Raw genomic sequence first — 56915 nt, 5'->3', positions numbered from 1 at the left:
GCTGTCGCGCGCCGACGACTCCGGGCACACCGGCCGGCTCGCGTACCTGGAGAAGGTCGTCTCGCCGGAGCCGGTGCTGGCGCCCGAGATCGCCCGGCTGGCCCGGGCGGTCGCCGACCGGTACGCGGGCAGCCTCGCCGACGTGCTCCGGCTCGCCGTCCCACCCCGGCACGCCCGGGTCGAGAAGGAGCCCCGCGGCGAGCAGCCGGCCCCCGGGGCGGACAGCGCGGCCGGGCCCGCTGTCGACCCGCGCGGGTGGCGGGACTACCCGACCGGCCCGGCGCTGCTGCGGGCGCTCACCGACGGCCGGGCGCCCCGCGCGGTCTGGTCGGCGTTGCCCGGCGAGGACTGGGCGGCCCGGTACGCCGACGCGGTTGCCGCCACCGTCGCCGGCGGGCGGGGCGCGGTGGTCGTGGTACCCGACGCCCGCGACCTCGATCGGCTGGACGCCGCGCTCACCGGCGTGCTCGGCCCGGGACGGCACGTCAGCCTCTCCGCCGCGCTCGGGCCGGCCCGCCGCTACCGGGCGTTCCTGGCCGCCCGCCGTGGGCAGGTGCCGGTGGTGATCGGCACCCGGGCGGCGATGTTCGCCCCGGTGCACCGGCCCGGCCTCGTCGCCATCTGGGACGACGGTGACGACCTGCACTCCGAACCCCGGTCGCCCTACCCGCACGCCCGCGATGTGCTGCTCACCCGCGGCCAGCTCGCCGAGGCCGGCGTGCTGGTCGGCGGGTACGCCCGCACCGCCGAGGCGCAACTGCTGCTGGAGACCGGCTGGGCGCGGGAGGTGGTCGCCGACCGGGCCACCGTGCGGGCCCGGATCCCGGCCATCGCGCCGACCGGCGACGACCCGCAACTGGCCCGCGACCCGGGAGCCGCCACCGCCCGACTGCCCAGCCTGGCGTGGACCGCCGCCCGGGACGCCCTCCGGCAGGATCTGCCGGTGCTGGTGCAGGTGCCCCGACGTGGCTACCTGCCGTCGATCTCCTGCGCGGAGTGCCGCACCCCGGCCCGCTGTGCGCACTGCTCCGGGCCGCTCGCGTTGCCCTCGGCCGGCGGCACCCCGTCCTGCCGGTGGTGCGCCCGGGTGGCCGCCGCGTACGCCTGCCCGCAGTGCGGTGGGCGGCGGCTGCGGGCCGCGGTGACCGGTGCCCGGCGGACCGCCGAGGAACTGGGTCGGGCGTTCCCCGGCGTGCCGGTGCGCACCTCGGGGCGCGAGGAGGTGCTCACCGACGTGCCCGGCGGCGCGGCAGTGGTGGTGACCACACCCGGTGCCGAGCCGGTCGCCGAGGGGGGCTACGGCGCGGTGTTGCTGCTCGACTCGTGGGCCCTGCTGACCCGGGCCGACCTGCGGGCCGGGGAGGAGGCGCTGCGCCGCTGGCAGGCGGCGGCGGCGCTGGCCCGGCCGGCCCCGACCGGCCGGGTGGTGGTGGTCGCCGACGGTGCCCTCGCCCCGGTGCAGGCGCTGCTGCGCTGGGACGCGGCCTGGTTCGCCGGCCGGGAGTTGGCCGAGCGTCGCGAGTTGGGCTTCCCGCCGGCCGTCCGGATGGCGAGCCTCACCGGCCCGGCCGAGGCGGTGGCCGACCTGCTCGCCGCGGCCCGGCTGCCCGACGACGCCGAGGTGCTCGGACCGGTTCCGGCCGAGGAGGGCCGGGAACGGATGCTGGTCCGGGTGCCCCGGGCCCGGGCTGCCGCGCTCGCCGAGGCGCTGCACTCGGCCGCCGGCGCGCGGACCGCCCGCAAGGCCGCCGACCCGGTTCGTCTCCAGGTCGATCCGCTCAGCCTGTTCTGAGGAGTTTCGGGCGGTTCCGGTGGCGGCGGTGCCGACCCGCGTGGCTGGCCCTCGCACACCGCGTCCGACAAAGCGGTGGCGATCAGGTGGTAGCATCGCCCGTCATGCCAAGGCGTACGACGGCTCCAGGTCGCGACGGAGCGTCACAGGCGCCGTGCTGGGGGCCGCCGCAGGATGGCCCGACGATTGCGGGAACGCGTCGGTCGGACGCGAAGTCGATGATTTCTTTGAGCCGGTGAGCAGGGGTGGACCAGTCGTGACCGTTGGACAATCGATCGTCTTCAACGGCGACCTCGGCAGCGGCAAGAGCACCGTGTCGGTCGAGATCGCCAAGCGGCTCGGCATGCGCCGGGTCAGTGTCGGAGACCTCTACCGGGAGATGGCGCAGCAGCGGCAGATGACCGCGCTCCAGCTCAATCTGCACGCCGAGCTGGACCAGGCCGTCGACGGCTACGTCGATCAGCTCCAGCGGGACATCGCCGCCTCCGGTGAGCGCCTGATCATGGATTCCCGGCTGGCCTGGCACTTCTTCACCGACGCGCTCAAGGTTCACATGATCACCGAGCCGGGTGAGGCGGCCCGCCGGGTGCTCGCCCGGCCGTCCGGGCCGGCGGAGAGCTACGCCTCCCTGGACGAGGCGAAGGCCAAGCTGCGGGAACGCAGCGCGAGCGAGCGCAGCCGGTTCATCATCCGGTACGGCGTGGACAAGGCCCGACTGCGTAACTACGACCTGATCTGCGACACCACCCGGGCGACCGCGGCCGAGGTGATCGAGCACATCGTCGCCGCGTACCAGGGGACGCTCGGCGCCGAGGTGCTGCGCGACGGGCCGCCGCTGCTGCTGCTGGACCCGGCCCGCGTCTACCCGACCGAGGACATCACCACCCTGCGGGGCCTGTGGGACACCGACTTCGTCGGCGACGTGGCCGAGGCCGGCGGCGAGGGGCTCGAACCGTTGAAGATCGGGTTCACCGGCGAGTACTTCTTCGTCGTCGACGGTCACCGCCGGCTCAGCGCCGCCCTGCAGAGCGGCTTCTCGCTGGTCCCCGCCCAGTTGGTCGCCGAGGTCGACGAGCCGGTCGTGGGCGGGATGACGGCGATCGACTACTTCGCCGCCCAGGTGCGCCCCGGCCTGGTCTACGACTGGGAGGCGGCGCACAAGATCCAGCTGCCGCTGCCCGAGCCCGCGCTGTTGCGCGGTGACGCGGTGCTCGCCGGGGATCCGGCCGTCGGCGCCTGAGCCGAGCGTGCGGCCGGGCCGGCACGCGGGGTGCGCGCCGGCCCGACCACCTGTCCGATCGTGTCGAGCGATGCCTCAGCCGAGCACCACGCCCGAGGCGCCGACGCCGGCCATGCCGGAGAAGATGTCCTCGTAGTAGAACCGCCAGGCGCAGACCCGGCCGGTGGGGACGTAGCCGGTGCAGGCCGTCGACGTGTTCGTGTCGTCGATGGCGGTGTTGGTGCCGGTGGCCCAGACCTGGAGGGTGTTCGCCGCGTTGACGATCTCCACCGGGCCGCCGCTGTCGCCCTGACCGACCGCGTTGGTGTGGGTGGTGTTCTCCGCCTGCACCTGGCCGCAGACCTGGCCGAAGTTGCGCACGTTGATGCAGAGGTTGCGGGCCTTCACCTGGATCGAGCAGCGGGTGCCGGAGTACGCCCCGGAGGTGCACACCCAGTTGCCGACCTGGCTGGCCGACGCGCCGATCACCTGGTTGCTGAACTCACTCACCACGTTGCCGGCCGCGTCGGTGCTGTTGTTGAAGACCCGGCCGCCGCCGCTGCCGTTGAGCAGCAGGGTGTCGGTGCCGACGTTGCGGGCGGTGACGGTGCCGATCGTCTGCCCGGTCGGGTCGGTCGCCAGGACGTTGAGGTTGGCGCAGTGCGCGGCGGAGAGCACCCGCGTCACGCCGGCCTGGTAGACCCCGAAGCCGGTTGAGCAGCCACCGCCGTTGGCGGTGTTGCGCCACGCGGCGCCGCCCCACCACGGCGGGCTGTCGTCCCACCTGGTGGCCGGCGAGGCGGCGACCCCGGTCTGCACCGTCACCGGCACGCCGGCCAGGGCCGTCGCGCCGAGCAGCCCGCTCTGCGTGCCGACCAGCAGGCCGGCACCGTCGGCGCGCGGGCCGACCGTGGTGATCTTGTCGCCGGCCTTCGCCCGCAGTCGGTCGGCCGCGACCATCAGCTCCCGCTGGGTGTACGGGGCGGACAGCACCCGGGTCGCGACTGTGGCCCGAGCGACGGCCACCACGTTGGCTGGCGGCTCACCCTTCCAGTAGACCTGGAGCTCCCGATTGGTGGGATCGGCGACGATACCGGCGAAGCCGGAGCTGGCGCTGCGCTCGGCCACTGTGGTGATCCGCGCGGCGGCGGTGTTCATGCGTTGCTGCAGTCGGAGCAGCTCCGACCAGGAGGCGAAGCCACCGGGCACGGGCGTGCTGTCGACGAACGACCCGGCGCTGGCAGCCTTGCCCGCCGGTGCGGCCGGTGCGGCGGCGGCCGGTGCGGCGGCCACCCCCGTGACCAGCAGCGCGAGGCCGAACGCGGCGACGGCGGCGCGACGCAGCAGCGACGGGGACCGCCGGACGGTCAGATGTGGACGGATCATCAGTACCTCTTCCCCCAGGGGTGTGTGGAGCGGGTCGACCCCGCAGCCAGGACGGTGGCATGGGAGGTCGGCACCGCGCGGGGCATCCTGGACGGGGCTGGACACCGCCGGACAGCGCCGGACGTTCCACCCTCCGGGATGGAACTGTCAGACATCGGCGCTCACCTATCGATCGGCGCGGCGGCGGAATTAGCCTGCCCGTGCGCATCCGGGGGGCCGGGTGACCGGGGGGTGGGAGCCGCATGTCCGACCAACGGGTACCTCTCGTCCGATCGGCGGCACCGGGATCGCCCGCGGCGTTCGAGGTGGCCCGCGGCGCGGCTGAGGCGCAGACCCTCCAGGAGTTGGCCGGGTTGCTGCGCCAGTTGCGCCGTCGGGAGGCCCGACAGCAGGGCGAGACCCAGCTGACCTACCGGCAACTGGCCGCGAAGACCGGTTGGTCGCGGGGGATCATCGGGGAGTACTTCGCCGGCAACATCCTGCCTCCGCCGGAGCGGTTCGACGCCCTCATCAGGCTGCTCGGGGCAACCCCGGCCGAGCAGGGCGTGCTGGCCACGGCCCGGGACCGGGTCGAGGAGCACCGTCGAGGCCCGAACCGGGACCACGCGACCACCGGACGGGCGAGCGCCGGTGCCGGTCGGGCCAGGGCCGGCGGTCCCCGCCCGGGTACGCCCTCGGCCCGCTTCCCGGTGCCGCGCCAACTGCCCCCGGCGCTTCCGGGTTTCGTCGGGCGGGCCGCCCAGCTCGCCGAACTCGATGCCGCGTGCGCCAGCTCCGCCGGGCCCGGGGACGGCGACCCGGCGGCGGCCACCGTCATGACGTTGTCCGGCACGGCCGGGGTCGGCAAGACGACGCTGGCGGTGTACTGGGCGCACCGGGTCGCCAACCGCTTCCCGGACGGCCAGCTCTACGTCGACCTGCGCGGGTTCGACTCCTCCGGAGCGGTGGTGACAGCCGTCGAGGCGGTCCGGGGATTCCTGGAGGCCCTCGAGGTGCCGCCCGAACGGATCCCCACCCACCTGTCCGCGCAGGTGGGCCTCTACCGCAGTCTGCTCGCCGGCCGCCGGATGCTTGTGCTGCTCGACAACGCCCGCGACGTCGACCAGGTCCGCCCCCTGCTGGTCGGCAGCCCGAGCTGCCTGGTCCTGGTCACCAGCCGCAACCGGCTCGCCGGTCTGATCGCCGCCGACGGCGCCCGGCCGATCGGCGTCGGCCTGCTCGACCCCGTCGAGGCCTGGCAACTGCTGGCCCGGCGGCTCGGCGCGGACCGGTTGGCGGCCGAACCGGACGCGGTGGACGAGATAATCGAGCGGTGTGCGCGGCTGCCGCTGGCGCTCGCGGTGCTCGCCGCCAGAGGCGCGGCGAATCCCGCCTTCGGCCTGGCCGCCCTCGCCGACGAGCTGCGCGAGGCCCCGCACCCGCTGGACTCGTTCGACGGTGGCGACGCCGGCAGCGACGTGCAGGCGGTCTTCTCCTGGTCGTACCGGAGCCTGACGCCTGCGGCGGCGCGCCTGTTCCGGCTGTTCGGCTGCCATCCGGGGCCGGAGATCGGGGTCGCCGCGGCGGCCAGCCTGGCCGGGCTGCCCCGGGGCCAGGTGCCTCGACTGCTGGCGGAGCTGGCCCACGCCCACCTGGTCACCGAGCAGGCCCCCGGCCGGTTCGGCGCCCACGACCTGCTCCGCGCGTACGCGGCGGAGCTGGCCGAACGCCTCGAACCGGCGCAGGCCCGGCGGGCCGCGATCCGGCGTGGGCTGGACCACTACCTGCACACCGCGCACGCGGCCGCGCTGCTGTTGCAACCGGGGCGGGACCCGGTCACCCTGGCCGACGCCCCACCGGGCGTGCAGCCGGAGGAGATCACCAACCACGGTCAGGCGCTCACCTGGTTCACCGTCGAGTACCCGGTGCTGCTGGCGGCCGTCGCCCACGCGAGACGTGCCGGGTTCGACGGCCACGCCTGGCAGTTGGCCTGGACACTGGTGGACTTCCTGCAACGTCGGGGGCGGTGGACGGACCTGGCCGTCGCCCAGCGGGCCGCCCTGGCCGGGGCACGGCAGGCTGGCGACCGGCTCGGGCAGGCGAACGCCCACCGCGACCTGGCCCGGGTGCTCTCCCGGCTGGGCAACGTGGACGAGGCGGCCCGCAACTACCGGCAGGCCCTGGTGATCTTCGAGGCGCTGGGTGACCACACCGGGCAGGCGCGTACCCACCGGGCGTTCGGCGCGATGCTCGACGGGCTCGGCCGGTACGCCGAAGCCCTCGACCACGGCCAGCGGGCGCTGGCGTTGTACCGGGCCGCCGGCCACCCGGCCGGGGAGGCCAGCGCCCGCAACGCTGTCGGTTGGGCGCACGCCCAGCTCGGCCAGTACGGGCCCGCGCTCGCGCACTGCGAGCAGGCGTTGGCACTGCTGCGTCCGAGCGGCGACCGACACGGTGAGGCGAACACCTGGGACAGCCTCGGCTTCATCCACGCCCGGCTCAACGACCACCGCGCGGCGATTCGCTGCTACCAGCGGGCGCTCGGGTTGTACCGGCGGATCAGTGACCGCTACGACGAGGCGGACACCCTGTCCCGGCTCGGTGAGAGTCGACACGCGTCGGGGGACACGGCCGGTGCCGTACGCACCTGGCGGCGGGCCCTGGGCATCCTCGACGACCTCGGCCACCCCGACATCGAGCGGGTGCGTGACCTGCTGAACCGGGCGGCGGCCGGCGACGCGACCCCGGGCTGACGCCCGCCCACGAGGGCCGGGCGCCCGACGGTCAGGGGCCGGCCGCCGGGCACGCTCGGCCGGTGCCGGGCCGCCGACCGGTGACGCTCGGCACACCGGCGGTGGCCGATCGAGGTACGCCGGCCAGCGTCCGCCCGGGCACTCCGTAGACTGGTACGGCACCGCCCGTCCACCTGTCGAAGGAGCCACCCCGCGTGACCGTTCAGCCCATCCGTCTGTTTGGGGATCCGGTGCTGCGCACGCCGGCCGATCCGGTGGTCACCTTCGACGCCGAGCTGCGTCGGCTGGTCGCCGACCTGACCGACACGATGCGTGAGCAGAACGGCGCCGGCCTGGCCGCGCCGCAGCTCGGCGTGAGTCTGCGGGTGTTCACCTTCGACGTCGACGACGTGCTGGGGCACCTGATCAATCCGGTGCTCGAGTTCCCCGACGAGGAGGAGCAGGACGGCCCGGAGGGCTGCCTGTCGATCCCCGGGCTCTACTTCGACACCAAGCGTCGGCAGAATGTCATCGCCAAGGGCTTCAGCTCCTTCGGTGACCCGGTCCAGATCGTCGGCACCGGCCTGATGGCGCGGTGCGTCCAGCACGAGACCGACCACCTCGACGGGGTGCTGTTCCTGGACCGGCTTGACCAGGAGGGGCGCAAGGAGGCCATGAAGGCGATCCGTCAGGCCGACTGGTACGACGCGGCGGCCCCACCGACGGTCAAGCTGAGCCCGCACCTGAGCGACCCGTTCGGGCTGGGGCGGTGACCCCGATGCGGGTGATCTTCGCCGGTACGCCGGCCGTCGCCGTTCCCGCCCTGGCCGCCGTCGCCGCCTCCCGGCACGAGCTGGTCGCCGTGGTCACCCGGCCGGACGCGCCCGCCGGGCGTGGGCGTGGCCTGTCCCGCTCGCCGGTCGGCGAGTGGGCCGACGCGCACGGCGTCGAGGTGCTCACCCCGGCCCGCCCCCGCGACCCCGAGTTCCTCGACCGGCTCCGCGAACTGGCGCCGGACTGCGTCCCGGTGGTCGCCTACGGCGCGTTGGTGCCGCCGGCCGCCCTGGAGATCCCCCGGCACGGCTGGATCAACCTGCACTTCTCGTTGCTGCCCGCCTGGCGCGGCGCCGCTCCCGTGCAGCACGCCGTGCTGCACGGTGACGAGCTGACCGGGGCCAGCGTCTTCCAGTTGGAGCAGGGTCTGGACACCGGCCCGGTCTTCGGCACCCTCACCGACGAGATCCGGGCCGCCGACACCTCCGGTGACCTGCTGGACCGGCTCGCCGACTCCGGTGCCGGGCTGCTGGTGGCGGTGCTCGACGCGATCGCCGACGGCACCGCCCGAGCCGAGCCGCAGCCCGCCGACGGGGTGTCGCTGGCGCCGAAGCTGACAGTGGACGACGCGCGGGTGCGCTGGGCTGACCCGGCCTTCGCCGTGGACCGCCGCATCCGGGCCTGCACGCCGGCCCCGGGCGGCTGGACCACCTTCCGGGGCGAACGGGTGAAGCTCGGCCCGGTGGTGCCGGTGCCCGACGGCCCCGAGTTGAAGCCGGGGGAGTTGCTTGTGGAGAAGTCCCGGGTGTTGGCCGGTACGGCGACAGTGCCGGTGCGCCTCGGCGAGGTTCGCGCCGCGGGCAAGCGGGCCATGGGCGCCACCGACTGGGCGCGCGGCGTCCGGGTCGGCACCGGAGAGGACTTCGCGTGACCGCCCCGGAGGGGACCCGCCCGACGCGCTCCGGCCCGTCCGCCGGTCGTGGCGGGGACCGCCGGCCGGTCCGGCCACCACTCGACCGCCCGCGCCGGGCGGCGTACGAAGCGGTGGCCGCGGTGCACCGCGACGACGCGTTCGCCAACCTGGTGCTGCCCATCATCCTGCGGGAGGAGGGGCTGTTCGGCCGGGACGCGGCCTTCGCCACCGAGCTGACCTACGGCACCCTGCGCAACCTGGGCACGCTGGACGCGATCCTGACCGACGCCGCCGGCCGGGACGTGGCCCGGATCGACCCGCCGGTCCGCGACGCGCTGCGGCTCGGGGCGTACCAACTCCTGCACACCCGGGTGCCCGCACACGCCGCGGTGTCGTCGACCGTGGACCTGGTCCGTTCGGTGGCTCCGGGCGCTACCGGCTTCGCCAACGCGGTGCTGCGCGAGGTGTCCAGCCGGGACGCGGACGCCTGGGTGGCGAAACTCGCCCCACCGACGGAGACCGACCCGGTCGGGCACCTGTCGTTGGCGTACAGCCATCCGCAGTGGATCGTGCGGGCCTTCTCCGAGGCGCTCGACGGTGATCTCGGTGAGACGGCCCGGCTCCTGATCGAGGACAACGAGCGTCCCCCGGTGCACCTGTGCGCCCGGCCCGGCCTGATCGACCCGATCGAGCTGGCCGACCAGGTCGGCGGGGCGCCCGGCGCCTTCTCGCCGTACACCGTCTATCTGCCCGGCGGCGCGCCCGGCGACATCCCGGCGGTGGTCGACGGCCGCGCCCACATCCAGGACGAGGGCTCCCAACTGGTCGCCGCGGCCCTGGCCGACGCGCCCCTGGACGGCCCGGACGGGCGGTGGCTGGACCTGTGCGCCGGCCCGGGCGGCAAGGCCGGCCTGCTCGGCGCGTTGGCCGCGCAGCGTGGCGCGCGGGTGACAGCGGTGGAGGTGGCCGAGCACCGCGCCCGGCTGGTCTCCCTGGCCACCCGCGACCTGCCGGTGACCGTGCTGGCCATGGACGGCCGCGACGTCGGCGCCGACCCGAAGCTGCCGGAGCAGCACTTCGACAGGGTGCTCGTGGACGCCCCGTGCACGGGGTTGGGCTCGCTGCGGCGCCGGCCGGAGTCGCGCTGGCGCCGCCAGCCGTCCGACCTGCCGCCGCTGACCCGGCTGCAACGGGAGTTGCTGGGTGCGGCGTTACGGGCGGTTCGTCCGGGTGGGCTGGTCGCCTATGTCACCTGCTCGCCGCACACAGTGGAGACGCACGTGACGGTGACCGAGGCGGCCCGCCGCAGCGGCGTCGCTGTGGACTTCGTCGACGCCCGGTCGCTGCTGCCGGCCGGCATGCCCGGGCTCGGTGACGGGCCGACGGTGCAGCTCTGGCCGCACCGGCACGGCACCGACGCGATGTTCCTCGCCGTCCTCCGGCGCGGCTGACGCGGGGCGCGGGCTGCTCAGGTGACCGGGAGTCCCTTGGTGCCGGCGTTGCGCATCGAGCGGGTCAGGTTCCGGTCGGAGATCCAGAGGAAGCACTGCACGCCGCGGTTGCCGTTCTTCCACTCCTCCTCGTACGGCTGGTAGAAGATGGTGCCGGCGCGGAACTCGAGCTGGGAGTTGTCCGGCACCTTGGCGTACCTGGCGATCATCGTCTGGCAGGCCCGGTGGGTCTTCTTGACGGTGCGGGAAAACTCGGCGTAGCTGATCTCCGGGGCCTGCCAGACCCCGACGAACTCGGCGTGGTGCTTGGCGGTGCAGGCGACCGGCACCATCTCGTCGATGTCGTCCTTGACCAGCTTCGGGTTGAAGCAGCGGTACGCAAGCGATGCCGCGCCGGACAGCGCACCCCGCAGGCTGCCGGTGCGCTCGCCGGCGGTGGTGTCGTCGATGCTGGCGATCTCGCTGACGTCGCAGCGGTACCAGCGGGCACCGCCCAGCCACGCCTGCGGCGACGGCAGCACCACGGTCAGGCCGAGCCGGCCGGAACGCCAGTCGGCGCCGACCGCCTTGTTGACCTCCGTGTCGCACCCCGCCTGCGCGGCCCGCATGCCCGCCGAGCCGGGCTGCGGGGGCGCGCCCGGCTCGGCGTTCGGGCCGGTGAGCGTGCCGACGTGCATGGTCTCCACCAGGTGCGAGTCGGTGCACGGCGTCGGGTTGTAACCGGTCAGGAAGCCGACCTGCTGCGAGGTCAGGTGACACACGTCGGCGGCGGGCACGAACTGCTGCGCCGCGACCGGCGCCGGCCAGTCGTCCACGAGGTCACTGTCGATCCCGGCGGGTGCGCTGCACCCGGCCAGTACCAGGGCCAGGGCCGCACCCCCGGCGTACGCCGCCCACCACCGTCGCATCCCTGACCTCCCGCCACTGTGGCCCCCAGCCGGACCCCGCCGGTCGGTAGCGCCACGGCGCAGCAGCATACGGCACCGACGTTCAGATGGCCGGCAGTCCCTCGGGGCCGGCGCCGCGCATCGAGCGGGTGAGTTTGCGGTCGTCGCTCCACAGGAAACAGCGCACCCCACGGTCGCCCTCCTCCCACTCCCGTTGCGACGGCGGGTAGTAGATGGACCCGGCCCGGTACGGCAGGTCCTTGTTGTTCGGCACTGCCGCGTACGCGGCGATCAGTGCCATGCAGCGTTGGTGTGACTGCGCGGCGGAGCCGGTGAACTCCGCCCAGCTGGTGTCCCGTTCCTGGTAGACGCCTACGAACTCGGCGCGGTGCGGCTCGGTGCAGAGCACCGGCGCCATGTAGTTGAGGTTGTCGCCGATCAGCTTGGGGTCGAAGCAGCGGTGGGTGAGCGGGCTGTCGCCGATCAACGCGCCGCGCAGGCTGCCGGTGCGGTTCACCGGGCGGGTGTTGTCGATGCTGCCGGTCTCGCTGAGGTCGCAGCGGAACCAGCGCGCGCCACCGGCCCAGGCCGGTGTCGACGGCAGCGCCAGGGACAGCGTGAGCCGGGCCGTGTGCCAGTCGCCGCCGAGCACCTCCCGGGCCCGTTGGTCGCACTCGGCGCGGGCCGTGCGCAGCGCCGGCGAGCCGGGCGCCGGCCGGGTCTCGGTGAGCGCGTCGGGCCCGACGAAGGTGCCGACGTGGATGGCCTCGGCCAGGTGGTTGCGGGCGCAGTCGACAGTCTCGTAGGTGCTGGCCTGCACGACCGTGGTGATCCGGGGCAGGCAGGTGTCGGTGGCGGGGGTGAACGGCGTGGGGTCCCGCAGCACCGGCCAGTCGTCGGTGAGATCACCGTCCGCGCCGCGAGCCGGCGCGCAGCCGGCCAGCAGCATCGTCGTGACGCCGGCCAGCACCAGAGCTGGAAGCCACCGTCGCATCGTCCGCCCTTCCGGGAACTGGCGGCCGGTCACCGCGCCCCGCGACGAGACTCCGGCGGCCGTGGGCCCTTTCGGCACCGTCCGGCTTGGAGTGTCGTCGCGTTTCCGTCGATCGGCCAGCCACTCATGTCTGTTCGTCCGGATTCGCCGGTCCGGAGCGCCTCATTCTGCACCACTGGTCACTGTCGCATCACAACGCGTCGGACTTGGTGCCGCGATGGGAGTGACGGCTGACCGCGTTCGTACACTGGCCCCGTGACCGTACCGCCGCCGATCGTCGCGCCGAGCATCCTGGCCGCCGATTTTGCCCGCCTCGCCGAAGAGGTCCGTGCCGTCGAGGACGCCGCGGACTGGTTGCACGTCGACGTGATGGACAACCATTTCGTGCCGAACCTGACCATCGGGTTGCCGGTGGTGCAGAGCCTGCGGGCGGTCACCGCGATGCCGTTCGACGTGCACCTGATGATCGAGGATCCGCGCCGGTGGGCCCCCGGTTACGCCGACGCGGGGGCGTACAACGTCACCTTCCACGCGGAGGCGGCCGACGACCCGGTGGCGTTGGCCAAGGACCTGCGCTCGGCGGGCGCGAAGGCCGGCCTGGCCATCGACCGGGACACCCCGATCGAGCCGTACCTGGACCTGCTGCCCAGCTTCGACACCCTGCTGATCATGACGATCAAGGCCGGCTTCGGTGGGCAGCGCTTCATTCCGCAGTTGCTGGAGAAGGTGCGTGCCGCCCGCCGGCACGTCTCGGCCGGGCATCTGGAGCTGCGCATCGAGGTGGACGGCGGGATCGCCGCGGACACCATCGAGCAGGCCGCCGCCGCCGGCGCCGACGCGTTCGTGGCCGGCACCGCCGTGTACGGCGCCGCCGACCCGGCGGAGGCGGTACGACACCTGCGGGCGCTTGCGGAACGCGCGGCTGCCGGGGACTGAGGTGGAGCCCGAGGTCGACCGCAAGGACATCATCCTCGTCGTCGACGACGACGAGGACATCGCTCGTTTCGTCGAGTTCAACCTGCGGCTGCACGGCTTCGACGTGATCCACGCCAGCGACGGCCAGGAGGCCCTGGAGCTCATCGAACGTCAGCGCCCGGACCTGGCGGTGGTCGATCTCATGATGCCCCGCGTCGACGGGCTGGAGTTGACCCGGCGGCTGCGCGCCGACCCGATGACCTCCGCGCTGCCGGTGATCATGCTGACGGCCAAGGGGATGACAGTCGACAAGGTGCACGGGCTCAGCGCCGGCGCGGACGACTACCTGGTCAAGCCGTTCGACACCGCCGAGTTGGTGGCCCGGGTCTCGTCCACGCTGCGCCGCAACAAGGAGTTCCGGGAGGTTTCCCCGCTCACCGGGCTGCCCGGCAACAGCCGGATCCGGCGGGAGATCAGCGACCGGGTGCGACAGGGCGTGGACTACGCCGTCGGCTACGTCGACATCGACCGGTTCAAGAGCGTGAACGACAGGTACGGCTTCGTCCGGGGCGACGACTTCATCTCCGCGTTGGCCCGCAGCCTGCACCGGGCGGTGGTGGGTGTCGGACTGCCGCCGGCCTTCCTGGGCCACGTCGGCGGTGACGACTTCGTCATCGTCTGCGCCCCCGACCAGGTCCGCCCGCTCACCTCCCGGGCGGTGGTGGACTTCGAGAACGCCGCCGACACGCTCTACGACCCGACCGACCGGGAGCGCGGCTTCGTCGAGCTGAAGGACCGGCGCGGCAACATCCGGCGCGCCGCCCTCGTCACGCTCTCCATCGGGGTGTCCCTCTCCGACGCCGGTAAGCGGTTCACCGACCCCCTTGAGGTGATCGCGGTGGCCTCGGAAATGAAGACTGTCGCCAAGAGCCAACCGGGGTCGTACGTCGCGGTGGACCGGCGCCGTGGTGTCACGTGAGCATGACGGCGCTGTGAAGTAGCTCGCCGGGGTGGCGACGGACCCCCGTCGGCGTGTAAGACTGCCCTGTACCCACCACGCGCTGGCGGGACTCGGTGAAATTCCGAACCGGCGGTGATCCACGGTCCAACCGTGGTCAGCCCGCGACCCGGACGGCTCTGTCGTCCGGTGGACCTGGTGAAAATCCGGGGCCGACGGTTGGGAGCGGTTCGTCCGCACCCAGACAGTCCGGATGGGAGACAGCGCGCGGGACGGACGGGTCCGAGCCGGCCGCTGGCTTCAGCGTGCCGCGCCGACCCTCCGGGGGCGGCTGTGCCGTTCCCGGGATCCGCCACCGCCTGCCCGTGGCCCCATGGCCACCGCCTCCCAGACCGCCCGCGCGGACCGGCGAGTGAGAGGGCAGGGCAGGGCGATGGCCAGCGTCTCCGTCGACGAGGCGATGCGGCGTGCGATCGAGTTGGCGGCACGCGGGCTCGGCACCACCAGTCCCAACCCGGTGGTCGGCTGCGTGCTGCTCGACGAGGACGGCCGGGTCGTGGGTGAGGGCTTCCACGCGTACGCGGGCGGACCGCACGCCGAGATCGTCGCGCTGGCGCAGGCCGGGCGACGCGCCAAGGGCGGCACCGCGATCGTCACTCTGGAACCATGCGATCACACCGGGCGCACCGGTCCCTGCAGTGTCGCGCTGGTCCAGGCCGGGGTCGCCCGGGTGGTCATCGCCGTGCCCGACCCGAACCCGGTCGCGTCCGGGGGCGCCGCCACCCTGCGCGCCGCCGGGGTCCAGGTCGATCTGGGGGTACGCGGCGAGGAGGCCGAGGCCGGCAACGTCGCCTGGCTGACCTCGATGCGCCGCGGCTGGCCGTACGTCATCTGGAAGTACGCCGCCACGCTCGACGGGCGCTCCGCCGCGGCGGACGGCACCAGCATGTGGATCACCTCGGAGGCGGCCCGGATGGACGTGCACGCGCTGCGCGGCACCGTCGACGCGGTGCTCGCCGGGGTGGGCACAGTGCTCGCCGACGACCCCCGGTTGACCGCCCGCAACCTGCGCGACGGCAGCCTCGCCATCCGGCAGCCGCTGCGGGTGGTCGTGGACAGCTCGGGGCGTACCCCCGCTGACGCCCGGGTCCGCGACGGCGCCGCGCGGACCTGGATCGCGACCGCCGAGGAGGTCGGCGCGGACCCGGACGGCCGTGTCGACCTGCCGGCGCTGCTCGCGGCGCTGCACCAGCGGGGAGTCCGCGCGGTGCTGTTGGAGGGCGGCCCCCGACTGGCCGGCGCGTTCCTGCGGGCCGGCCTGATCGACAAGATCGTCTCCTACGTCGCGCCCCGGTTGCTCGGCGCCGGCCCGACCGCCCTGGTCGACGCGGGAGTGACCACCATCGCCGAGGCCATCGATCTGGAGTTCGTCGACGTTACGCAGATCGGTCCAGATCTCCGGATCACCGCTTTGCCCCGAAAAAGGGAGGGCTGACATGTTCACCGGCATTATCGAGGAGTTGGGCGAGATCGTCCGGGTCACCGCGACGGCTGGCGATTCGGCGCTCGTCGCCGTGCGTGGTCCGCTCGTCACGTCCGACGCCCGGCACGGCGACTCCATCGCCGTCAACGGCGTCTGCCTGACCGTGGTGCAGGTCAGCGACGGGGTCTTCACCGCCGACGTGATGGGGGAGACGCTGCGCCGCTCCGCGCTCGGCGCGTTGAGCGTCGGCGACCCGGTGAACCTGGAGCGGGCCGCCGCCCTCGGCAGCCGGCTCGGCGGGCACCTGGTGCAGGGGCACGTCGACGGGGTGGGCGAGCTGATCTCCCGGGAACCGGCCGAGCAGTGGGAGACCGTGCGGTTCCGACTGCCCGCCGCGCTGTCCCGCTACGTGGTGGAGAAGGGGTCGATCACCATCGACGGCGTCTCGCTCACCGTGGCCGAGGTGGGCGCCGACGAGTTCAGCGTCGGGTTGATCCCGACCACGCTCAACCTGACCACGCTCGGTGCCAAGGGCGTCGGCGACCCGGTCAACCTGGAGGTGGACGTGCTTGCCAAGTACGTCGAGCGGCTGCTCGGCGACCGGCTCGCCGACACTCCCGGGGCGGCCCCGATCAGCGGCGGGGTGGCCTGATGGGTCCCCTCGGTTGGCTGCTGGACGCCCAGGTGCAGGTGGCCGGCTCGCCGGTGCTGGTGCGGGAGATCGTCGGCAACGCGTTCGGGTTGTTCTCCGCGTTGCTCGGGCTGCGCCGGGTCGTCTGGGCGTGGCCGGTCGGCATGATCGGTAACGCGCTGCTGCTCACCGTCTTCCTCGGCGGGGTGTTCACCACCCCGCAGGAGCACGACCTGTACGGGCAGGCCGGCCGGCAGGTGTTCTTCTTCGCGGTCAGCGTGTACGGCTGGTGGCGCTGGCAGCGCAACCGTCGCGCCGACGCGGGGCAGGCGGCGGTCGTCCCCCGCTGGGCCACCGGACGGGAGCGGCTGATGCTGCTGCTGGCCGCCGTGGTCGGCACCGCCGCGGCGTACCCGGTGCTCAAGGCACTGGGCTCGTGGGGTCCGCTGCCGGACGCCTGGATCCTCACCGGCAGCCTGCTGGCCACGTACGGCATGGCCCGCGGCTGGGTGGAGTTCTGGCTGCTCTGGATCGCTGTGGACGCGGTAGGCGTGCCGCTGCTGCTGCGCGGCGGGTTCTACCCGTCGGCGGTCATGTACCTGATCTACGGCGCGCTGTGCGCCTGGGGCTTCGCCGCCTGGTGGCGCACCTCGCGGGCCTCCCGGCCGTCCGCCGTCCGTCCCATCTACACGGAGGCCGTCGCGTGACCAGCTACGGGGATATCGAGCAGGCGGTCGCGGAGATCGCGGCCGGTCGGCCGGTCGTCGTCATCGACGACGCCGACCGGGAGAACGAGGGCGACCTGATCTTCGCGGCCGAGCTGGCCACGCCGGAGCTGATGGCGTTCATGGTGCGCTACACCTCCGGGTACGTCTGCGTGCCGTTGATCGAGAGCGAGGCCGACCGCCTCGACCTGCCGCCGATGCACCACACCAACCAGGACCGGCGCGGCACCGCCTACACGGTGACAGTGGACGCCCGGGAGGGGATCAGCACCGGCATCTCGGCTGCCGACCGGGCGCACACCATCCGGCTGCTGGCCGGTGCGGGCACCAAACCGACGGACCTCGCGCGACCCGGGCACGTGGTGCCGCTGCGTGCTCGGGAGGGCGGGGTGCTGCGCCGCCCCGGGCACACCGAGGCGGCCATCGACCTGACCCGGCTCGCGGGGCTTCGCCCGGCCGGCGTGCTCTGCGAGCTGGTGAACGACGACGGCACCATGATGCGGGTGCCGGACCTGGAGAAGTTCTGCGCCGAGCACGGCCTCACGCTGATCACCATCGCCGACCTGATCGCCTACCGGCGGCACACCGAAAAACAGGTCGAGCTGGTCGCGGACGCCCGGATGCCCACCCGGCACGGCGTGTTCCGGGCGCTCGGCTACCGCACCGCGCACGACCCGGCCGAACACGTCGCGATGGTGCTCGGTGACCTCGGCGACGGCCAGGACGTGCTGGTCCGGGTGCACTCCGAGTGCCTGACCGGGGACGTGTTCGGCTCGCTGCGCTGCGACTGCGGACCGCAGTTGGACGCCGCGCTGGCCCGGGTCGGCCGGGAGGGCCGGGGCGTGGTCCTCTACGTCCGCGGACACGAGGGGCGCGGCATCGGCCTGCTGCACAAGCTGCAGGCGTACCAGTTGCAGGACCTGGGCCGCGACACCGTCGACGCGAACCTCGACCTGGGCCTGCCCGCTGACGCCCGCGACTACGGCACCGGCGCGCAGATCCTCTACGACCTCGGGGTGCGCTCGATGCGCCTGCTGACCAACAACCCGGCCAAGCGGGCCGGGCTGGAGGGGTACGGGCTGACCATCACCGGCCGGGAGGGGCTGCCGGTCGGCGCGCACCCGGAGAACATGCGCTACCTACGCACCAAGCGGGACCGGATGGGTCACCTGCTTGACGAGTTGGACGAGGTGTCCGAGGCGCCGCTGGGGCGTCCGGTCGCCAACGACGAGATCGGAGCATGACGATGGCGGGTTTCGGTGAGCCGGGAGTCGACGCGGTGGACGCCGCGGGGCTTACCGTCGGGATCGTGGCCGCCCGCTGGCACGGTGACCTGACTGATCACATGCTGGAGCGGGCCGTTGCCGCAGCCGAGGCCTGCGGCGCGCGGTCCGTCGTCGCACGGGTCGCCGGCTCGGTCGAGTTGCCGGTGGTGGCCCAGGCCCTCGCGCGCCGCTGCGACGTGGTGGTCGCGCTCGGCGTCGTGGTCCGTGGTTCCACAGCCCACTTCGACTACGTCTGCCGGTCGGTGACCGACGGGCTGACCCGGGTCGCGCTTGACGAGGGCAAGCCGGTGGCGCACGGGGTGCTGACAGTGGAGACCATCGAGCAGGCCCGCGACCGGGCCGGTCTGCCCGGCTCGGCCGAGGACAAGGGCTGGGCCGCGACAGTGGCCGCGCTCGACGCCGCGCTGGCCGTGCGCACGGTGGCGGCGGGCAACGCCCAGCGGGTCGGCTTCGGCGGCTGACGCGGCGGCACGGGCGGCCGGCTCCACGGCGGCCGTCTTCCTCGGTGGGCCGGCTTCCCTCGGTGGGCCAGCTTCCCCCGGTGGCCGGCTTCCTCGGTGGCCAGGTTCAGAGCCGGCCAGCCTCGATGATCCGGTGCAGGAACTGCCGGGTCCGGGGCTGGGTCGGCTCGCCGAGCACCTGCTCCGGCGGGCCGCTCTCGACGACCCGCCCGGCGTCGAGGAAACAGACCTGGTCGGCGACCTCACGGGCGAAGCCCATCTCGTGGGTGGCCAGCACCATTGTCATGCCGTCGGCCTTCAGATCGCGGATCAGCGCCAGCACCTCGCCGACGAGTTCCGGGTCCAGCGCGGAGGTGATCTCGTCGAGCAGCATCAGTCGAGGTGAGTTCGCGAGTGCCCGCACGATCGCCACCCGCTGCTGCTGCCCGCCGGAGAGCCGATCCGGGTAGGCGTCCGCCCGGGCGCCGAGACCCACCCGGTCGAGCAACTCCCGGGCCTGTGCCTCCGCCTCCGCCCGGGCCCGCCGGTGTACCCGCCGCGGCGCGAGGGTGATGTTGTCCAACACGCTCAGGTGCGGGAAGAGGTTGTAGGCCTGGAACACCATCCCGATCCGCCGACGGACCCGGTCGGCGTCCACCCGCGGACCGGAGATGTCCTCCCCGTCCAGCTCGATGGTGCCGTCGTCGAGTTCGTCCAGGAGGTTCACGCAGCGCAGCAGGGTGGACTTACCCGAACCGGAGGCGCCGATCAGCGCGACCACCTGATGCTCGGCGACCGTCAGGTCGAGCTGGTCGAGGACGACGGTGCCCGCGAACTCCTTGCGCAGACCCCGGCAGCGCAGCAGCGCCATGGTCAGCCTCCCGACTGTCGGCGGGCCGCCCGCAGCGTCACCCAGTCGGTGACCGCGATCAGCGGGATCGCGAGCAGCACGAAGAGCACCCCCGCGACGATGTACGGCGTGTAGTTGAACGACTGGGCGGTGGCGATCTGGGCGGCCCGGACCGCGTCGATCGGCCCGGCGAGCGAGACCAGCCCGACATCCTTCTGCAACGCCACCACGTCGTTGAGCAGCGGTGGCGCCACCCGGCGCACGGCCTGCGGCAGGACCACGTGCCGCATCGTCTGCCGGTAGCTCAGGCCCAGGGAACGGGCCGCCGCGAGCTGGCTGGGATGCACCGACTCGATGCCGGCCCGGAACACCTCGGCGAGGTAACCGCCGTAGGTGAGGACCAACGCGAGACCGCCGAGCACCAGCACCGGCGGCATGCCCTGCAACCGCAGGCCGGGCACACCGAGGGTGAGCAGGTAGAGCACGATGATCAGCGGCAGCCCGCGGAAGGTGTAGGTGTAGCCGGCGGCCAGCGCCCGGACCGGAAAGAACAGCGGACCGCGCAACGTCCGCAGCACCGCGATCACCAGCCCGAGCAGCAGCGCGCCGACCGCACAGCAGACAAGCAGCCGGACGTTGAGCCAGAGCCCGCCCAGCACCGCCGGCAGCGCGTCCCGGGCGATCGCCGGGTCCAGGAACGACTGCCGGACCCGGTCCCAACCCGGTGCGCCGGTCACCGCGACGACGAGTAGCGTGCCCAGCGCCGCCGTGGAGGCCGCCGCGACGACCACGCTGTAGACGGTCTGCCGACGCCGGTACGCCGACCGCCGCAGCTGCGCCTCGGACGGCACCCGATCCAGGAGCGTCACCGCAGCTCGGCCGCCCCCGCCACCTGCGCGAGCCACTTCTGCTCCAGTTGCTTGAGCGTGCCCGCCTCGCTGAGCTGACCGACCGCGCCGGTGACGCAGGAGGTCAGCGGCGAGTTCTTGTCAAGCAGCAACCCGAAGGCCTCGGGCGTGCCGACCTGCGGCACCTGCCCGACGATCGTCGCGTCGGTGAGCTCCGCGCCGGTGATGTAGAAGGCGGTCGGCAGGTCCACCACCAGACCGTCGATCTGCCCGTTCTGCAGGGCCTTCTTGGCGTCGTCGTTGCTGTTGTAGACCTGCGGCTGCCGGGTCGGCTTCAGCACGTCGGTGATCGCCTGGTAGCTGGTGGTGCCGACCTGGGCGCCGAGCCGGGCGTCCCGCAGGTCCGCCAACGACTTCCGGCCCGCGATCTTGGACGACTTCAACGCGATCACCGTCTGGCGCACCAGGTAGTACGGTGCGGAGAAGTCGACAGCCCGCTTGCGCTCCTCGGTGATGGAGAACTGGTTGATGTCGAAGTCGAAGTTCTTCGGCCCGGGTGCGATGGCGGTGTCGAACTTGACCCGGGTCCAGGCGACGTCCGCGCGGGCGTAGCCGAGCTTCTCCGCCACCGCGTACGCGACGGCGGATTCGAAGCCCTCGCCGTTGTCCGGCTTGTCCTTGGTGAACCACGGCTCGTACGCGGGCTGGTCGGTGGCGATGGTGAGCTTGCCCGGCGTACGCGTGGGCAGGCTGTCCTTGGCGCAGGACGGCGCCGCGGTGACAGTCGGGTTCGGTTTCTCCTCCTGTGGCGCGCACCCGGCGGTGGCGACGACGGCGGCACCGGCGAGGGTGAGCGCGAGGAGACGTGAGCTGCTGGCCATGGCCGACAGCGTAGAGCTCCATGGGCGTCGATCGAAGATCTTCCCACCGCGCTGGTAGGGAATTGTCCGCTTGCTGGATTCCGGTGGACCCGGACGTGGGGGGCCGCCCCGGCGGCTGGAAGAATCGCGTTCCGTGAAGACGTTCGAGGAGTTGTTCGCCGAGCTGCAGGCCAAGGCCGCCGCCGGCACCCCGGGCTCGGGCACCGTCGCCGCCCTGGAAAAGGGCGTGCACTTCATCGGCAAGAAGGTCGTCGAGGAGGCGGCCGAGTCGTGGATGGCCGCCGAGCACGAGGGGCCGGAGCGCACCGCCGAGGAGATCTCCCAACTGCTCTACCAGGTCCAGGTGCTCATGCTCGCCAGTGGTCTCGACCTCAAGGACGTCTACCGACATCTGTGAGTGCCCCCACCCGTTGATCGCCATCCGGATCGAAGGAGCACTCCCGTCATGCTGCGTGTCGCCATTCCCAACAAGGGCACCCTGGCCGAGCCGGCCGCCCAGATGCTGCGCGAGGCGGGCTACCGCCAGCGCACCGACCCCAAGGACCTCGTCTGCCGCGACGAGGCCAACGACGTCGAATTCTTCTACCTGCGCCCCAAGGACATCGCCACCTACGTCGGCTCCGGTGACCTCGACCTCGGGATCACCGGCCGGGACCTGCTCATCGACTCGGCCGCGCCGGCGGAAGAGGTAGTCGACCTCGCCTTCGGTCGGGCGACCTTCCGCTTCGCCGCCCGCCCCGACGACATCGCCTCGGTGCAGGACCTGGGCGGGCACCGGATCGCCACCGCGTACCCCGGGCTGGTCGAGCGGCACCTCGGTGAGGTGGGCGTCAAGGCCGACGTGATCCGCCTCGACGGCGCGGTGGAGAACGCCGTACGCCTCGGCGTCGCCGACGTCATCGCGGACGTCGTGGAGACCGGTGCCACCCTGCGTCAGGCGGGTCTCGTGGTGTTCGGCGAGCCGCTGCTGCGCTCCTCGGCGGTGCTGGTCCGCCGCGCCGCCGCGCCGGCCCACCCGCAGGCCGAGCAGTTGTTGCGCCGCCTGCACGGGGTGCTCGTCGCCCGCCGTTACGTGATGCTCGCCTACGACGTGCCGGCCGGCCTGCTGGAACGGGCCAGCGGGCTCACCCCCGGCATCGAGTCGCCCACGGTGTCGCCGCTGCACCGCGAGGGGTGGGTGGCGGTGCAGGCGATGGTGCTCCGTGACGACGTGCACCGCATCATGGACGAGCTGTACGAGTTGGGCGCCCGCGCCATCCTCGTCACCAACATCCACGCCTGCCGCCTCTGACCGGTTCCCGTGCCCGAAACGGCACTGCCGCTCGATCCACTCGGGTTCCTTGAAACGGGGGTGTCCGCACGCCGGCGACACCCCCGTTTCCTTGAACCCGAGTGGATCTCCGATGCCGGCGCCGGCGCCGGTGCCGTGCCGGTGCCGGTGTCGGCGGGTGCGGGCGCGGGCTTGCGGCGCGGGCTTGCAGTGCGGGCTTGCGGTGCGGGCTTGCGGGTGCTTGCGGTGACGGGCTTGCGGTGCTTGCGGTGCGGGCTTGCGGTGCGGGCTTGCGGGTGCTTGCGGTGACGGGCTTGCGGTGCTTGCGGTGCGGGCTTGCGGCGCGGACGCCCGATGGCCGCGCCCAGACCGGCAAGATCGCGCTCGATCATTGAAGTAGTGGCCTCGATCTCGACGGAGGCCACTAGATCCTGGATCGAGCACGATCTTGAAGCGGGCGGCGGGCGGCGGGCGGCGGGCGGCGGGCGGCGGGCGGCGGGCGGGTGGCGGGTGGCGGGTGGCGGGTGGTGGCTCGGCGGGTGGTGCGTTTGATGGGCCAGTGCGGGTGGCAGACTGGTGGGGTGAGTGAAACCGAACTGGTCCGCCTGAAGCCCCGCCGCATCCGCGTGGTCTGCTGGTCGGCGGCGGCTGCCCTGGTGGTGGTGTTCGGTCTGGTCGCCACGTCGTTGAGTGGCCCGACCGGCGATGGTTACGGCAGCTTCCAGCGCGGCGACCAGATCGCCATGATCGGTCTGGGCATCCTCGGCGCGCTGGGCTTCCTGCTGTTCACCCGGCCTCGGGTGGAGGCGGACGCGCGGGGCGTCCGAGTGCGTAACGTCATCAGTTCCTACGAGCTGCCCTGGGAGGTTGTCCGGGGCGTCCGCTTCGATCGGGGAGCGCCGTGGGCCAGCCTGGAGCTGCACGACGATGACCTGCTGCCGATGATCGCGCTGCAGGCCGCCGACAAGGAGTTCGCCGTCGACGGGGTTCGCGCGCTGCGCCGGCTGCACGAGGCCCACCAGGCCCGCCTCGCCGAACGCGCCGTCGATCACTGACCCGGCCGCACCGGGCCTGGCCGCTGACCGGGCCGAGCCGCACTGAGCCTGACCGCTGACCCGGCCGCACTGAGCCTGACCGCTGACCGGGCCGAGCCGAGCCGGGCCTGACCGCTGACCCGGCCGCACCGGACCGCGCCGGACCGCGGGCCGGGCCGGACCGCGCCGGACCGCGGGCCGGGCCGGACCCCGCCGGACCGCTGGCCGGGCCGGACCCCGCCGGACCGCTGGCCGGGCCGGACCCCGCCGGACCGCTGGCCGGGCCGGACCCCGCCGGACCGCTGACCCGGCCCTCGCCAAGATCTGGACAACTTCCTGAAACTGCTTGCCTCCCGGCGCAGCTGACGCAGCGGTCTCAGGGAATAGCGCGTGGATCCAGCAGGCGCGCGGCGGTCGTCCAGAGTGAGGCCTTGGCCGCAGGTCGTGCCCGGTTTGGGGGCGGCCGGGGCGCGGGTGTAGTGTTGTCGAGTCGACCAGGCTGTCTCCGCATGCGAGCAGGCAGCCTTGAAAGCGGAGCGCCTGCTCCCACCCGAGTCGCCGCTACGGTGGCCGGGTCCGGTCACCGGTTCCGGGCACGTCCCGGCGCCGGACGTGTGATCCTGTGATCGCGCCGACCGGTCGAGCGGGCCCTGGCATGCGCCGGGGCCTTCTGCTTTCCAGGTCGGTTCCCACCTGGGAGCCGCCGGGGTCGGTACCTGAGCAGAAACGACTCGAGGAGGCCCCATCAGCGTCGAACCACGCGTGAACGAGCAGATCCGGGCACGTGAGGTCCGACTGGTCGGCCCCGAGGGTGAGCAGGTGGGCATCGTCCCGCTGGAGCGCGCCCTTCAGCTGGCCGCGGACGTCGATCTGGACCTGGTCGAGGTTGCGCCGATGGCGCGCCCGCCGGTGTGCAAGCTCATGGACTTCGGCAAGTTCAAGTATGAGAGCGCACTCAAGGCGCGCGAAGCGCGGCGTAACCAGCAGCAGACCGTCATCAAGGAAATGAAGCTTCGGCCGAAGATCGACCCGCACGACTACGAGACCAAGAAGGGTCACGTGGTGCGGTTCCTCAAGGCGGGCGACAAGGTCAAGGTGACGATCATGTTCCGCGGTCGCGAGCAGAGCCGCCCGGAGCTGGGTTACCGGCTCCTGCGTCGGCTCGAATCCGAGATCACGGACCTGGGATACGTCGAGGCCGCTCCTAAGCAGGACGGCCGAAACATGATCATGGTTCTCGCCCCGCACCGGGCCGTCAAGGCCTCCGCGGTCGCCGCCACGGCGTCCCGCGGCGCACCTCGGGACCGGGCAGCGGACGAGTCCGCCGAGCCGGTAGCCGATGAGACCGCGGCGGTCGGCGAGACCGCAGCAGCCGGTAACACCGGCCTCGCCGCCGACACCAGCGGCGAGTAACAGGGGAGAAGACGTTCCACATGCCGAAGATGAAGAGCCACACGGGTATGGGCAAGCGGGTCAAGGTGACCGGCCGTGGCAAGATCGTGGCCGAGCAGGCCGGCAAGCGCCACCTGTTGGAGGGCAAGTCTTCCACCCGTACGCGCCGGTTGACCGGCACGGTCGAGGTGGCCAAGGCCGACGTCAAGCGCATCAAGAAGCTGCTCGGCCGCTGACGCGCGCCACCTTTACGTAAGAAGGAGTTGAGATGGCACGCGTCAAGCGGGCTGTAAACGCCCAGAAGAAGCGTCGTACCCTGCTGGAGACCGCGAGCGGTTACCGCGGTCAGCGCTCCCGGCTGTACCGCAAGGCCAAGGAGCAGGTGCTGCACTCGATGCAGTACGCCTACCGGGACCGTCGCGACCGCAAGGGCGACTTCCGGCAGCTGTGGATCCAGCGGATCAACGCGGGCGCCCGGGCGAACGGGATGACCTACAACCGGCTGATCCAGGGCCTGCGTCTGGCTGGCATCGAGGTCGACCGCAAGATCCTGGCCGACATGGCTGTCAACGACGCCGCTTCCTTCGCGGCGATCGTCGAGCTGGCCCGGGCCGCGGTCACGGCCGAGGGCACCGGCGGCGCGGCGGCTCAGGCCGCCTGATCCCCACGCACCAGAGCGAGGCGTCTCCCGGGTCGGCACCGCCGTCCGGGGGGCGCCTCAATCGTGCCGGAGGAGCGCACATCATGGCCTTCACCCCGCGTACCCCAAGGATTGTCGCCGCCCGGCGGTTGCAGCGCCGGCGCGACCGCGACGCCGCTGGCCGGTTCCTGGCCGAGGGACCACAGGCGGTCCGCGAGGCATTGGCGCGGCCGGGGGTGGTCACCGAGTTGTTCGGTACGCCCGCCGCCCTCGATCGGCACCCGGAGTTGGCCGCCACGGCGGCCCGCGCCGACGTGCCGGTGTCCGAGGTGACCGACGAGGCCCTCGCCGTGTTGGCCGAGACCGTCGCCCCGCAGGGGTTGGTCGCGGTCTGCCGGCACCTGGACGTGTCGTTGGAGCAGGCCCTCGCGGGCGGGCCCCGGCTGGTGGCGGTGCTCGCCGAGATCCGTGATCCGGGCAACGCCGGCACGGTGCTGCGCACCGCCGACGCGGCCGGGGCGGGCGCTGTGGTCTTCGCCGGCGACGCCGTCGACCCCTACAACGGCAAGTGTGTTCGGGCCTCGGCCGGCAGCCTGTTCCACGTCGACGTGGTCCGCGCGCCCGACCCGCTCGCGGTGGTCGACGCGCTGCGCGCCGCCGGGTTGTCGATCTTCGCCACCACCGGGTACGGCGACAGCGACCTGGACGACATGACCGACTACGGTCGGCTGGTCGGGCCCACCGCCTGGTTGTTCGGTTCCGAGGCGCACGGCCTGCCCGAGGAGTTGACCGCCGCCGCCGACGCCCGGGTGCGGGTGCCGCTGTACGGGCGCGCGGAGAGCCTCAACCTGGCTGCCGCAGCGGCCGTGTGCCTGTACGCTTCAGCGAGAGCGCAGCGCTGAAGGCCACCGCCCAGCGCTACTGACAGCAGGGGAGAGCGTCCGTCCATGAACGCGCAACGGCGTTCGTTTAGCCAGCCCGCCGGTGTCGGCGGGCGGCGGGCCTGACCTGCTCCCTGCACAACTCCTACCGGCGGGCTGCGGCGAAGCCGCGCGTCCGTAGACTCGCTTAGCCGCCCCGTTGAGGGCTGGCGCCGCCGTGAGGGAGTGCCCGTACGCCATGAGCTATCGCAACGATCCGTACGACCCGAAGCAGGTCGCCCTGCTCGACCCCGCCGCCCTGGCCGAGGCCGTCGCGGACGCCACGAAGGCGTTCACGGCCGCCGCCGACCCGGACGCGTTGACCGCGCTGCGCCCGGTGCACCTGGGAGACCGCTCACCGGTCTCCCTCGCCCGCCGGGAGATCGGCGCGTTGCCGCCCGCCGCGAAGTCCGACGCCGGCAAGCGGGTGAACGAGGCCCGCCGGGCGATCGAGACCGCGTACGCCGACCGCGCCGAGGTGGTGGAGCGTGAGCAGGCCGAGCGGGTGCTCGTCGAGGAGCGGGTGGACGTCACCCTGCCCTACGACCGGCGGCCGCGGGGCGCCCGGCATCCACTGAGCACCCTGATGGAGTCGATAAGCGACCTGTTCGTCGGGATGGGCTACGAGGTGGCCGAGGGCCCCGAGGTCGACCTGGAGTGGGTCAACTTCGACGCGTTGAACATCCCCGCCGACCACCCGGCCCGCGGGTTGATGGACACCTTCCACATCGCGCCGGAGGGCTCCGGCCTGGTGCTGCGCACCCACACCTCCACGGTGCAGACCCGCACCATGCTCAGCCGCAAGCCGCCGATCTACGTGATCGTGCCCGGTCGCGTCTACCGCACCGACGAGATCGACGCCACCCACAGCCCGGTGTTCCACCAGGCCGAGGGCCTGGTGGTCGACAAGGGCATCACGATGGCGCACCTGCGGGGCACCCTCGACCACTTCGCCCGGGCGATGTTCGGTCCGGAGGCGAAGACCCGGTGGCGGCCGCACTACTTCCCGTTCACCGAGCCGTCTGCGGAGTTCGACGTGTGGTTCCCGGAGCACCGCGACGGCCCGCAGTGGGTCGAGTGGGGTGGCTGCGGGATGGTCAACCCACGGGTGCTGCGCGCCTGCGGCGTCGACCCGGAGGTCTACTCCGGCTTCGCGTTCGGCATGGGCATCGACCGGACCCTGATGATCCGGCACGGGGTCAGCGACATCCGCCACCTCTTCGAGGGCGACGTGCGGTTCAGCCGGGCGCTCGGGACCGGGGCGTAGGCGATGCGGGTACGAGACACGGGAACGGTGGTCTGACTCATGCGAGTTTCTGTCAGTTGGCTTCGGGAGTACGTCGATCTCCCCGCCGACCTGCCCACCGGTGATCTGGAGCAGGCCCTTGTCGACCTCGGCATCGAGGTCGAGTCCGTTGTGGATCTGGCCGAGACCGTCACCGGTCAGCTCGTCGTCGGTGAGGTACGCGAGATCGAGGAGCTCACCGGCTTCAAGAAGCCGATCCGGTTCTGCCGGGTCGACGTGGGTGCCGCCAACGGCACCGGCGAGCCGCAGGAGATCGTCTGCGGTGCTCGTAACTTCGCCGTCAGTGACCGGGTCGTGGTGATCCTGCCCGGCGGTGTGCTGCCCGGCGGGTTCGCCATCGGCGCCCGCAAGACGTACGGGCACAACTCGGCCGGCATGATCTGCTCCGCGAAGGAGTTGGGCCTCGGCGACGACCACTCCGGCATCATCGTGCTGGGGTCGGACGTGGTGGCCAAGCCGGGCGACGACGCACGCCCGGTGGTCGGCCTCGACGACGTCGTGCTCGAGCTGGAGATCACCCCGGACCGGGGGTACGCGCTGAGCCTGCGTGGCCTGGCCCGGGAGCTGTCGCACGCGTTCGAGGTGCCGTTGCGTGACCCGGCCCTGGTGCCCGCCCCGGGCGGCACCGAGACGCCGGCGTACCCGGTGGAGGTCCGCGACCCGGTCGGCTGCGACCGGTACAGCGCCCGGCTGGTCCGCGGCGTCGACCCGGCCGCGCCCACCCCGTCGTGGATGGCGCAGCGGCTGGTCACCGCCGGCATCCGCAGCATCTCGCTGCCGGTGGACATCACCAACTACGTGATGCTGGAGCTGGGCCAGCCGATGCACGCCTTCGACGCCGACCGGATCGCCGGGCCACTTGTGGTCCGGCGCGCCGAGGCGGGGGAGAAGCTGACCACCCTGGACGGCGTCCACCGGGTGCTCACCGCCGACGACATGGTGATCTGCGATGACACGGGTCCGATCTCCCTCGCCGCGGTGATGGGCGGCGAGACCAGTGAGGTCGTCGCCGGCACCACCACTGTGCTCTTCGAGGCGGCGCACTGGGACCCGGCGATGGTCGGGCGCACCGCCCGCCGGCACAAGCTGTTCAGCGAGGCCGCGAAGCGCTGGGAGCGGGGCGTCGACCCGGCCGTGGCGCTCGTCGCGTTGGAGCGTGCCGTGCGGCTGCTCACCGAGCACGGCGGTGGCACCCCGAGCGCCGAGATCCTGGACATCGACCACGTCCGGCCGCGTACCCCGATCACCCTGCCGGCGGATCTGCCGACCCGGCGGATCGGGGTCGAGTACCCGCCGGCGCGGGTGGTCGCCCTGCTGGAGCGGGTCGGCTGCACCGTCGCGCAGGGCTCCGATCGGCTGTCCGAGGATCCGGGCACGGTCGGCGTGGCCAGCGGCGTCGGGACGACGCTGAGCGTCACCCCGCCGACCTGGCGGCCCGACCTGACCGACCCGGCCGACCTGGTCGAGGAGGTGGTCCGCCTCGACGGGTACGACAAGGTCCCGTCGGTGCTGCCGACCGCGCCCCCCGGGCGCGGCCTCACCCCGCGCCAGCGTCGCCGCCGGGCCGTGGCCGGATCGCTGGCCGAGCGGGGGTACGTGGAGGTGCTCGCGCATCCGTTCGTGTCGCCGGAGCTGGCCGACCAGCTCGGCCTGCCGGCCGACGACCCGCGCCGGCCCGCGGTGCGGTTGGCCAACCCGTTGTCTGAGGAGGAGCCGCTGCTGCGCACCACGCTGCTCGGCCCGCTGCTCGGCGTTCTCAAGCGCAACCTCGGCCGAGGTCACCGCGACCTGGCCCTCTACGAGATCGGCGCGGTCTTCCACCCGCGTCTCGGTGCCGGCAGCCCGCCCGCCATGGGCGTGGACCGCCGACCCACCGACGAGGAGTTCGCCGCCGCCGACGCTGTGGTGCCGGCGCAGCCGGTGCACGTCGCGGCGGTGCTCGCCGGCGACCTCGACCCGGCCGGCTGGTGGGGTGCGGGTCGACCGGCCGGCTGGGCGGACGCCATCGAGGCGGCCCGCGACGTGCTGGCCACCGCCGGGATCCCGGACGAGCGGGTCGAGGTGCGCGCCGCCGAGTACGCGCCGTGGCACCCGGGCCGCTGCGCCGAGCTGCTCGTCGACGGGGCGGTCGTCGGGCACGCCGGTGAGCTGCACCCGACAGTGGTGGCCGCGCTGGAGCTCCCCCGACGTACCTGCGCGATGGAGGTGGACCTGGACGCGTTGCCGGCGGCCCCGGTGATCTCCGCGCCGACGGTGTCCGGCTTCCCGCCCGCGTTGATCGACGTGGCCCTGGTGGTGGACGAGTCGGTGCCGGCGGAGCAGGTGCGCCGGGCGCTTGAGGCGGGCGCCGGTGAGCTGCTGGAGGACGTGCGGCTGTTCGACGTCTACTCCGGGGCGCAGCTCGGCGAGGGACGCCGGTCACTGGCGTACAAGTTGACGTTCCGGGCACCGGACCGGACGCTGACCGTCGAGGAGGCGGTAGCGGCCCGGGACGCGGCGGTCGCGGTAGCGGCGGAGCGCCTCGGCGCGACCCTTCGCGGCGCGTAACGGTCGTCCGGTCCGTCAGCGGTACACCTGCGCGATCAGGGCTCTGGCCTGGTGAGAATCACCAGGCCAGAGCCCTCCACCAACTGCGAAGGCAAGGCACCAACCCCGCCCCGCCCGGCCCGCCCCGCCCCCCCGCCCCGCCCCGTCGATCATCGAGTTGTGGTGGCAGGTTTGGCGCTATATGGGATGCTTTGTCACCCACCACAACTCCATGATCGACGGGGGTGGGGGGCTTTGGCGGGCTGGTACATCACCATGCAGTGCACTGCATGAACTTGCACTCGTGAGTCGTCCTTGTTAATCTTCTCTGCATAGTCATGCGGAGGTGAGTATGGGGATTCGAGTCGCGGTCGCCGGTGCGAGCGGCTACGCCGGGGGTGAGTTGCTGCGCCTGATCGCCGGGCACCCGGAGTTCGACCTGGTCGCCGCCACCGCGCACAGCCAGGCCGGGCACCGTGTCGACGTGGTGCACCCGCAGCTCACCGGGCTGGACCTGGTGCTCGGCGAGACCGACCCGGCGACCCTGGCCGACGCGGACCTGGTTTTCCTGGCCCTGCCGCACGGCCAGTCGGCCGCCCTCGCGGCCCAACTGCCGGCCGAGGTACGGATCGTCGACCTGGGCGCGGATCACCGGCTCGCCGACCCGTACGCCTGGGCGCAGTACTACGGCGGCACGCACGCCGGGCAGTGGACCTACGGCCTGCCCGAGTTGCCCGGCCAGCGGGAGCTGATCGCCGGCTCCACCCGGGTGGCGAACACCGGCTGCTACGCCGCCGCGATCACGCTGGCGCTCGCGCCACTGATCGCTGACGGCGCGGCCAACCCGGCCGACGTGGTGGTGGTCGCCGCCTCCGGCACCTCCGGCGCGGGTCGGGCGGCCAAGCCGCACCTGCTGGCCAGCGAGGTGCAGGGGGACCTGTCGCCGTACCGGGTCGGCACCCACCAGCACGTACCGGAGATCAAGCAGGCGTCCGGCGCGACCGGTCTGTCGTTCACCCCGGTGCTGGCGCCGATGCCGCGCGGCATCCTGGCCACTGTCACGGCGGTGCCGGCCCGTGGGGTCGACCCGCAGGCGGTGCTGGCGCGGGCGTACGCCGACGCGCCGTTCGTGCACGTGCTGGCGGAGGGCCGCTGGCCGCACACCGCCGCCACCCTCGGCTCCAACTCGTGTCACCTGCAGGCCACTGTCGATGTCGACTCCGGTCGGCTGATCGTGCTCAGCGCGCTCGACAACCTGGGCAAGGGCGCCGCCGGCCAGGCCGTCCAGAACGCCAACCTCATGCTCGGCCTGCCGGAGACGACGGGCCTGTCGATCTGGGGAGTCAGCCCATGAGCGTCACCACCCCTCGTGGGTTCCGGGCGGCCGGGGTGGCCGCCGGGCTCAAGGCCAGCGGCGGCGCTGACGTCGCGCTCGTGGTCAACGACGGCCCGGACGCCGGTGTCGCCGGTGTCTTCACCACCAACCGGGTCAAGGCCGCGCCGGTGCTCTGGAGCCAGCAGGTCGTGCAGGGTGGTGTGGTCCGTGCGGTGGTACTCAACTCCGGCGGCGCCAACGCTTGCACCGGCCCGGCCGGTTTCCAGGACACCCACGCCACCGCCGAGCACACCGCCGCCGTGTTGACCTCGGTCAGCCCGCGGCTGATCCTCGGTGCCGGTGAGGTCGCGGTCTGCTCGACCGGCCTGATCGGTGAGCGGCTGCCGATGCCGAAGCTGCTGCCCGGCGTCCGGACGGCGGTCAGGAGCCTGTCCCGCGACGGCGGCGCGGCTGCCGCCGAGGCCATCATGACCACCGACACCCGGCCGAAGACCACTGTGGCGAGGGGCAGCGGCTGGACCGTCGGCGGGATGGCCAAGGGCTCCGGGATGCTCGCGCCGGGCATGGCCACCATGCTCTGTGTGCTCACCACCGACGCGGTGGCCGGGCCGGCGACGCTGGACGAGGCGCTGCGCGCCGCGACCCGGATCACCTTCGACCGGGTCGACTCCGACGGTTGCATGTCCACCAACGACACCGTGTTGCTGCTGGCCAGCGGTGCGAGCGGCATCGAGCCGACAGCGGCCGAGTTGACCGCCGCGGTCACCGCGGCCTGTCACGACCTGGCCCAGCAGTTGGTGGGAGACGCCGAGGGCGCGACCAAGGAGGTCGCCATCGACGTGGTGAACGCCGCCGACGAGGACGACGCGGTCGAGGTGGGCCGTACGGTGGCCCGCAACAACCTGGTCAAGACCGCGCTGTTCGGCAACGACCCCAACTGGGGTCGGATCCTCGCCGCCGTCGGCACCACCACCGCCGCGTTCGAGCCGGACGAGGTGGACGTGGCGGTCAACGGGGTGTGGGTGTGCCGGGGCGGCGCCGGGGCCGAGGACCGCTCGAATGTCGACCTGGCCGGGCGGGACGTGACGATCCGGATCGACCTGCACGCGGGTACGGCGGCGGCGACGATCTGGACCAACGACCTGTCGCACGCGTACGTGCACGAGAACTCGGCGTACTCGACGTGAGCCTGACCACCGATCTCGCCCGGGCCCAGTCCAAGGCGGAGACGCTTATCGAGGCGCTGCCCTGGCTGGCACGCTTCTCCGGTTCCACTGTCGTGGTCAAGTACGGCGGCAACGCGATGACCGACCCCGAGTTGCAGCGGGCGTTCGCCGCCGACATGGTCTTCCTGCGTTATGCCGGCCTCAAGCCGGTGGTGGTGCACGGCGGCGGTCCGCAGATCTCCGCGATGCTGGGCCGGCTCGGGATCGCCAGCGAGTTCCGGGGTGGTCTGCGGGTGACCACCGCCGAGGCGATGGACGTGGTCCGGATGGTGCTTGTCGGGCAGGTCGGTCGCGAACTGGTCGGGCTGATCAACTCGCACGGCCCCTACGCGGTGGGCCTCTCCGGCGAGGACGCCCGGCTGTTCACCGCGGTGCGCCGCCCGGCGTACGTGGACGGGCTGCCGGTCGACGTCGGCCAGGTCGGTGACGTCGAGTCGGTGGACGTGTCGGCGGTGACCGACCTGATCGAGGCTGGTCGGATCCCGGTGATCTCCACGGTGGCGCCGGACGCGGACGGGGTGCTGCACAACCTCAACGCGGACACCGCCGCCGCCGCGCTGGCCATCGCGTTGCGGGCCCGCAAGTTGGTAGTGCTCACCGACGTGGCCGGCCTGTACGCGGACTGGCCGGACACCACAAGCCTGGTCTCCGAGATCGTCGCGGACGATCTGGCGAAGCTGCTGCCGCGGTTGGAGTCGGGCATGGTGCCGAAGATGGAGGCCTGTCTGCGGGCGGTGCGTGGGGGAGTTCCCGCCGCGCACGTCGTCGATGGTCGGGTGGCGCACTCCACGTTGCTTGAGGTGTTCACCTCGGAAGGGTTCGGAACGATGGTGGTGCCGGGAGACGGGATGGTCGCGTCGTGAGTACGTTGGCGCAGCGCTGGAAGCAGTCCATGATGGACAATTACGGCACGCCGCCGCTGGCGCTGGTCTCCGGTGCGGGTGCCGTGGTGGTCGACGACGCCGGCCGCGAATACCTCGACCTGGTCGGTGGCATCGCGGTGAACGCCCTCGGGCACGCCCACCCGGCCGTGGTGGCCGCGGTGTCGAAGCAGGTGGCGACGCTCGGGCACGTCTCCAACCTGTACGTCGCGGAGCCGCCGGTGGCCCTGGCCGAGCTGCTGCTGGCGCTCGCCGGCCGACCCGGTCGGGTCTTCTTCGCCAACTCGGGCGCGGAGGCGAACGAGGCGGCGTTCAAGCTGTCCCGGCGCACCGGCCGCACCCACGTGGTGGCCACCAACGGCGGCTTCCACGGCCGCACCATGGGCGCGCTCGCGTTGACCGGTCAGCCGGCCAAGGCCGATCCGTTCCGGCCGTTGCCTGGCGAGGTGACCCACGTCGACTACGGCGATGTCGCGGCCCTCGAGGCGGCCGTCACGGACGCCACCGCCATGGTGATCCTGGAGCCGATCCAGGGCGAGAACGGCGTCATCGTTCCGCCGGCCGGCTACCTCGCCGCGGCGCGTCAGATCACCGCCCGGCACGGGGCGCTGCTGGTGCTCGACGAGGTGCAGACCGGCATCGGCCGCACCGGGCACTGGTTCGCCCACCAGGCCGAAGGCGTGGAGCCGGACGTGGTCACGCTGGCCAAGGGGCTGGGCGGCGGGCTGCCCATCGGCGCGACGCTGGCCTTCGGCCCCGCCGCCGCCCTGCTCACCCCCGGCTCGCATGGCACGACCTTCGGTGGCAACCCGATCAGCTGCGCGGCGGCACTCGCCGTGGTGGCGACAATCGCCAACGAGGGTCTGCTGGACAACGTCAAACGGGTCGGCGAGCGGCTGCGTCGCGGCATCGAGGCGCTTGGCCATCCGTTGCTCGCCGACGTACGCGGCACCGGGCTGCTGCTCGGCGTGGCGCTCACCGCGCCGGTGGCGTCGGTGCTCGCCGAGGCACTGCGCGAGGCCGGCTTCCTGGTCAACCCGGTGCAGCCGGGTCTGCTCCGGTTGGCCCCGCCCCTGATCCTCACCGCCGGGCAGGCCGACGCCTTCCTCGCCGCCCTGCCCGCCGCGCTGGACGCGACCACCCCGGCCGCCGCGGCGGACGTGACGGCCCCGGCGGCGGCCGGCCCGCAGCTCGACGCCCGCACGACCACCACTACGAGGACGACGCGATGACCCGGCACTTCCTGCGCGACGACGACCTCTCGCCGGCCGAGCAGTCCTCGGTCCTCGACCTGGCCGCCGGGATGAAGGCGGACCGGTTCGGTCAACGGCCGCTGGCCGGGCCCCGTTCGGTGGCGGTGCTCTTCGACAAGCAGAGTCTGCGGACCAGGATTTCGTTCGACGTCGGGATCGCCGAGTTGGGCGGGCACCCGCTGGTCGTGGACACCCAGGTCACCCACTTCGGTCGGGGTGAGTCCCTCGCGGACGCCGGACGTGTGCTGTCCCGTTACGTCGCGGCCATCGTGCTGCGCACCCACGGTGACGAGCGGATCGCCGAGGTGGCGGCGGGCGCCACCGTGCCGGTGGTCAACGCGCTCACCGACGGGTTCCACCCGTGCCAACTGCTCGCCGACCTGCTGACCATCCGGGAGCGGTGCGGCGGCACGGCCGGCCGCACCCTGGCGTACGTGGGTGACAGCGCGAACAACATGGCGCACTCGTACCTGCTGGCGGGGGCGCTGGCCGGCATGCACGTGCGGGTCGCCGGGCCGGCCGGGTTCACACCCGATCCGGCCGTCGTGGACCGGGCGACTCGGATCGCCGCCGACACCGGCGGGTCGGTGCGGGTGCTCACCGACCCGACCCAGGCGGTACGCGACGCCGACGTGCTGGCCACCGACACCTGGACGTCGATGGGGCAGGAGTCCGACGGGCTGGACCGGGTCACCCCGTTCCTGCCCTACCAGGTCAACAAGGAGCTGCTCGGTCAGGCCGCACCGGACGCGATAGTCCTGCACTGCCTGCCGGCGCACCGTGGTGAGGAGATCACCGACGAGGTGCTCGACGGGCCGCAGAGCGCGGTCTTCGACCAGGCGGAGAACCGGTTGCACGCGCAGAAGGCGCTGCTGGCGTTCCTGCTGGACGCGAGCGGAGAGCGGCGTTGACCGGGCCGCTGACCCGCGCGGCCCGGCACGCCCGGATCGGGGAGCTGATCCGCGACAGGGCGATCCGGTCGCAGACCGAGTTGGCTGACCTGCTCGCCGCCGACGGTGTCGTGGTCACCCAGGCCACCCTCTCCCGGGACCTGGAGGAGTTGGGCGCGGTCAAGGTACGCGGCGGTGACGGGCCGGCGGTCTACCTGATTCCGGAGGACGGTCAGCGACCACTGCGCGACGCCGAGGCCGCGCCGGCCCGGCTGGTGCGGTTGCTACGCGAGCTGCTCAACGGGGTGGACTCCAGCGGCAACATCGCCGTGCTGCGCACACCGCCGGGCGCAGCCCAGTACCTGGCCAGCGCGTTGGACCGGGCGGGTCTGCCCGAGATCGTCGGCACCATCGCCGGCGACGACACCATCCTCGTCGTGGCCCGCGAGGCCGTCGGCGGGGCCGCACTCGGCGAGAAGCTCGCCGGCTGGGCCCGCCGGGACGACACCGGTGACGGGAGCGTGACGCCGTGACCGAGCGGGTCGTCCTCGCGTACTCCGGCGGGTTGGACACCTCCGTCGCCATTCCGTACCTGGCCGAGCAGACCGGCGCCGAGGTGATCGCGGTGGCGGTCGACGTCGGGCAGGGCGGCGAGGACCTGGACGCCATCCGGCAGCGCGCCCTGGACTGTGGGGCCGCGGCGGCCGAGGTGGTCGACGCACGCGACGAGTTCGCCGCCGACTACTGCCTGCCGGCGATCCGGGCCAACGCCCTCTACATGGACCGCTACCCGCTGGTGTCGGCGCTGTCCCGACCCCTGATCGTGAAGCATCTGGTGGCGGCGGCGCGTACGCACGGCGGGACGATCGTGTCGCACGGCTGCACCGGCAAGGGCAACGACCAGGTCCGGTTCGAGGTGGGGCTGACCGCGCTCGCCCCCGACCTGAAGATCATCGCGCCGGCCCGGGACTTCGCCTGGACGCGGGACAAGGCGATCGCCTTCGCCGAGGAGAAGGGGCTGCCGATCGACGTGTCGGCGAAGTCTCCCTACTCGATCGACCAGAACCTGTGGGGTCGCGCGGTGGAGACGGGCTTCCTGGAGGACATCTGGAACGCCCCGGTGGAGGGCCTGTACTCGTACACCGCCGACCCGGCGCAGGACCGCGACCCTGACGAGGTCGTGATCACCTTCGACGGCGGCGTGCCGGTGGCGATCGACGGTGAGACGGTCACCCCGTACCAGGCGATCCTGGAGCTCAACCGGCGCGCCGGCGCGCAGGGCGTGGGTCGGCTCGACATGGTCGAGGACCGCCTGGTGGGGATCAAGAGCCGTGAGGTGTACGAGGCTCCCGGCGCGATCGCCCTGATCACCGCCCACCAGGAGTTGGAGGCGGTGACAGTGGAACGGGACCTGGCCCGGTTCAAGAAGAGCGTGGACCAGCGCTGGGGCGAGCTGGTCTACGACGGCCTGTGGTTCTCGCCGTTGAAGGACTCGCTTGACGCGTTCATCGACGACGCGCAGCGGCACGTCAGCGGTGAGGTGCGGATGACCCTGCACGGCGGTCGGGCCACCGTCACCGGCCGACGCTCCGAGGCGAGCCTCTACGACTTCCAGATGGCCACCTACGACACCGGCGACACCTTCGACCAGTCCCTGGCGAAGGGTTTTGTGCGGCTGTGGGGCCTGCCGAGCCAGCTTGCCGCCGCGCGGGACGCCCGGATGGGCGGTACCGGACAGTGACACCTGCGAGCGCGAGGCCTGGGCGAGCGCAGCGAGTGAACCCCGCAGTCGCGAGCGAAAGGCAAGCCGAGCAATGATGGGCGACGTGGACGACAAGAGCCTGACCGAGAACAGTGCAGCCACCAACCGGACGAGCCTGTGGGGTGGCCGCTTCGCCGGCGGCCCCGCCGAGGCACTGGCCCGACTGTCGGTGAGTGTGCAGTTCGACTGGCGCCTGGCCCCGTACGACATCGCCGGTTCCCGGGCGCACGCCCGGGTCCTGGCCGGCGCCGGCCTGCTCGACCCCGAGGAGTTGGGTCGGATCCTGGCGGCCCTGGACGACCTGGAGGCGGCGTGCGCCTCGGGGTCGTTCCGTCCCACAGTCGACGACGAGGACGTGCACACCGCGCTGGAGCGCGGTCTGCTGGAGCGCCTCGGCAGTCTCGGTGGCAAGCTGCGCGCGGGCCGGTCCCGCAACGACCAGGTCGCCACGGACCTGCGGCTCTACCTGCGTGACCACGCCCGGGGCGTGGCCAGCCGGCTGGTCGAGCTGGCCGAGGCGTTGGTGGAGCAGGCCGAACGGCACGTCGACACGGCCGCGCCCGGCATGACGCATCTTCAGCACGCCCAGCCGGTCACCTTCGGGCACTGGTTGCTCGCCCACGTGCAGCCGCTGCTGCGGGACCTGGAGCGGTTGCGCGACTGGGACCACCGGGCGGCGGTCAGCCCGCTCGGCGCGGGCGCGCTCGCCGGTTCGGGGCTTCCGCTGGATCCGGTGGCCGTGGCCAAGGAGTTGGGCTTCCGGACGTCGTTCGCCAACTCGATGGACGCCGTCGCCGATCGGGACTTCGTCGCCGAGTTCCTGTTCACCACCGCCATGATCGGGGTGCACCTGTCCCGCCTCGGCGAGGAGGTCGTGCTCTGGACCTCGCACGAGTTCGGCTGGGTGGAGCTTGACGACTCGTTCGCGACCGGGTCGTCGATCATGCCGCAGAAGAAGAACGCGGACATCGCCGAGCTGGCCCGCGGCAAGTCCGGCCGGCTGGTCGGCGGCCTGGTGACAGTGCTCACCATGCTCAAGGGCCTGCCGATGACCTACGACCGGGACATGCAGGAGGACAAGGAGCCGGCGTTCGACGCGGTCGACACCCTGGAGCTGCTGCTGCCGGCCCTGGCGGGGATGATCTCGACGATGACGGTCCGGGTGGACCGGCTCGTCGCCGCCGCACCGGTCGGCTTCTCGCTGGCCACCGAGGTCGCCGACTGGCTGGTCCGGCGCAACGTGCCGTTCCGGGACGCGCACGAGATCACCGGTCGGCTGGTGGCGCTCTGCGCCGCCCGGGAGTGCGAGTTGAACGACGTCTCCGACGACGACCTGAGCGCGATCAGCGAGCACCTCGACCCGTCGGTGCGCGACGTGCTCTCGGTCCGGTCGGCCCTCGCCGCCCGGACCACCCCCGGCTCGACCGGCCCCGGCCCGGTGGCCGACCAGCTCGCCACCGCCGCGGACCGGCTGACCACCTGGCGGGAGTGGGCCGCCGAGCGGGTCGTCCCGCGGTAGACCTGGCCGTGGCGTCGGCGTCTGCCGCCGGCGCCACGCCGGCTCAGGCCGTCGGGCGCTCCCGCTTCGGGAGCTTCGCCACCACCATGTCGTACGACGCGTCGACCGCCTCGGTCAGCTCCTCGTCGTCGATCCCGCCGTCCAGGCGCAGGGTGTTCCACCCGGACCGGCCGATGTAGGCCATCACCTGGGCGTCGTCGGGGTGCCGGTGCAGCCACTCGTCGGCCACCTCGCGAGTCGGCCCGCACTTGATGCCGACCCGCGGCTTGCCGTCGTCGCTGCCGAGGAACGCGAAGATCCGACTGCCCACCTTCACCACCTCGTCGCCCTCCCACGGCCGGTCCAGCCACGCGCCCGGCTTGGCCAGGCAGTACGTCAGCATCTCCGCGCGCTCCATGGGTGCCTCCTCGTCGTGCGCACAGTCTGCCCGCCCGGCCGCCGGTCGGCACGCGACGTGCCGCCGCCACGTCGTCAGGACCGCCGCGTCGGCTCAGCTCGCTCGGCTCAGCTCGCCTGCCCTTGCAAGATCGTGCTGGATCCAGGATCTAGTGGCCTTGGCCGCGAACAAGGCCACTAGATCCATGTTCGAGCGCGATCTTGACGTTCCGGCGTGGTCTTTGAGCGCGATCTTGACGTTCCGGCGTGGTCTTTGAGCGCGAGCCTGACGTTGCGGCGTGGCCTTTGAGCGCGAGCCTGACGTTGCGGCGTGGCCTTTGAGCGCGAGCCTGACGTTGCGGCGTGGTCTTCGAGCGTGAGCGTGACGTTCCGGCGTGATGTTCGAGCGTGAGCGTGACGTTCCGGCGTGGTCTTTGAGCGCGAGCGTGACCTTCCGGAACACGGACTCGGGGAGTTGCCCGGACGAGCGTGGCGTGTGCTCGGGACAGGCAAACGGCGAGCGGCACCCGGTGGTTACGCCGGGCGTCCGTCAGTGGCGGGCTCGGTCCGCGCGGCGGTCGGCTCGGCCGAGCGGGCGGCGACCCGCTCGTAGCGCTGCCGGGCCGCCTGCGCGCTGCCCAGGCCCAGCCCGTACGCGATCGCCTGCCAGGTCAATCCCCGATCGCGGGCCAGCGTCATCAACCCGGCCTCCAGGGCGTCCAGTTCGGCGCGCACGTGCGGCAGCAGGGTCAGCGCGGCGGTGAGGTCGGCCGTGTCGACCGGTTCCTCGGTGGGCTCGCGCTCGGCCCCACCGGCGGCGAGCGCGGTGATCAGGGCCACCGCCTCCCAGGGGTCCAGCACGTGCGGGTGGGCCCAGCGTCCGCGTTGGGCGTCGGTGCCGGCGTGCCGCTCGCTGATCCGCCACAGCGCCTCGTGGGTGCGGTGGGCGCGGGCGTGGGCCGGGTGGGGTGCGGTGAACGGATCGTCCGTCGTCATGTCCCGAGCACACACCAACAACATGCCGTTGTCAACACTTTGTTGAACTATAGCGGTGTCGGTTTGCCGAACTCCGTCGCCCGGGGTTTCCTGGGACGGTGGACTACTCCCGGCTACACGCCCCCGCCGCCCAGATAGCCGAGACGGCGCAGTCGCTGCTCGGCTGGGAGATCACGGCCGGTGGTGTCCGGATCAGGCTCACCGAGGTCGAGGCGTACGCGGGCACGGGGGAGGACCCGGCGTCGCACGCCCATCGCGGCCCGACGCCGCGTACCGCTGTCATGTTCGGCCCGGCTGGCCACGCCTACACCTACTTCGTGTTCGGCATGCACTGGTGTCTGAACATCGTGTGCGGTCCCGAGGGGGAGGCGGCGGCCGTCCTGCTGCGCGCCGGCGAGGTCGTCGACGGCCTGGACATCGCCCGAAAGCGTCGGGGGGATCGGGTGCCCGATCGTGACCTCGCCCGCGGGCCCGCGCGGCTGGTGGTCGCGCTCGGGATCACCGCGTCGGCCAACGGTACGTCCCTGCTCGATGGTGAGGGACCGCTGCTGTTGACGCCGCCGTCCCGGCCGGTCGAGAGATCAGCCATCTCAGCCGGGCCGCGAGTCGGAGTGGCCGCCGCGCACGACGTTCCGTGGCGCTTCTGGATCACCGGTGACGCCACAGTGAGCAGCTACCGACGGCACGCGCCCCGCCGTCGGACCGCGAGGGCGGTGGAGGGATAGCCCCGATCGAGCGAAACTCGGACACTGTCTCCACGAGCACCGGGATAGGTTCCGTCGGGGAGGTGCGGGTTGAGTTTCCGGCTGGCGGCGTACGCGGTGTGCATCAGGGACGAGCGGGTGCTGCTCGCGCACTACGTGGCATCGACCGGCGAGAGGCACTGGACCCTGCCCGGCGGCAAGGTCGAGCACGCGGAGGATCCGTTTGACGCGGTGATCCGAGAGGTCGCCGAGGAGACCGGTTACGAGGCGGTGGTCGAGCGACTCCTTGGCGTGGATTCGCGGGTGATTCCCGCTGCCGAGGCGTGGTTGCGGATCGAGCACCAGAATGTCGGCATCTTCTACCGGGTCCGCGTTGTCGGCGGCACGCCGCGGCCCGAGCCGAACGGCCAAACCATCGAGTCGGTCTGGACTCCGCTGCCGGACGTGGCGCGCCTGCGCCGATCGGCGGTGGTCGACGTCGGCCTCGCCCTGGCGCTGACGCTTCCTTCGACGGGCCACGTCGATCCGGTCCCGGTCGTCGGTCTCGTCCAACACTGAGAACCCGTCGGCACCACAGCCACCTGGTGGCTGTAGCGGGTCCGGCGAGCGTCCCGCGAACGTGTCAGAGGGTGTGGCCATAATCACCGCACCTGCTCACTGACGGTTCGGAGGACGTGATGACAACACTGCTCGCGATCGGCACGGCCAAGGGATTGTTTCTCGCCACCAGCGCCGATGACCGGCACAGTTGGGAGATCACCGGCCCGCACTTTCCGATGACCGGGGTCTACGCGGTGGCTGTCGACACCCGTCGTCCCACCCCGCGGTTGCTCGCCGGCATGGCCAGCTCCCACTTCGGGCCCAGCGTCGCCACAAGCGACGACCTCGGCGCTTCCTGGGACGAGCCGGACCAGGCACCTGTCGCGTTCCCGGCCGACACCGGCGTCTCCCTCGGGCGGGTCTGGCAGTTGATGCCGGCCGGCCCCGACCAGCCGGACGTCGTCTGGGCCGGCACCGAGCCGTCCGCGTTGTTCCGGTCCACCGACGGTGGTCGCAGCTTCGAGCTGGTCCGCTCCCTCTGGGACCATCCGCACCGCCCGCAGTGGGAGGCCGGCTTCGGCGGCCAGGCCGTGCACACAGTGCTGCCACACCCGCGTGACCCGGCCCGGCTGCTTGTCGCCATGTCCACCGGCGGCGTCTACCGCTCGGAGGAGGCCGGGGCGACGTGGGCGCCGGGCAACACCGGCATCCGCGCCTACTTCATGCCCGATGAGTGGCCGGAGTTCGGCCAGTGCGTGCACAAGGTCGCCCGGGACGGGGCCAACCCCGAGCGGCTGTACGCGCAGAACCACCATGGCGTCTACCGCTCCGACGACGACGGCCGCACCTGGTCCTCGATCGCCGACGGGCTGCCCAGCGACTTCGGCTTCCCGATGGTGGCCCACCCGGGGCGGGGCGGCACGGTGTGGACGTTCCCGTTGGTGGCCGACAGCGAGCGGTTCCCGACCGACCACCGTTGCCGGGTGTTCCGCTCCGCCGACGCCGGCGGCAAGTGGGAGCCGCTGTCGGTGGGGCTGCCCGAGGGGCCGTTCTATCCGGCGGTGCTGCGCGACGCGATGTGCGCCGACGACGCCACCCCGGGTGGGGTCTACTTCGGCACCCGCTCCGGCTCGGTCTTCGCCAGCCGGGACGAGGGTGACTCCTGGTCGACGGTGGCCACCCACCTGCCCGACGTGCTCTGCGTCCGCGCTGCGACGGTGTGACGTGGTCACCGTGCTGCTGCCCGGTCCGCTGCGCGGCGAGGCCGGTGGGGCGAGTCGGCTGAGCGTCACCGCCGCCGGCACGCTGCGGGCGGTCCTCGACGAGTTGGCCGCGCACCATCCGCGGCTGTCCCGGCGGATCCGTGACGAGCGGGGCGAGCTGCGCCGTTACGTGAACGTCTTCGTCGACGGAGAGGATTGCCGGCATTCCGGCGGTCTGGCCACTCCGGTCGGTGACGGGGCGGAGGTGCAGGTCCTGCCCTCGGTGGCGGGGGGCTGAGCTGGCGAAAAGGCCCATCACGTTCACCCCTGTCCGTTCCTGGCGGTGACCTGCGTCACCGGGGACCGTGCCGCCGACGGAATAGTTGCGTCGTCAAATAAGTTGTGAGCTGCGTCCGGGTACCACGGGGCACCCGGTTGACACGCGAGGAGCTGGTCATGCAGTTCGGAGTCTTTACCGTCGGCGACGTCACGGTCGACCCGACCACCGGTCGGGAGCCGACCGAGCATGAGCGGATCAAGGCGATGGTCGCGATCGCGCTCAAGGCCGAGGAGGTCGGCCTGGACGTCTTCGCCACCGGCGAGCACCACAACCCGCCGTTCGTGCCGTCGTCGCCGACCACCATGCTCGGCCACATCGCGGCGCGCACCGAGCGACTGCTGCTGTCCACCGCGACCACGCTGATCACCACGAACGACCCGGTGAAGATCGCCGAGGACTACGCGATGCTGCAGCACCTGTCCGACGGCCGGGTGGACCTGATGATGGGCCGCGGCAACACCGGCCCGGTCTACCCGTGGTTCGGCAAGGACATCCGCGCCGGCATCCCCCTCGCGATCGAGAACTACGAGCTGCTGCACCGGCTGTGGCGCGAGGACGTTGTCGACTGGAAGGGCAAGTACCGCACCCCGTTGCAGTCGTTCACCTCGACGCCGCGTCCACTCGACGGGGTGCCCCCGTTCGTCTGGCACGGCTCGATCCGCAGCCCGGAGATCGCCGAGCAGGCCGCGTACTACGGCGACGGCTTCTTCGCCAACCACATCTTCTGGCCCAAGGAGCACACCCAGCGGATGATCGCGCTCTACCGCCAGCGGTACGCGCACTACGGCCACGGCTCCGCCGACCAGGCCATCGTCGGCCTGGGTGGGCAGGTGTTCATGCGCCGCAACTCGCAGGACGCGGTCCGCGAGTTCCGTCCGTACTTCGACAACGCCCCGGTCTACGGGCACGGCCCGTCGCTCGAGGAGTTCACCCGGGAGACCCCGCTTACCGTGGGCAGCCCGCAGCAGGTCATCGACCGCACCCTGGGCTTCCGGGAGTACGTCGGCGACTACCAGCGGCAGCTGTTCCTGATGGACCACGCGGGCCTGCCCCTGAAGACGGTGCTGGAGCAGCTCGACCTGCTCGGCGAGGAGGTAGTGCCGGTGCTGCGCAAGGAGTTCGCCGCGCTGCGCCCGGCGCACGTGCCGGAGGCGCCCACCCACGCCTCGCTTGTCGCCGCCGCCGGTGGCGCCAAGGACAGCACAGTGCACGCCGTCGACGACGTGACGGGCAAGGCGCCGGAGGGGGCCACCCGATGACCCGCCGCACCCTGGCCGTGGTCGCGGCGGGGCTGAGCCAGCCCTCGTCGACCCGGCTGCTCGCCGACCAGCTCGCCGCGGCAACCCGCGACGAGTTGGTCCGGCGCGGCGCCGAGGTGGAGGTACACGTCGTCGACCTGCGGGAGTACGCCCACGACGTGGTGAACAACATGCTCACCGGGTTCGCCCCGGCGGCGCTGCGTGAGGTCGTCGACACGGTGACCGGCGCGGACGGCCTGATCGCCGTCACCCCGATCTTCAGCGCCTCCTACAACGGGCTGTTCAAGTCCTTCTTCGACGTGCTGGACAAGGAGTCGCTTGTCGACCGGCCGGTGCTGATCGGCGCCACCGGCGGCACCGCCCGGCACTCGTTGGCGCTGGAGCACGCCGTCCGCCCGATGTTCGCGTACCTGCGGTCGGTCGTGGTGCCGACGGCGGTCTTCGCCGCGCCGGAAGACTGGTCCGACGGCACCGCCGACGGCGCGTTGCGGGGTCGGATCCGGCGCGGCGCGGGGGAGTTGGCCGACCAGATCGAGCGTCGGCCGCCGACCGACGGCCCCGCCGACCCGTTCGCCCTCACCACCGACTTCCTCCAACTGCTCGGCCGAGGAGACGACGCGCCGGTCAGCTGACCGGGTACGGGTGGGCGACCAGCACCGGGCAGTGCGCGTGCTGGATCGCCGCCTGGCTGACCGAGCCGAGCAACATCCCGGCGAACCCGGCCCGGCCCCGGGTGCCCACGACCAGCAGCGACGCGCCTCCGCTGGCCTCGATGAGCCCCTGGGCCGCGCCGTCCGCCTGGACCGGATGCTCCCGCACCACGAGGTCGGGATGCGCGGCGCGGACCGCTGTGGAGGCGTCGGCGAGCAGCCGCACCGCCTCGGCCTGGTACGCGGCCTGCGACTCCTCGATTTCCTCCGGCACCGTTCGGCCCTCCTCCGGTGGGCCGACGTGCACCAGCACCAACGGCACGTCCCGCAGTGCGGCCGCGTCGGCCGCGTAGCCCGCGGCGAGCTGGGACGACTCGGACCCGTCGACGCCGACGAGCACCGGGTCGTTCACCGGGATCGGCTGTTCGTCGGGGCGGACCACCAGCACCGGGCAGTGCGCGTGCGCGGCGACCTGTGCGCCGACCGAGCCGAGCAACAGCCCGGCGAAGCCGCCCAGCCCTCGACTGCCCACCACGACCAGGTCGGCCCGGCGGGACTCCTCGATCATGGTGATGCCGGGACCGCCGGCGACCTGGCGTACCTCGACGACCAGGCCGGGCCACCGGTCGGTCAGCTCGGCGGCGGTACGTTCCAACATCTCCTGCGCCTCTGCGGAGGGCGCCGGCACCCCGAGGTCGTACGGGTTGAGCGGGACGCCGTAGCCGAGCGGGTGTAGGAAGCCGTGCACCAGGTGCAGCGGCCGGGACCGGAGCACTGCTTCGCGGGCCGCGTGCTCGGCGGCGACGAGGCTGGACGGCGATCCGTCCACGCCCACCACGACGGGTCGGTTCATCGGCACCCCCTGGGTTGGTCAACTCATTGTCGGTGGTGCGCTGTCGCGGTGCCGCCGAACGCGCCGGCACCGACCGGCCGGGATGCGGTCGGCGAGGGCGGGCGAGCAGGGGTGTCAGTCCTGCCGGACGTGCCGGACGATCATCACCGGGCTGTGGGAGTGGTGCAGCGCCGCGTGGCTCACCGAGCCGAGCAGCATGCCGGTGAACGCGCCCCGGCCGCGCGCCCCGACCACTGTCAGCTGCGCCCGCGACGACTCCTCCACCAGGATCCGCGCCGGTGCGCCGTACGCGATGTGGCGCCGGACCGGCACGTCCGGGTACCGCTCGGACCAACCGGCGAGCGCCTCGGCCAGCGCCCGCTCCTCCTCGCCGGCGAGCGCTTCGAAACTGTCGGCTACCGGAAGGAGGGCGCTCGGCGGGACGGGGATGTTCCAGGCGTGCACCGCCACCAGGCCGGTGTCCCGCAGTGCGGCTTCCTCGAAGGCGACACCCAGCGCTTCGGTGGACAGGGCCGAGCCGTCGATGCCGACCAGGACCGGTCCGTCGGCGCGGGCCGTGCCGTTGACGACGAGTACCGGGCAGTCGGCGCGGGCGGAGACCTGCACGGCCACCGAACCGACCAGCAGTCCGGCGAAGCCGCCCAGGCCCCGGCTGCCGAGCACCACCAGCGCCGCGTCCCGGGCCTCGGCCAACAGCACGGGCGTGGGCGAACCGTCGACGACAGTGCCGGTGACGGTGAGGTCCGGCGCGATCTTGCCGGCCTCGGCCACCGCGTCGGCGACCGTCTGTTCCGCCTGGTGTCGGAACCCTGCGTCGTCGGGAGCGCCGGGCGCCGGCTCTAGCGACACGCCGTGCAGCGCCCAGATGAACGCGTGCACCACCCGCAGCGGCCGGCCCCGCGTCACAGCCTCCCGCGCGGCGACCCGTACCGCCTCCAACGCCGACGTCGAACCGTCCACCGCCACCACCACCGGGGCACCGGATCTGCTGGTCATCTCGTCCTCCCTCATGTCGACTCCATCCTGCGTCGGGCCGGTGTGGATGATCAGGGGCGGACGGTAGGGGACCGGGGGGCCATTGGTCCCGTCACGCGGTGACGGGTCAGCCGTAGCGCCAACCCGGGCAGGGCGCTGACCGCCGCGCAGGCCAGCAGCACTGTCGGTGCCAGGGGGTCGGTGCCGAGCAGGTCCCGCAGCGGAGCGACCAGCACCCCGCCGACCTGGAGCAGCGCCGACACCGCGACCGCGACGAGGAGGCCGGCGTTGCCGCGCGGCGCGCCCGCCGGCCGGGGTGCCCGGACGGCCAGTGCCACGCCGAGCTGGGCCAGGCCGAGCACCACGAAGACCACCGACTGCCAGGGCAGGTCCCGGGCGGCGGCCACCACACCGGCGCCCAGCACCACGGCGGCGATCAGCGTGCCGGTGACCAGGACGTCCCGACCGAGCCCGGCGCCGAGTACCGACTCCTGGGGCGAGCGGGGCGTACGGCGCAGCGTGCCCGGTTCGGCGGGTTCGGCACCGAGGGCCACCCCGGGTACGCCGTGGGTCAGCAGGTTCACCCAGAGGATCTGTGCGGGTTGCAGCGGTACGGCCAGCCCGAAGAGCGGGCCGATCAGCATCACCAGGATCTCGGCCACCCCACCGGAGAGGGCGTACCGTAGGAACCGGCGGATGTTGTCGTAGATGCGGCGGCCCTCACCGATGGCGGAGGCCACTGTGGACAGGTCGTCGTCGACGAGGACGAGGTCGGCGGCCTGCCGGGCGACCTCGGTGCCGCCACCCATCGCCACCCCGATGTCGGCGCGGCGCAACGCCGGCGCGTCGTTGACTCCGTCGCCGGTCATCGCCACCACATGACCCCGGGCCTGTAGGCCCGCGATGATGTCGAGTTTCTGTTCCGGCTGGGTCCGGGCGAAGACCCGGGTGTCCGGGTGCGGTGTCGAGCCGTCGTCGCCACGCGCGAGAGGGTCACCGTCGTGCCACAGGCCGAGCTGGATGCCGATCGCGGCGGCGGTGGCCGGGTGATCCCCGGTGATCAGCAGCAGCCGTACCCCGGCGGCGTCGAGGCTCTCGGCGATCTCGGGCGCGCCGGCGCGTAGCGGGTCACCGACGGCGACCAGCCCGAGCGGGCGCATGCCGGTCGGCGCGGCAGGGTCCGGCGGCGTGTCCGCCAGGGTGGCGGCGACGGCGAGCACCCGCAGGCCCTCCCCGGCGAGCCGGTGGGCGGTGCGGGTCAGCGCGGCGATCTCGTCGTCGGTGGCGTCGAGCAGCGACGGGGTGAGGACGCTTTCCGGGGCGCCCTTGCAGACGACGAGATAGCGCTGTTCGCAGGACCGGTGCACGGTGACCATCCGCCGTTGGGCCTGGTCGAACGGGTGCTCGGCGACCCGTGGCCAGGCAGCGCGGGTGCGCTGCGGGTCGAGGCCGCACCGGGCCGCGAAGGCCACGAGCGCTGCTTCGAGGGGATCGCCCACGGCGCCCCAGTCGCGTCGTTCGTCGTCCGGTGGTGACAGGGCGGCGTCGTTGCAGAGCAGCCCGGCCCGCGCCAGCCGCTGGAGTTCCTCCGGTACGGCCACCCGCGCGCCATCCTGATGCACGGCGCCGTGCGGGGCGTACCCGTTGCCGGTGACCTCGTACCGTGCCCCGGTGGTGGTGGCGACCTGCTGCACCGCCATGCGCCCCTCCGTGAGGGTGCCCGTCTTGTCGGAGGCGATCACGGTCACCGAGCCGAGTGTCTCCACCGCGTGCAGCCGACGCGGAATGGCGTGCGCTGCCGCCATCCGGCGTGCTCCCAGCGCCAGCGCGAGGGTCACCACCGCCGGCAGCGACTCGGGTACCGCCGCGACGACCAGACTCACCGCCGTGATGGCCATGTCGACCACCGGCCGCCCGCTGATCACCCCGATCGCGAAGACCAACCCCGACAGCACGACCGCGACCAACCCGAGCGTGCGGCCCAGGGCGGAGAGCCGGCGTTGCAGGGGAGTAGCGGCGGGCCGCGTGCCGGCGACCAGGGCGCTGATCCGGCCCAACGCGCTCGCCGGCCCCGTCCGGATCACCGTGCCGTCCGCGCGCCCTGTGGTGACCACTGTCCCGGCGAGGGCCTCCTGTCCGACGGCCCGTCCCACCGGTACCGACTCGCCACTCAAGGCGGATTCGTCCAGTTGCAGCCGGTTCGCCTCGACCAGCAGCAGGTCGGCCGGGACGATGTCGCCCGCCTCGATCCGGACGAGGTCGCCGTGGACCAGGTCGGCGGCGGGGACGGCCAGGTCCCTTCCGTCACGGACCACCCGGGCGGTGGGGGCGGCGAGCCGACCCAGCGCCGCGATGGCGTGGTCGGCGCGGATCTCCTGCACCACCCCGATGATCGTGTTCACCAGCACGACCAGGACGATCACCGCGGTGTCCGGGTAGTCGCCGAGCACAGTGGTCACCACCGCGGCGGCGAGCAGCAAGGCCACCAGTGGGTCGGTGAGCTGGTGCAGCACCCGTACGGCGGCATGCCGGCGCGGCGGCGGTGCCACCGCGTTGGGTCCGTTCGCCCGTAATCGGGCGGCGGCCTCCGCCGCGCCGAGGCCGACCGCTACCGGCACGTCGATCGTGCCCTCCAGCGTCCGGCCCGGACCGCCGGTCTTCGCCACCGTTGACCTCCCCCTCCCGCGCGGCGCGTCACCGGCACGCCGTCCGTCTCACCATCCCGCTGGATGATCAACCGGGGCAGAGGCCTTGCGCCCGAGGGGCCCGGGACCAATGGCCCCCGCCGGACCTGCCGACCCCTGGATTATACGGAAGTACGTTCATGCGTATTATCGACTAATGACCACCATCGAGTCGCGGCTCGCCGCGCTGGAAACGCAGGTCGCCGCGTTGACCGAGCGCCTGACGGCGGCGCCACCAACGCCGCCCGCGCCCGAGGGCACCTTCTGGGCCCTCGACGGCCTCAAGCAGCGTCTGCCACCCGACGGCGCGGGCGCGGTCCTCTACACCGGCACCGTCCGGGTCGCCGACCAGCACTACGACTGGCAGTACGGCCGCACCGTCGACGACGTGCTCGCCGCCGACTGGACGGAGCTGGCCGGCGCGCTCACCGCGCTGGCCCACCCGGTGCGCCTGCGGCTGCTGCGCGAGATCCTCGGCGGCAGGGAGAGCACCAGCGAGTTGGCCGAGATCGAGGACCTGGGCACCACCGGTCAGCTCCACCACCACCTGCGCCAGATCACCGCGGCCGGTTGGCTGCGCAGCGCAGGCCGGGGTCGGTGGGTCGTCCCCGCCGAACGCGTGGTGCCGCTGCTGGTCATCCTCACCGCCGCCGGCCGCTGACCCGCCCGCCCGCAGTAGCAGCGACCAAGGAGAGCACCGTGCGCAGAACCACAGTCATCACCCTCGTCGTCGCGCTGGTCGTCGGCGTCGCCGGGGTCGCGCTGATGCCCCGGCTGGCCCGACTCGGCCCGCAGACCACCGGCGACCCCGACCTGGCCGCTGCCGCCCGGGCCGCCGTACGCGACCCGTCGGGGCACCGAGGGCTCGCCGTCGCCCTGGTCGAGAACGGCCGGATCCGCACCGCCGGCCTGGGCGACCGGGACCGGACCGGCCGACCCGTCGAGCCCGACACCTCGTTCGAGATCGGCTCGGTCACCAAGGTGCTCACCGGCATGCTCCTCGCCGACCAGACCGCCGCCGGTGTCGTCCGCCCCGACGACCACCTCGGCGCCACCTGGCCCACGATCACCGGCCCCGCGCGTGACGTGACGCTCGCCGAGCTGACCAGCCACCGCGCCGGCCTGCCCCGGCTCGCGCCCGGCTCCGTCCTGGGCTGGGCTCGCCTTCTCTGGGCCAACTTCTCCGGCGGCAACCCGTACGCCGGGCAGGGCGTCGACACCATCAGCGGCGCCGCCAACCGGATCACACCCGACGACGGGCGCGGCGAGGTCCACTACTCCAACGTGGGGCCGTCCCTGCTCGGCCACGCGCTCGCCGCGAAGGCCGGCGTCGGGTACGCCGAACTGCTGCGGGCACGGCTGCTCCAGCCCCTCGACATGCGCGACACGGTGATCGCCACCAGCACGGACGACCTGCCGGCCGACCGGGCCCACGGCGGCCGGGCCGCCAATCGCCCCCTCGACCCCTGGTGGGGCGTCGGATACGCCCCGGCCGGCGTCGGCCCCTGGTCCACCGCGCAGGACCTGGGCCGGCTGGCCGCCGCGACCCTCGCCGGCACCGCACCCGGCGCCGACGCCGCCACCGCCCGCTTCCGCGAGGACGACGACACCCGCGTCGGCTACGGCTGGTTCACCACCCGGCACGGTGACCACGAGATCGTCTGGCACAACGGCGCGACCAGCGGGTTCCGGTCCTACATCGGTCTGGAACGCGCGACCGGCAGAGCGGTGGTGGTGCTGGGCAACACCGACCGGGGGGTCGAGCCGATCGGGCTGCGGCTGCTCGGGGTGCCGGAGACGGAGGCCGGGGCGGCCGCAGCGGGGACGTCGGTCTGGATCGGCGCCGGTCTCGCGGTGGCCTTCACCTTCCTCGGCGGCCTGTCCCTGCTCGGCACCGTCCGCCGCCGTGAACTGGACCGGGTCACCGTGTCGGCGGCGTCGGTGTGGGCGTTCGCCTATCTCGGGCTGGCCCACCGCATGGGCGACTGGTCGGTGGTGCCGGTCTGGCTCTGGCCGCTCGGGGCGGCCCTGTCGGCGGCGGGGGTGGCGGTGGCGGCGACCCGGTGGCGTGCCCTGCCGGTGCTCGACGCGCGGGTGCCGTGGCGTCGCCTGCTGTCGGTGGCCGGCTCGATGCTCGCGGCCGTGTTGGCGGTCGCCGCGGTCAGCGACTGAGCCCTCGGCTGCGTACCCTCGTCCGATGACCTCCGACGTGCTGCTGCGACCGGTCCGCGAGGACGACCTCGTCGAGTTCTTCCTGCACCAGCAGGACCCGGAGGCCAACCGGATGGCCGCGTTCGGCCCCAAGGACCCCACCGACCGTCGTGAGTTCGCCCAGCACTGGGCCCGGGTGCTCACCAACCCGGCGAACCTGGTCCGCACCGTCGAGGCCGACGGCGAGGTGGTCGGCTACGTGAGCGCCTTCCCGGTCGACGACCAGACCGAGGTCAGCTACTGGATCGACCCCGAACGCTGGGGCCGGGGGCTCGCCACGGCGGCCCTGGCCGCCCTGCTGCGCGAGCTGCCCCGACCGGTGCACGCCCGCGCCGCGAAGGACAACGCCGCGTCCCTCGCGGTGCTGCGCAAGTGCGGATTCGTGGTGGTCGGTGAGGATTCGGGGTACGCCAACGGCCGCGGAGAGGACGTCGAGGAGTGGCTGCTGGAGCTGCCCGCCGACGCCGCTGACCTGGGCGGGCACTAGTCTCGCGGGGTGAACTGGTTGGATCTGGTCGGCTGGGCCGGCTCCGCGGTGCTGGTCTGGTCGCTGCTGCAGTCGCGCGTCCTGCGACTGCGCGCGATCAACCTCGTCGGCTGCGTCGTGTTGATCGGCTACAACACCGCTATCGAGGTCTGGCCCATGGTCGGGCTCAACATCGTGCTCGCGGTGATCAACATCTGGTACCTGCGCGGAATGCTCGCCACCCGACACGACGAGCAGACCTACCAGGTGGTGGAGGTCGGTGTCGGCGACCAGTTCCTCGCGCACACGCTGCGGGTGCACGCCACCGACATCGCCCGGTTCAACCCCGACTTCCGCTGGGACCCGGACGCGTCCGGACGATCGGCCTTCCTGGTGGTCACCGCCGACGAGGTGGTGGGCGTGGTGCTGTCCCACGCCGAGGCGCGCGGCGTCGCCCAGATCGACCTGGACTACGTGACCCCGAAGTTCCGCGACTTCACCCCGGGTGAGTTCGTCTACCGGCGCAGTCACCTGTTCACCGAGCGGGGCTTCCACCGGGTGGTCAGCCCGCCCCGGATGGTCGCCCCCTACTACCACCGGCTCGGCTTCCGCCCGGAGGGCGACTCGTACGTCCTCGACCTGCCGACCGCCCCGGCGGCCGATCCGGCCTGACCGCCCCGGCGCGCGATCCGGCCCGGTGGCCCGACGTCCGGTCCGCCCCGGGGACACCGATTCGGCGTAGCCTCGCCCGAGCAGGATTCGGCCGGGACGGGACGGGGCAAAGACACGCCTACGCCGGCGGGCTCGCCGACCGGCGGGCGCCGCGCGTAGTGGCCGGTGCCACCACCGCAGAGGGAGCGAACCGGGCGTGCAGAGCTACGGGAGCCAACTGGCCCTGGTCGGAATCCTGGTCGTGATCAACGCGCTCTTCGCCGGCAGCGAGATGGCGCTGGTGTCGCTGCGGGACAGCCAGATCCAGCGGTTGGAGCGCACCAGTCGCGGGGGGCGGGTGCTGGCCCGGCTCGCCAAGGACCCGAACCGCTTCCTGGCCACCATCCAGATCGGCATCACCCTCGCCGGCTTTCTGGCCTCCGCCGCCGCGGCGGTCTCCCTGGCCAAGCCGCTCGTCCCGCTGCTCGGCGTGTTCGGCGGCGCGGCCGAGACGATGGCCATCGTGGTGGTCACCCTCGCGCTGACCTTCTTCACCCTGGTCTTCGGCGAGTTGGCCCCCAAACGGATCGCCATGCAGTCCGCCGAGCGGTGGGCGCTGCTGGTGGCCCGCCCACTCGACCTGCTCGCCACCTTCACCAGGCCGGCCGTCTGGGCGCTCGGCGCCACCAGCGACGTGGTGGTCCGCCTGGTCGGGCTCAACCCCAAGCACCAGCCGGAGGAGATCGGCCCGGACGAGCTACGGGACATCGTCGCCGGCAACCACGGCTTCACCAAGGAGCAGCGCACCATCATCGCCGGTGCCGTGGAGATCGCGGATCGGCGGTTGCGGGCTGTCCTCGTACCCCGGTTGCAGGTCTTCACGCTCGACAGCGGGACCACCGCGGAGGCCGCGCGGCTCGTGCTGGCCGCCACCGGGCACTCCCGGGCGCCGGTCGTGCGACACGGCGGCCTGGACGACACGGCCGGCGTGATCCACCTGCGCGACCTGGTGGGCGTGCCCGACGACCGTCCGGTCGACGAGATCGCCCGCCCCCCGATGCTGCTGCCCGACTCGCTGCCCGTGGTGGACGCGCTGCGTCAGTTCAAGGCCGAGCGTCAGCACATCGCACTTGTCGTGGACGAGCGCGGGGCCGTCGACGGCATCGTGACGCTGGAGGACATCCTGGAGGAGATCGTCGGGGAGATCTACGACGAGACCGACCGGGACGTGCGCTCGGTGCGCCGTGACCCCGACGGCGCGCTGCTGCTGCCCGGCACCTTCCCGGTGCACGACCTGCCGGACATCGGCGTCGAGCTGCCGTCGCGGCCGGACGGCGACTACACCACTGTCGCCGGCCTGGTGCTGGCCCGACTCGGGCACATCCCCACCGTCGCGGGCGAGGATGTCACCCTGGACGGCTGGGTGCTGATGGTGGCCAGCATCGACCATCGGGCGATCACCGAGGTACGGGTCAGCCGCGTACCCGAGGAGGCCGACCCCGACGCCGAGCAGACCGCGGAGCCGGTGCTGGACGAGGCCCGCAGCTGAACCGTCCCGGTGCCGCCGGTCAGGGGCGTGACAGGTTCTGCAGCCGCACCTGACCGCGGGCGACCAGCCGCTCCTCGGCGTCGGTGATCTCCACCTGCCACAGCTGCTGACTACGGCCGCGGTGCACCGGCGTGCCGACCGCGGTCAGCTCCCCGTCCCGGACGGCCCGCAGGAAGTCGGTCTGGTTCGACACACCGACCACGGTGCCGCGGTCGGCCAGCCAGAGGCCGCCCCCCACGCTCGCCGCGGTCTCCACGACCGAGCAGTACACGCCACCGTGCAGGAGGCCGTACGGCTGGTGCAGCTCCGGTCGAACCTGCCAGCTGATGACCACCCGGTCGGCGGACGCCTCCTTGAACGTCAGTCCGAGCAGGGCGACGAGGCCACCCGTCAGGTCCGGCATCTCCACGGCAAACCCCTCCTCGATCAACTTGCCGCAAGCCTAACCGGGGCGGGTTGCGGCAAACCCGGTACGGGTCGGAGCCGACGATGAGGGAGAATCGGTGACCGTGACCGACAGCAGCCCCCCGCCGACCCGGCGGGAATCCCTGACCGACGACCTGCTCTGGCGTGGCCTCATCCAGGACTCGACCGGCCTCGACGAGCTGCGCGAGCTGCTCGACGGCGGGACGGCGGCCACCTATTACGTGGGCTTCGACCCCACCGCGCCGAGCCTGCACGTCGGCAACCTCATGCAGGTGCTCATGGCCCGCCGCCTGCAACTCGCCGGCCACCGCCCGTTGTTGCTCGTCGGCGGGGCGACCGGGCAGATCGGTGACCCGAAGGAGAGCGCCGAGCGGGCGCTCAACCCGACCGAGGTGATCGCCGGCTGGGTGGAGAGGATCCGTGAGCAGCTCGCGCCCTTCGTGTCGTACTCGGGCGACAACGCGGCGCAGCTGGTCAACAACCTGGACTGGACCGGCGCGATGTCGGTTGTCGACTTCCTCCGGGACGTCGGCAAACACTTCCCGGTCAACAAGATGCTGGCGCGGGAGGTGGTGCGCGCCCGGTTGGAGACGGGCATCAGCTTCACCGAGTTCAGTTACCAGCTGCTGCAGGCCAACGACTTCTTCGAGCTGCACCGCCGACACGGCTGCCAGCTCCAGTTCGGCGGGTCCGACCAGTGGGGCAACATCACCGCCGGCGTCGACTACGTCCGTCGACGCGGGGTGGGGCCGGTGCAGGCGTTCACCACGCCGCTTGTCACCAAGTCCGACGGCACGAAGTTCGGCAAGAGCGAGGGCGGTGCCGTCTGGCTCGACCCCACGATGACCAGCCCGTACGCGTTCTACCAGTTCTGGCTCAACGTCGAGGACCAGGAGGTGGACCGCTACCTGCGCTACTTCAGCTTCCGGAGCCGCGACGAGCTGGAGGAGTTGGCGAAGGCGACAGCCGAACGGCCGGCCGCTCGGCTGGCCCAGCGGGCGCTCGCCGAGGAGCTGACCACCCTGGTGCACGGTCCCGAGGAGGCCCGACAGGCGATCGCCGCCAGTCAGGCCCTCTTCGGCCGGGGGTCGCTCGACGACCTGGCCCCGGAGACGCTGCGCGCGGCGTTGACCGAGGCCGGCCTGGTGCGTCTGTCCGGCGAGTTGCCGGATGTGGCCGGGCTGCTGCGGGACTCCGGGTTGGTCAGTGGCCTCAAGGAGGCTCGCCGGGTGATCGCCGAGGGTGGCGCCTATGTCAACAACACCCGGGTGACCGAGGTGGACGCCGCAGTGTCGCCATCCGATCTGCTGCACGGGCGATACCTGGTGCTGCGTCGCGGCAAGCGTTCGTTCGCCGGCGTTGAGCTGGGCGAATAGTCGACTGTCGACGATGTGACGGGGGACGCGTCCGGCGGATTTGACGATCATCCCGCCGGACGCGTAACTTTCTCTCTGCCAGCGCGGAACGGACGAAACAGGCGAAAGCCTGAAACGGCCGGAGCGCCGGCCGACGGCCTCGGGGTCGGGCGGGCATGCCCACCAGATTCCGGACCGGGAGGTGCCGCCAGAAACGCCGCGAGGCGGATTTGGTTCGGCGAAACCGACCGGGTATGGTTACCAACCGGCAGGGCACCGGGCGAGCTTGCGGGAAACCGCAGCGGCCGGCCTGCCAAATCCGTGACGAGGGCGGCGCAAGCCGGTCGAGACATGGTGCCCGCATTACCGGATGAAGCATGACGAACCGCGAAACACCGGTTTGACACGGCGGAAACGGGCGGGTAACGTAGTAAAAGTGCCTGGCGCTGGAAGCGCTAAGGGACGCGAACGAAAAGCCCCGAAACGGGGTTCCACTGAGGTGGGGCTTCTGGTCGGTGTGTGGTTGTTCTTTGAGAACTCAACAGGGTGCTTGTAAAGCCAGTGCCAATTATGATTTATA

General features: G+C 72.6%; 54 protein-coding genes and 1 riboswitch (1 of these 55 running past the window's edge). Of the genes, 42 read left to right on the top strand and 12 right to left on the bottom strand.

The window, feature by feature from the left end; genetic code table 11:
- Together AB0B86_RS24640 and AB0B86_RS24635 are read left to right on the top strand one after the other, a co-directional pair.
- Positions 1 to 1792, top strand: the 3' portion of a protein-coding gene (locus AB0B86_RS24640; protein ID WP_357411591.1) for a primosomal protein N'. It extends 128 nt beyond the left edge of the window; only the last 1792 of its 1920 coding nucleotides appear in the window; its start codon lies off the left edge, out of view; the stop codon is at positions 1790 to 1792.
- Between the two features lie 256 nt (positions 1793 to 2048).
- Complete coding sequence (locus tag AB0B86_RS24635) at positions 2049 to 3032, top strand: AAA family ATPase (protein ID WP_357419882.1); 984 nt, start codon at positions 2049 to 2051, stop codon at positions 3030 to 3032.
- Positions 3033 to 3107: 75 nt separating this feature from the next.
- Here the strand turns inward: AB0B86_RS24635 and AB0B86_RS24630 are convergent, their stop codons facing one another.
- Positions 3108 to 4397 (bottom strand): hypothetical protein, encoded by a 1290-nt coding sequence (locus tag AB0B86_RS24630; protein WP_357419881.1) that lies wholly within the window; start codon positions 4395 to 4397, stop codon positions 3108 to 3110.
- A 242-nt stretch (positions 4398 to 4639) separates the two neighbouring features.
- Here AB0B86_RS24630 and AB0B86_RS24625 point away from each other — a divergent pair, with 242 nt between their 5' ends.
- From AB0B86_RS24625 to AB0B86_RS24610, 4 genes are all read left to right on the top strand, one after another.
- Positions 4640 to 7129 (top strand): tetratricopeptide repeat protein, encoded by a 2490-nt coding sequence (locus tag AB0B86_RS24625; protein WP_357411588.1) that lies wholly within the window; start codon positions 4640 to 4642, stop codon positions 7127 to 7129.
- A gap of 194 nt (positions 7130 to 7323) precedes the next feature.
- The gene (gene def, locus AB0B86_RS24620; protein ID WP_357411587.1) at positions 7324 to 7881 is read left to right on the top strand and encodes a peptide deformylase; all 558 of its coding nucleotides are present in this window, start codon (positions 7324 to 7326) and stop codon (positions 7879 to 7881) included.
- A gap of 5 nt (positions 7882 to 7886) precedes the next feature.
- Positions 7887 to 8813 (top strand): methionyl-tRNA formyltransferase, encoded by a 927-nt coding sequence (gene fmt, locus AB0B86_RS24615; RefSeq protein ID WP_357411586.1) that lies wholly within the window; start codon positions 7887 to 7889, stop codon positions 8811 to 8813.
- Positions 8768 to 10246: a transcription antitermination factor NusB gene (locus AB0B86_RS24610; RefSeq protein ID WP_357411621.1), complete on the top strand. Its 1479-nt coding sequence runs from the start codon at positions 8768 to 8770 to the stop codon at positions 10244 to 10246. Before fmt ends, AB0B86_RS24610 begins: the two co-directional genes overlap by 46 nt.
- Positions 10247 to 10263: 17 nt before the next feature.
- Here the strand turns inward: AB0B86_RS24610 and AB0B86_RS24605 are convergent, their stop codons facing one another.
- A complete protein-coding gene (locus tag AB0B86_RS24605; protein WP_357411585.1) occupies positions 10264 to 11154 on the bottom strand; it encodes a septum formation family protein in 891 nt (296 codons plus the stop codon).
- An 82-nt stretch (positions 11155 to 11236) separates the two neighbouring features.
- The gene (locus AB0B86_RS24600; RefSeq protein ID WP_357411584.1) at positions 11237 to 12127 is read right to left on the bottom strand and encodes a septum formation family protein; all 891 of its coding nucleotides are present in this window, start codon (positions 12125 to 12127) and stop codon (positions 11237 to 11239) included.
- 255 nt (positions 12128 to 12382) lie between these two features.
- On the opposite strand from AB0B86_RS24600, the gene rpe reads away from it, so the two are divergent.
- The 7 genes from rpe (at position 12383) to ribH (ending at position 18586) form a co-directional block, all read left to right on the top strand.
- A complete protein-coding gene (rpe, locus tag AB0B86_RS24595; protein WP_357411583.1) occupies positions 12383 to 13063 on the top strand; it encodes a ribulose-phosphate 3-epimerase in 681 nt (226 codons plus the stop codon).
- A complete protein-coding gene (locus AB0B86_RS24590; protein ID WP_357411582.1) occupies positions 13035 to 14021 on the top strand; it encodes a response regulator in 987 nt (328 codons plus the stop codon). The genes rpe and AB0B86_RS24590 overlap by 29 nt, the downstream gene beginning before the upstream one ends.
- A gap of 77 nt (positions 14022 to 14098) precedes the next feature.
- Positions 14099 to 14269: riboswitch (FMN riboswitch) on the top strand.
- A gap of 164 nt (positions 14270 to 14433) precedes the next feature.
- Positions 14434 to 15495, top strand: a complete 1062-nt coding sequence (ribD, locus tag AB0B86_RS24585) for a bifunctional diaminohydroxyphosphoribosylaminopyrimidine deaminase/5-amino-6-(5-phosphoribosylamino)uracil reductase RibD (protein ID WP_357411581.1) — start codon at positions 14434 to 14436, stop codon at positions 15493 to 15495.
- 1 nt (position 15496) lies between these two features.
- Complete coding sequence (locus AB0B86_RS24580) at positions 15497 to 16135, top strand: riboflavin synthase (protein ID WP_357419880.1); 639 nt, start codon at positions 15497 to 15499, stop codon at positions 16133 to 16135.
- The gene (gene pnuC, locus AB0B86_RS24575) at positions 16135 to 16821 is read left to right on the top strand and encodes a nicotinamide riboside transporter PnuC (protein WP_357411579.1); all 687 of its coding nucleotides are present in this window, start codon (positions 16135 to 16137) and stop codon (positions 16819 to 16821) included. The genes AB0B86_RS24580 and pnuC overlap by 1 nt, the downstream gene beginning before the upstream one ends.
- Positions 16818 to 18083: a bifunctional 3,4-dihydroxy-2-butanone-4-phosphate synthase/GTP cyclohydrolase II gene (locus AB0B86_RS24570; RefSeq protein WP_357411578.1), complete on the top strand. Its 1266-nt coding sequence runs from the start codon at positions 16818 to 16820 to the stop codon at positions 18081 to 18083. Before pnuC ends, AB0B86_RS24570 begins: the two co-directional genes overlap by 4 nt.
- A gap of 2 nt (positions 18084 to 18085) precedes the next feature.
- Entirely contained in the window at positions 18086 to 18586 is a 501-nt protein-coding gene (ribH, locus tag AB0B86_RS24565) for a 6,7-dimethyl-8-ribityllumazine synthase (RefSeq protein WP_238648758.1), read from the top strand.
- A 106-nt stretch (positions 18587 to 18692) separates the two neighbouring features.
- On the opposite strand, the gene AB0B86_RS24560 is transcribed toward ribH, so the two are convergent.
- Genes AB0B86_RS24560 through AB0B86_RS24550 form a run of 3 tightly spaced genes read right to left on the bottom strand, consistent with a single transcriptional unit; the run spans position 18693 to position 21144 of the window.
- The gene (locus tag AB0B86_RS24560; protein ID WP_357411577.1) at positions 18693 to 19436 is read right to left on the bottom strand and encodes an amino acid ABC transporter ATP-binding protein; all 744 of its coding nucleotides are present in this window, start codon (positions 19434 to 19436) and stop codon (positions 18693 to 18695) included.
- Between the two features lie 2 nt (positions 19437 to 19438).
- Positions 19439 to 20275, bottom strand: a complete 837-nt coding sequence (locus AB0B86_RS24555) for an amino acid ABC transporter permease (RefSeq protein WP_357411620.1) — start codon at positions 20273 to 20275, stop codon at positions 19439 to 19441.
- A 5-nt stretch (positions 20276 to 20280) separates the two neighbouring features.
- Complete coding sequence (locus tag AB0B86_RS24550) at positions 20281 to 21144, bottom strand: ABC transporter substrate-binding protein (protein WP_357411576.1); 864 nt, start codon at positions 21142 to 21144, stop codon at positions 20281 to 20283.
- A 115-nt stretch (positions 21145 to 21259) separates the two neighbouring features.
- Between AB0B86_RS24550 and AB0B86_RS24545 the strand changes: the two genes are divergently transcribed.
- From AB0B86_RS24545 to argH, 17 genes are all read left to right on the top strand, one after another.
- On the top strand, positions 21260 to 21541 hold the full coding sequence (locus AB0B86_RS24545; RefSeq protein ID WP_357411619.1) for a phosphoribosyl-ATP diphosphatase: 282 nt from the start codon (positions 21260 to 21262) through the stop codon (positions 21539 to 21541).
- A gap of 48 nt (positions 21542 to 21589) precedes the next feature.
- Positions 21590 to 22435 (top strand): ATP phosphoribosyltransferase, encoded by an 846-nt coding sequence (hisG, locus tag AB0B86_RS24540; RefSeq protein WP_357411575.1) that lies wholly within the window; start codon positions 21590 to 21592, stop codon positions 22433 to 22435.
- 560 nt (positions 22436 to 22995) lie between these two features.
- Positions 22996 to 23469 (top strand): PH domain-containing protein, encoded by a 474-nt coding sequence (locus AB0B86_RS24535; RefSeq protein ID WP_357413188.1) that lies wholly within the window; start codon positions 22996 to 22998, stop codon positions 23467 to 23469.
- A 741-nt stretch (positions 23470 to 24210) separates the two neighbouring features.
- Entirely contained in the window at positions 24211 to 24861 is a 651-nt protein-coding gene (infC, locus tag AB0B86_RS24530) for a translation initiation factor IF-3 (protein WP_184184747.1), read from the top strand.
- Positions 24862 to 24881: 20 nt separating this feature from the next.
- Positions 24882 to 25076, top strand: a complete 195-nt coding sequence (rpmI, locus tag AB0B86_RS24525) for a 50S ribosomal protein L35 (RefSeq protein ID WP_110566082.1) — start codon at positions 24882 to 24884, stop codon at positions 25074 to 25076.
- Between the two features lie 32 nt (positions 25077 to 25108).
- Positions 25109 to 25501 (top strand): 50S ribosomal protein L20, encoded by a 393-nt coding sequence (rplT, locus tag AB0B86_RS24520; RefSeq protein WP_007458417.1) that lies wholly within the window; start codon positions 25109 to 25111, stop codon positions 25499 to 25501.
- An 83-nt stretch (positions 25502 to 25584) separates the two neighbouring features.
- Positions 25585 to 26382, top strand: coding sequence for an RNA methyltransferase (locus AB0B86_RS24515; RefSeq protein ID WP_357413180.1), 798 nt, complete (start codon positions 25585 to 25587; stop codon positions 26380 to 26382).
- Positions 26383 to 26599: 217 nt separating this feature from the next.
- A complete protein-coding gene (gene pheS / locus AB0B86_RS24510) occupies positions 26600 to 27667 on the top strand; it encodes a phenylalanine--tRNA ligase subunit alpha (protein WP_357413178.1) in 1068 nt (355 codons plus the stop codon).
- Positions 27668 to 27706: 39 nt separating this feature from the next.
- Complete coding sequence (gene pheT, locus AB0B86_RS24505; protein ID WP_357419879.1) at positions 27707 to 30253, top strand: phenylalanine--tRNA ligase subunit beta; 2547 nt, start codon at positions 27707 to 27709, stop codon at positions 30251 to 30253.
- Between the two features lie 331 nt (positions 30254 to 30584).
- The gene (argC, locus tag AB0B86_RS24500; RefSeq protein WP_357413174.1) at positions 30585 to 31586 is read left to right on the top strand and encodes an N-acetyl-gamma-glutamyl-phosphate reductase; all 1002 of its coding nucleotides are present in this window, start codon (positions 30585 to 30587) and stop codon (positions 31584 to 31586) included.
- The gene (argJ, locus tag AB0B86_RS24495; protein WP_357413172.1) at positions 31583 to 32755 is read left to right on the top strand and encodes a bifunctional glutamate N-acetyltransferase/amino-acid acetyltransferase ArgJ; all 1173 of its coding nucleotides are present in this window, start codon (positions 31583 to 31585) and stop codon (positions 32753 to 32755) included. Before argC ends, argJ begins: the two co-directional genes overlap by 4 nt.
- Positions 32752 to 33657, top strand: a complete 906-nt coding sequence (gene argB, locus AB0B86_RS24490) for an acetylglutamate kinase (protein WP_357413170.1) — start codon at positions 32752 to 32754, stop codon at positions 33655 to 33657. Before argJ ends, argB begins: the two co-directional genes overlap by 4 nt.
- Positions 33654 to 34907 (top strand): acetylornithine transaminase, encoded by a 1254-nt coding sequence (locus AB0B86_RS24485; RefSeq protein ID WP_357413168.1) that lies wholly within the window; start codon positions 33654 to 33656, stop codon positions 34905 to 34907. Before argB ends, AB0B86_RS24485 begins: the two co-directional genes overlap by 4 nt.
- Positions 34904 to 35839, top strand: a complete 936-nt coding sequence (gene argF, locus AB0B86_RS24480; protein ID WP_357413166.1) for an ornithine carbamoyltransferase — start codon at positions 34904 to 34906, stop codon at positions 35837 to 35839. The genes AB0B86_RS24485 and argF overlap by 4 nt, the downstream gene beginning before the upstream one ends.
- The gene (locus tag AB0B86_RS24475; protein ID WP_357413165.1) at positions 35836 to 36351 is read left to right on the top strand and encodes an arginine repressor; all 516 of its coding nucleotides are present in this window, start codon (positions 35836 to 35838) and stop codon (positions 36349 to 36351) included. The genes argF and AB0B86_RS24475 overlap by 4 nt, the downstream gene beginning before the upstream one ends.
- Positions 36348 to 37559: an argininosuccinate synthase gene (locus AB0B86_RS24470; protein ID WP_357413163.1), complete on the top strand. Its 1212-nt coding sequence runs from the start codon at positions 36348 to 36350 to the stop codon at positions 37557 to 37559. The genes AB0B86_RS24475 and AB0B86_RS24470 overlap by 4 nt, the downstream gene beginning before the upstream one ends.
- 76 nt (positions 37560 to 37635) lie before the next feature.
- Positions 37636 to 39099, top strand: coding sequence for an argininosuccinate lyase (gene argH / locus AB0B86_RS24465; protein ID WP_357413161.1), 1464 nt, complete (start codon positions 37636 to 37638; stop codon positions 39097 to 39099).
- 43 nt (positions 39100 to 39142) lie between these two features.
- On the opposite strand, the gene AB0B86_RS24460 is transcribed toward argH, so the two are convergent.
- Complete coding sequence (locus AB0B86_RS24460) at positions 39143 to 39496, bottom strand: MmcQ/YjbR family DNA-binding protein (protein ID WP_357419878.1); 354 nt, start codon at positions 39494 to 39496, stop codon at positions 39143 to 39145.
- Between the two features lie 512 nt (positions 39497 to 40008).
- Complete coding sequence (locus AB0B86_RS24455) at positions 40009 to 40470, bottom strand: DNA-binding protein (protein WP_357413157.1); 462 nt, start codon at positions 40468 to 40470, stop codon at positions 40009 to 40011.
- A 98-nt stretch (positions 40471 to 40568) separates the two neighbouring features.
- Here AB0B86_RS24455 and AB0B86_RS24450 point away from each other — a divergent pair, with 98 nt between their 5' ends.
- The 6 genes from AB0B86_RS24450 to AB0B86_RS24425 all read left to right on the top strand — a co-directional run bounded on the left by AB0B86_RS24450 (position 40569) and on the right by AB0B86_RS24425 (position 45147).
- Positions 40569 to 41195 (top strand): DNA-3-methyladenine glycosylase, encoded by a 627-nt coding sequence (locus AB0B86_RS24450; RefSeq protein ID WP_357419877.1) that lies wholly within the window; start codon positions 40569 to 40571, stop codon positions 41193 to 41195.
- 69 nt (positions 41196 to 41264) lie between these two features.
- Entirely contained in the window at positions 41265 to 41732 is a 468-nt protein-coding gene (locus AB0B86_RS24445) for an NUDIX hydrolase (protein ID WP_357419876.1), read from the top strand.
- A gap of 119 nt (positions 41733 to 41851) precedes the next feature.
- Positions 41852 to 42937 carry an exo-alpha-sialidase gene (locus AB0B86_RS24440; RefSeq protein WP_357419875.1) on the top strand — a complete coding sequence of 362 codons (1086 nt, stop codon included), beginning with the start codon at positions 41852 to 41854 and terminating at the stop codon, positions 42935 to 42937.
- Between the two features lies 1 nt (position 42938).
- Positions 42939 to 43214, top strand: a complete 276-nt coding sequence (locus tag AB0B86_RS24435) for a ubiquitin-like small modifier protein 1 (RefSeq protein WP_357413151.1) — start codon at positions 42939 to 42941, stop codon at positions 43212 to 43214.
- Between the two features lie 158 nt (positions 43215 to 43372).
- The gene (locus tag AB0B86_RS24430; RefSeq protein WP_357413149.1) at positions 43373 to 44515 is read left to right on the top strand and encodes an LLM class flavin-dependent oxidoreductase; all 1143 of its coding nucleotides are present in this window, start codon (positions 43373 to 43375) and stop codon (positions 44513 to 44515) included.
- Entirely contained in the window at positions 44512 to 45147 is a 636-nt protein-coding gene (locus tag AB0B86_RS24425; RefSeq protein WP_357413146.1) for an FMN reductase, read from the top strand. The genes AB0B86_RS24430 and AB0B86_RS24425 overlap by 4 nt, the downstream gene beginning before the upstream one ends.
- Here AB0B86_RS24425 and AB0B86_RS24420 read toward each other — a convergent pair.
- The 3 genes from AB0B86_RS24420 to AB0B86_RS24410 all read right to left on the bottom strand — a co-directional run bounded on the left by AB0B86_RS24420 (position 45140) and on the right by AB0B86_RS24410 (position 49659).
- A complete protein-coding gene (locus AB0B86_RS24420; RefSeq protein WP_357419874.1) occupies positions 45140 to 46024 on the bottom strand; it encodes a universal stress protein in 885 nt (294 codons plus the stop codon). The genes AB0B86_RS24425 and AB0B86_RS24420 overlap by 8 nt on opposite strands.
- Before the next feature lie 108 nt (positions 46025 to 46132).
- Positions 46133 to 47014: a universal stress protein gene (locus AB0B86_RS24415; RefSeq protein WP_357419873.1), complete on the bottom strand. Its 882-nt coding sequence runs from the start codon at positions 47012 to 47014 to the stop codon at positions 46133 to 46135.
- 50 nt (positions 47015 to 47064) lie between these two features.
- Positions 47065 to 49659 carry a cation-transporting P-type ATPase gene (locus tag AB0B86_RS24410; RefSeq protein WP_357419872.1) on the bottom strand — a complete coding sequence of 865 codons (2595 nt, stop codon included), beginning with the start codon at positions 49657 to 49659 and terminating at the stop codon, positions 47065 to 47067.
- Positions 49660 to 49834: 175 nt separating this feature from the next.
- Between AB0B86_RS24410 and AB0B86_RS24405 the strand changes: the two genes are divergently transcribed.
- The 5 genes from AB0B86_RS24405 (at position 49835) to AB0B86_RS24385 (ending at position 54554) form a co-directional block, all read left to right on the top strand.
- Positions 49835 to 50338 (top strand): ArsR family transcriptional regulator, encoded by a 504-nt coding sequence (locus AB0B86_RS24405; RefSeq protein WP_357419871.1) that lies wholly within the window; start codon positions 49835 to 49837, stop codon positions 50336 to 50338.
- A gap of 38 nt (positions 50339 to 50376) precedes the next feature.
- Positions 50377 to 51849 (top strand): serine hydrolase domain-containing protein, encoded by a 1473-nt coding sequence (locus tag AB0B86_RS24400; RefSeq protein WP_357419870.1) that lies wholly within the window; start codon positions 50377 to 50379, stop codon positions 51847 to 51849.
- A 25-nt stretch (positions 51850 to 51874) separates the two neighbouring features.
- On the top strand, positions 51875 to 52375 hold the full coding sequence (locus AB0B86_RS24395) for a GNAT family N-acetyltransferase (protein ID WP_357413134.1): 501 nt from the start codon (positions 51875 to 51877) through the stop codon (positions 52373 to 52375).
- 9 nt (positions 52376 to 52384) lie between these two features.
- Entirely contained in the window at positions 52385 to 53026 is a 642-nt protein-coding gene (locus AB0B86_RS24390) for a hypothetical protein (RefSeq protein ID WP_357413132.1), read from the top strand.
- Between the two features lie 196 nt (positions 53027 to 53222).
- Positions 53223 to 54554, top strand: coding sequence for a hemolysin family protein (locus AB0B86_RS24385; RefSeq protein ID WP_357413130.1), 1332 nt, complete (start codon positions 53223 to 53225; stop codon positions 54552 to 54554).
- A gap of 19 nt (positions 54555 to 54573) precedes the next feature.
- Here the strand turns inward: AB0B86_RS24385 and AB0B86_RS24380 are convergent, their stop codons facing one another.
- Positions 54574 to 54957: a PaaI family thioesterase gene (locus AB0B86_RS24380; protein WP_357413185.1), complete on the bottom strand. Its 384-nt coding sequence runs from the start codon at positions 54955 to 54957 to the stop codon at positions 54574 to 54576.
- A 106-nt stretch (positions 54958 to 55063) separates the two neighbouring features.
- On the opposite strand from AB0B86_RS24380, the gene tyrS reads away from it, so the two are divergent.
- Entirely contained in the window at positions 55064 to 56356 is a 1293-nt protein-coding gene (gene tyrS, locus AB0B86_RS24375; RefSeq protein ID WP_357413183.1) for a tyrosine--tRNA ligase, read from the top strand.
- Positions 56357 to 56915: the final 559 nt, after the last annotated feature.

Origin of the sequence: Micromonospora sp. NPDC049047 (assembly GCF_040649135.1) — a bacterium.
Taxonomy (GTDB): domain Bacteria; phylum Actinomycetota; class Actinomycetes; order Mycobacteriales; family Micromonosporaceae; genus Micromonospora.
Note: the sequence above shows the minus strand (reverse complement) of the source record. Positions and strands in the feature narration are given on the sequence as shown.

Excerpts from the sequence above, each read along its gene's own strand:
- AB0B86_RS24440 (WP_357419875.1), top strand. The coding sequence starts at position 41,852 with ATGACAACACTGCTCGCGATCGGCACGGCCAAGGGATTGTTTCTCGCC.
- AB0B86_RS24550 (WP_357411576.1), bottom strand. The coding sequence starts at position 21,144 with ATGGCCAGCAGCTCACGTCTCCTCGCGCTCACCCTCGCCGGTGCCGCC.
- AB0B86_RS24405 (WP_357419871.1), top strand. The coding sequence starts at position 49,835 with ATGACCACCATCGAGTCGCGGCTCGCCGCGCTGGAAACGCAGGTCGCC.
- AB0B86_RS24580 (WP_357419880.1), top strand. The coding sequence starts at position 15,497 with ATGTTCACCGGCATTATCGAGGAGTTGGGCGAGATCGTCCGGGTCACC.
- pheT (WP_357419879.1), top strand. The coding sequence starts at position 27,707 with ATGCGAGTTTCTGTCAGTTGGCTTCGGGAGTACGTCGATCTCCCCGCC.
- AB0B86_RS24460 (WP_357419878.1), bottom strand. The coding sequence starts at position 39,496 with ATGGAGCGCGCGGAGATGCTGACGTACTGCCTGGCCAAGCCGGGCGCG.
- AB0B86_RS24630 (WP_357419881.1), bottom strand. The coding sequence starts at position 4,397 with ATGATCCGTCCACATCTGACCGTCCGGCGGTCCCCGTCGCTGCTGCGT.
- argH (WP_357413161.1), top strand. The coding sequence starts at position 37,636 with ATGGGCGACGTGGACGACAAGAGCCTGACCGAGAACAGTGCAGCCACC.
- AB0B86_RS24455 (WP_357413157.1), bottom strand. The coding sequence starts at position 40,470 with ATGACGACGGACGATCCGTTCACCGCACCCCACCCGGCCCACGCCCGC.
- AB0B86_RS24395 (WP_357413134.1), top strand. The coding sequence starts at position 51,875 with ATGACCTCCGACGTGCTGCTGCGACCGGTCCGCGAGGACGACCTCGTC.
- AB0B86_RS24425 (WP_357413146.1), top strand. The coding sequence starts at position 44,512 with ATGACCCGCCGCACCCTGGCCGTGGTCGCGGCGGGGCTGAGCCAGCCC.
- AB0B86_RS24430 (WP_357413149.1), top strand. The coding sequence starts at position 43,373 with ATGCAGTTCGGAGTCTTTACCGTCGGCGACGTCACGGTCGACCCGACC.
- ribD (WP_357411581.1), top strand. The coding sequence starts at position 14,434 with ATGGCCAGCGTCTCCGTCGACGAGGCGATGCGGCGTGCGATCGAGTTG.
- AB0B86_RS24600 (WP_357411584.1), bottom strand. The coding sequence starts at position 12,127 with ATGCGACGGTGGCTTCCAGCTCTGGTGCTGGCCGGCGTCACGACGATG.
- hisG (WP_357411575.1), top strand. The coding sequence starts at position 21,590 with ATGCTGCGTGTCGCCATTCCCAACAAGGGCACCCTGGCCGAGCCGGCC.
- AB0B86_RS24560 (WP_357411577.1), bottom strand. The coding sequence starts at position 19,436 with ATGGCGCTGCTGCGCTGCCGGGGTCTGCGCAAGGAGTTCGCGGGCACC.
- ribH (WP_238648758.1), top strand. The coding sequence starts at position 18,086 with ATGGCGGGTTTCGGTGAGCCGGGAGTCGACGCGGTGGACGCCGCGGGG.
- AB0B86_RS24605 (WP_357411585.1), bottom strand. The coding sequence starts at position 11,154 with ATGCGACGGTGGTGGGCGGCGTACGCCGGGGGTGCGGCCCTGGCCCTG.
- AB0B86_RS24380 (WP_357413185.1), bottom strand. The coding sequence starts at position 54,957 with ATGCCGGACCTGACGGGTGGCCTCGTCGCCCTGCTCGGACTGACGTTC.
- argJ (WP_357413172.1), top strand. The coding sequence starts at position 31,583 with ATGAGCGTCACCACCCCTCGTGGGTTCCGGGCGGCCGGGGTGGCCGCC.
- fmt (WP_357411586.1), top strand. The coding sequence starts at position 7,887 with ATGCGGGTGATCTTCGCCGGTACGCCGGCCGTCGCCGTTCCCGCCCTG.
- argF (WP_357413166.1), top strand. The coding sequence starts at position 34,904 with ATGACCCGGCACTTCCTGCGCGACGACGACCTCTCGCCGGCCGAGCAG.
- AB0B86_RS24515 (WP_357413180.1), top strand. The coding sequence starts at position 25,585 with ATGGCCTTCACCCCGCGTACCCCAAGGATTGTCGCCGCCCGGCGGTTG.
- AB0B86_RS24415 (WP_357419873.1), bottom strand. The coding sequence starts at position 47,014 with ATGACCAGCAGATCCGGTGCCCCGGTGGTGGTGGCGGTGGACGGTTCG.
- rpmI (WP_110566082.1), top strand. The coding sequence starts at position 24,882 with ATGCCGAAGATGAAGAGCCACACGGGTATGGGCAAGCGGGTCAAGGTG.
- argC (WP_357413174.1), top strand. The coding sequence starts at position 30,585 with ATGGGGATTCGAGTCGCGGTCGCCGGTGCGAGCGGCTACGCCGGGGGT.
- pheS (WP_357413178.1), top strand. The coding sequence starts at position 26,600 with ATGAGCTATCGCAACGATCCGTACGACCCGAAGCAGGTCGCCCTGCTC.
- rplT (WP_007458417.1), top strand. The coding sequence starts at position 25,109 with ATGGCACGCGTCAAGCGGGCTGTAAACGCCCAGAAGAAGCGTCGTACC.
- AB0B86_RS24625 (WP_357411588.1), top strand. The coding sequence starts at position 4,640 with ATGTCCGACCAACGGGTACCTCTCGTCCGATCGGCGGCACCGGGATCG.
- pnuC (WP_357411579.1), top strand. The coding sequence starts at position 16,135 with ATGGGTCCCCTCGGTTGGCTGCTGGACGCCCAGGTGCAGGTGGCCGGC.